Raw genomic sequence first — 45,853 nt, forward strand, 5'->3', positions numbered from 1 at the left:
GATGATCCGGTGCAGTTCGGCCGCGTACGCGGGCGTCTGTAGGAGCCCAGGTACGACCTCGCACTGGTACTGGCGCAGGCTGGACGCCTCTTGCTCCAGGCCGACGTACACGGAGAACCACTGCGGTACGGCGCTGCCATGGGTGTGCCACCACCCCCGCGTCTTGCTGTCCTTGGCGAGTTGCTTGAGGAAGTCGCGCAGCTCATCGGAGGTGTCGTAGAAGCGGCACAGGGCGTCGACATCGGAAGGCTGTACGCGGCCGCTCCCCGTCTCCAGCCGGTTGACCTTCGACCCACTCCAGTCCAGAGCCGTGCCCACCTGCTGGCACGTGAGCTTGTTCTCCTCGCGCAGTTTCTTCAGCTCGATCGCCAGCCTGCGACGCCGTGCCGTTGGTGATCCCGCCATCCCGTCCCCTCCTCGTCTTGAGCGTGAGCCTTCCACCCACGGCAAGCCGAAGGCCAGTTGTGGTCACTCGATGGAGGGAAACCCGGCGTGCACATTGCATGTCCGGATATGCCGACTGCCATGCTCCTCATCGAGCGGCGCTCCGGCTCGGTGCGCACTCCCCAGATCCGAAGAGGGTGATGGATATGAGCGGTGGCCTCTGCACGACCGCGAACAGCTGGCGACTGGACTTCCTGGCCGAGCCTGCCGAGGTGCCGGCCCTGCGACGGCTCATCCGACTACAACTTGCGGCGTGGGGCCTGCCGGAGCGGGCTGACATCGGGGAACTCTGCGTCAGCGAATTGGTCTCCAACGTCATCAAGCACGTGGGGCCAGGGACCCCCACTACCCTCGCGGTCGCCATGACGGGTGGTCGCCTCCGCATCGCCGTACGAGACCCGGCGGACGGGGCCCTTCCCGTGCTCGCGGATGCCAACAACGAGGCCGAGTCGGGCCGGGGGCTGGCTTTGGTGGCCGCGTTGGTCGACCGGTGGGGCGTCGAGCCGGATCCGTCGGGAAAGACGACTTGGTGCGAAGTGAGTACGGGGACTGCCGTTCCCCCGTGCCGTCGCGGCGGTCGACGAACTGACCGAGCGGAAGCCGTACTCCTCCTCTACGGGGCTGGCAGCCTGCCGGGCGCAGAGGGTGCGTCCCCCTTGGCGACCAGGGTGGCGGAGGAGTCCGCGATCAGCCTGATCGCGGATCTCCTCCATTGGCTCCGGGGAAACGGCTGGGATTCCGATGATGTAATCGACCGGGCCCAGACGCGATTCGAGGCAACGCTTGAAAGAGCCTCGGCCGCTTGCTGAAAGCTATGCCGTCAACCGCTGGTCGGTTGGCTCGGGAGGGGTTGGGTAACGATCCCTTCATGGACGGCCATCGGAGATCCCGACCAGCCGTCAAGCGTCTTCCACACCGATGCCACGCCGTGAGTCTCAAGGTATTCGGCGAAGACCCCGACGTCTTCCGTGAAGAGGGCTAGCAAGTGGGGCTTGCTTCCCGCTTCCCCGTAAAGAAAGTGGCGGTACTCGAAGAGTTGTGCCAGCGCTTCTCTGGCGGCCTTGGTTGGGTTTCCCCGCCTCACGACCTTGGCTTCGACTAGCCATTCGCTCGAACCTCGCCGCAGTACGAGATCGCGCGGGTGCATACCTTCCGTGATGGGGGTGAACCCGCGTTCCGCTATGTAGGGTCCGAACTCGCTGATCAGCGTCTCGTGTCTACGTTCTCGGGTCTGGTGCTTTTCCGAAACCTTGGCGATGTAATCGCCATCATTCTTCGGTCGAAAGTTCTCCAGAAGGTCCCCCTGCTGATCTACTATTTCCTTGTGGCCGCCCTGGTACTCGACTTCAAGCTGAGTTCCGTCGGTTGGCGGGTCCCAGTACCAAAGGCTCTTCTCGACCGAAGCCGCGTACTGAAGAATTTCTGCCATGCTCCAGAGGTCGCGCCGGAGTGTGACTTCTGGCGGTAGGCTCTTTATGAGGTAGCGACGCGCGGCCACATTGGCGGATTCGTAGGCGCGTGCCCGCCACCTTCGTTCCTTGAATTGCGGCTCATCGTGCCAGGATTTGATTATTTCTTGCGGGAGCTTCTTCCGCAAACGTTGAGCGTTGCGTTCAAGGCGTGCGCGTAGCTCTTCCCCCTTGTTGAGTTCATCCGTGAGTTGAGTGACGCCCTGTTGGAGAGTTAGGGTAACTGATTCCAAATCCGTAGAGAAAATGTAGGCAAGGTAAAGATCCTCTTTTGGGTTTCTTGTTACATCCGGATCAAAAACTCCGATCCAAGGCGTGGTGTTGGCGTAGCCCTGGCCGCCGTAACCGGCGATCTCCAACCCGGCTGGCACAACCGCTCTGAGTTCCTTATGTACTGATCGCAGGAGATCCTGCGCGAAAACGCCGGTTCGAGTGCCGTCTTTGCGGTCATAGGTGGCCGCGATCTGGACGAAGAGGTCATGGAGGTCCATGGCCAGACGCTACGTGCGCTGATCCCCGATCACCAGGGTGCGCGGAAGGGCTGGTTGGCGATCCGCGTAGTCACGACGGGGGTGGCCGCGAACGATCCTGCGGTCATCGGTGGGGCACGGTCACGGGGATCACCGAGGTCGTAGAAGGTGGAGGGGAAGATGCTCGGTGTCCCTCGCAAGAACGAGCACGCGACGGCGCCGCCCACCCGGCGGCGGGGTTGCCGTCGTCCGGGCCGAGAGAGTCCCTACGCGGACCAGAGATGACAGGCGACCTTGGCCTGTCGCGCGGCGGTCTGTCGCGACCTCGAACCACACCTCTTTCCCTGCCGCCACCGGCCTGCTTCCCCAACACGAGGCCAGGGCTTCGACCAGCAGCATTCCCCGGCCGTGTTCCTCGTCGGCGTCGCTGCGGTTGACCATGGGTGACTCGGGGCTCGTGTCCGTCACTTCGACGCGCAGGCGTTGTCCCGTCCAGCGGAGGACCACGGTGCAGGTGGCGCCGGTGTGGACGATCGCGTTGGTGATCACCTCGCTGGACATCAACTCGATGTCCCGTAGGGCGCGCTCGGACAAGGGCACGCCCCACCTCCGCACCACCGTGAGGATGCGCCGTCGTGCCCGTGACGGCGCGCCGAGGTCGGGGGCGACGCGGAAGCCGTATGGCGTGGGGAGGGGTGCGGGGCGCATCGTGGCAACGTCCTTTCGGCACTTCGATTGACCGCCTGAGGGTGAGAACCCAGGGTGTACCTCCAAAAAGGTGCTCAACCAGGTCAGAATGGGGGCTTCCCCGGCGCATCCGTGTGGCACTGCGGGGCGCCAGCAGGGTCTTTCCGGTTGACGGCGATGCGGAAGGCGGCGTGATGGCGGGCAAGCGGCATGGACTCGTCCAGCAGAGAGCGATGCGCGGTCTCACGCAGGAAGCCCTCGCCGAAATACTGGGCGTTGACCGTTCCACCGTCGTCCGCTGGGAGGCAGGGCGCTGCGATCCGCAACCCTGGATGCGGCCGCGCTTGGGACGTGCGCTCGGGGTGACCGCGTTCGAACTACAGAGGTTGTTGTCCTCGCCGTCTGGCGTTGTCCCTCCCGGCCACGCGCGGGCGATTTCCTCGCCGGCTCCGGGGGACGATGAGCCCGGCTCGTGCACCTCGCTGAGGGAGGATTTCGACAGACTTGTGCGGCGGTATGATCGACTGCCCTCCGCGAGTCTCCTCGTCGAAGCGGGTCAGCGACTCGGAAAGTTTGAACTTCTGGCGGGTGACGCGCGACGAGGTCGGATGCGACGGGAATTCCTCACCCTTCAGGCGGAGGCTGTCGCCTTTGTGGGGCAGTTGGTCTGGGACGCCTCGGAACGGCGGGATCACCAGACCGCCCGCTCGCTCTACACGAGGAGTCTTGACATCGCGCGTCACGTGGGGGACGGCGTGCTGGAAGGGCTGGCTCTGCTCCGGATGGGACATGTCGCCTTGTACGGAGTCCGCGACGCCCACGAAGGTCTGCGCTTGTCGCTTTCGGCGGCCCATGCTCCACGAGGGGCGAGCCACGCCCTATCTGCCGTGGCGCGGCTCCACGCGGGCGAGGCGCACGCGATGCTGGGACAACCGGGTCAGTGTGACGAGGAGTTGGAGAAGGCCGACCGTCACCTTGCGCGGGTGGACGACTGGGACGCGGCCTTGGACCTGATCTCCCCTGGACAGCGGCACCGTCTCGCAGGGTCCTGCCACCTCTCCCTTGGACGGTACGAACTCGCGGTACGGGAGTTGGTCGACGCTGCCGCCGAGTTGCCCTCCCATACGAAGTCTCGTTCCATCGTCCTCGGGAATCTCGCCCTGGCTCGGATCCGCCAGGGCGAGGTGGACGCTGGGACCGCCGCGTTGCGTACAGCGATCGAGGAGTTGGAAGGCACGCGCGGCGGCGGTGGGGTGAGCGTTGTGTTCGGGGCTGTGAGGGAATTGCGCCCCTGGTGTCGTATGCCCGAGGTGCAGGATGTGCACGATCGTCTGTTCGCCTTGATGGCGGGCCGGTAAGAGGGAGGGACGGAGGAGCGTGGGTACGGACCAAGACCGGGCCAAGGGCCAGGTGCGTGGCAGAGTCTGGGACGCGCTGATGGAGGCGCGTGCTGTGCGTGACGCGTCGGTGTACGGCCGGATCCCTGATTTCATAGGCGCCGAGACGGCCGCCGATCTGATCACGCGGCTCCCCTTCTGGCGGGAGGCGCGGTTCGTGAAGGCTGTGCCTGACAGGGCTCAGCGGCCCGTGCGCGGGCTGGCCCTCGCGGCGGGCAAAGTCGTCTACATGGCTGTGCCGAAGCTCGCCACACCGCGGCCGTTCTATCGACTGGACCCCGCCGAACTCCGGATCGCGCCGGACCAGGCAGCGGTGAGCAAGACAGCCGCCGAGGTGGCACCGACGGTTGATGTCGAGCACATGGAACCGGTCGACGTCATCGTCCTCGGCAGCGTCGCGGTGAACAGGGACGGAGTGCGGATCGGAAAGGGCGCGGGCTACTCCGACCTAGAATTCGCGCTGCTGACGGAGGCCGGGCTGGTCAGCCCGGAGACGGTCGTCGTCACCACCGTGCACGCCCTCCAAGTCGTAGACGAGGTCATTCCCGCGGGTGAGCACGATGTGGGCGTGGACTACGTCGTGACGCCAGAGGAGATCATCGCCTGCCCAGCCCCCCACCGTCCCCAAGGGCTCTACTGGGACCGGCTCCCGCCGGAGAAGATCACGGCGATCCCGGCCCTCCGGACGCGGCAGGCCGCACGTAACTCCCGGTGATTCCCGCAGCGGGAGGGGTTTTCAGGCGCGGAGGGGCCCGCGTTGAGGAAGCCGAAGGCCCGCGGCCGGGGCCCGTGGGGGTGGGCGTCCGGTCGCGGGCCGGTCGGGGTCGTGCGTGGAGGTAGCCGGCGGTGCCGGTGTCAGGGTGTGGTGCGTGGGCCCGTGGTGTCGGGAGTCCGCGGGCCCGGGGCGGGGTGGTGGCGCTCCGCCCGGCCGGTCCGGTTCGTGTGGCCCCCCGCTCGACGCGAAGCGGACGGTGAGCCGGGAGGAGCGCCGGTCCCCGGGTGGGTCAGCGGTTGGTCCACAGGACCCACTGGAGGGCGCCGCTGGCGCACTGGAACTGGTCCCAGTGCCCGCGCTGGATGCCCTCGTTGCCCGCGAGCACGCAGTTGCCGTACTGCCAGTACTTGCCGCGCAGGACCCAGCCGGGGACCTGCTCCGCCGTCTCGCCCTGGACGGCGGTGACGCGGGACCCCGTGGCCGGGGCGGCGCTGGCCTGGACGGCGCCGAGGGCGAGGGCCGCGACGGCCGTCGTCGTGGCGACGATGCCGGCGAGGGCGGTGCGGGTGGTGGTGAGGTTCATGGTCCAACTCCTTACGGTTCGCTTGGCCTTGCGTGAGAGATACGCCGGAGCCGGGCGCGCCGTATGACACCCGATCGGGTGAAGCGCGGTGCGGACACCGGAGGCGCGGAGGGCAGGTGGCCCGCCGAGGAGGAGCCCGCGGGAGGGTCGGGTCCGCCCGGCCCGTCCGGCCCGGTGGCCCCGTCGCCGGCCCTGCCGCCGGGCGGGTCGCCGCCAAGCCTCGAAAAGCGCGGGCGCGCCGGGCGGGCGCCGCAGTACCCTCCCGCGATGCGGCAGACCACCCTGGAGACCGAACGCCTCGTCCTGCGGCGCCTCACCCCGGCCGACGAGGAGCAGCTCGTCGCCCTCGACTCCGACCCCGAGGTGATGCGTTTCCTCGGCGACGGCAGACCCGCGCCGCCGGAGACGGTGCGCGGCGAGAGCCTGCCCCGGATGCTCCGCGCCTCCGCCACCCACGACGGCCGGCTCGGCTACTGGGCCGCCGAGGAGGGGGCGGACGGCCGGTTCGTCGGCTGGTTCGAGCTGCGCGCCGCCGACCACGCCGGGCGCGAGGCGGAACTCGGCTACCGGCTGTGCCGGAGCGTCTGGGGCCGGGGCTACGCCACGGAGGGGGCCCGCGCCCTGCTGCGCGCCGCGTTCACCCGGCTCGGCGTCGAGCACGTGTTCGCGGAGACGATGGCCGTCAACCACCGCTCCCGCCGGGTGATGGAGAAGGCCGGGCTGCGCTACGTCCTGACCTTCCACGTCGAGTGGCCCGAGCCCATCGCCGGCGCGGAGCACGGCGAGGTCCGCTACGCGCTGAGCCGCGAGGAGTGGGAGGCGGCGCACGGCCGGGAAGCGGCCCGGCCCGGCGGACGCCCCGCCGGTCCCGCGCCGGGCAGCGCCGGTCCCGCGCCGGGCACCGCCGGACCGGCACCGGGCCCCGTGAGCCGGACGCCCGCCCCCGCCAGCCCGGGCCGGGGTGACGGGGCGGGGGAGGACGGGGTGCCGAGCGCCTGGACGCGGAACGCCGGGGCGGCGCAGACCGAGCTGCGGGGCGCCGGGGCCGACCGGTTCCGTTGACCCGCGCACGTCGTTGACCCGCGTGGCGTTGACCCGCGTGGGACGCGGGTGACGCAGGTGCAACCCGGCCGGGCCTGCCGGGCGCCCGCCGGGACCGGGAACCCGGCCGGTGCCGCACTCCGGCACGCCACCGGCGCGGGCCCCGGCACCGTCTACGGCATCGCGGGAGGCCGCTGCGGCCCCCGGGACGCCCACGCCCCGCCCGGTGACGCGCCCGGAGGGGGCACCACCGGCAGCCCTGAGGACCCGGCCGCCTGGGCCGGTCCCCGTGCCGGCCCCTGTGCCGGCCCCTGTGCCGATCCCGGGGGCGGGACCTGCGGCTGGACCCGGGGCGGGACCGGCGGCGACCCGTGCGGCGGGCCCTGGGGGACGGCCGCCACACCCGGCGCCGGTGGTGCCGGGGCCCCCGGCTCAGTGGCCGCGACCCGCGGCCCCGCCGGTTCCGTGACCCCGGGTGGCGCGTCCCGGAACGGCGGGGCCGCGGGCGGGGTCGGGGGCGGGTCGGGGGAGAGGAAGCGTTCCAGCGTCTTGACCACCAGCGCGTGGTCCTCCGCCTGCTGGAGCCCCGAGACCGTCACCGTCCCGATGACCCCCGCGCCCTCCACCGCGATCGGGAACGAGCCGCCGTGCGCCGCGTACAACGTCCCGTCCAGCGGTGACGCGTTCTCGAAGGTCGTCCCCCGGGCCCGGAAGCGGGTGCCCACCAGGTACGAGCTCTCCCCGAAGCGCTCCACGACGCGGCGCTTGCGGTCGATCCAGTCGTCGTTGTCCGGCGTGCTGCCGGGCAGCGCGCAGTGGAAGAGCTGCTGGCCGTTGCGGCGGATGTCCACCGCCACCGGCGCCCGCCGCGCCCGCGCCGCCTCCACCAGCAGGCAGCCCAGCCGCCAGGCGTCGTCATGGCTGAACCGGCGCAGCACCAGCCGTTCCTCCTGCGCGCGCAACACCTCGATCAGCGCCGCGGGGTCGAACGCCGGGTCGAAGGCCGGGGAGAACGTGGCCGGCGTGGGGTCCGGGCCGGCGGGGGAGGGGGCGGCGAGGTCGTCCGCCGGGTCGTCGGCGGGGTGGTCGGCGGGGAGGTCGTCGAGAAAAGTGTCCGGGTCGTCGTCGAACGGGTGACCGGCCGGGAGGTCGGGCGGGCCGACCGCGGGATCCGTCATGGTGCGTAGCTCCAGGGGGTGTGGGGGGAGGTGAGGAGGGGTGGCCGGACTACGTGTCAGGGCATACGCGGGGCAGTGGGGCGGGGGTTCAGCTCAGGCTCCGACGGTGACCGTCCTGCCCTCCCGCGCCGAGAGCCGGGCGGCCTCCAGCACGTCCAGCGCGGCAGCCGCCTCCAGCGCCGTCACCGGCGGCGGGCCGCCGGCGCGCAGCGCCGCCGCCACGGCCGCGTAGTACGCCGGGTAGTCACCGGGCAGGGTGGGGACGGGACGGCCGCCGCCCGTCAGCGGCGACTCACCGGCGCCCAGCCGGCCCCACAGCGACTCCGGCTCCGTGCCCCATGCGCCCGGTTCCCCGGGGGCGCCGGGTGCTCCGGACGGGCCGGAGCCGGGCCGCAGGCCGTCGCGGAGCGCCTGTTCCTGCGGGTCGAGCCCATACTTCACATACCCGGCGGAGCTTCCCAGAACACGGAAACGCGGGCCGAGTTGGGCCGCCGTGGAACTCATCCACAGATGCGAGTGGACGCCGTTCGCGTGCGTGACGGCGATGAAGGTGTCGTCGTCCACCTCGGCCGCGGCGCGTCGCACCACCGACTCGGCGTAGACCCGCTCGGCCGGGCCGAACAGCACCAGCGCCTGGTCGACGAGGTGGCTGCCCAGGTCGTAGAGGAGCCCGCCGATCTGCGCCGGGTCCCCGGACTCGCGCCAGCCGCCCTTCGGCTTGGGCCGCCACCGCTCGAACCGCGATTCGAACCGCTGCACCTCGCCCAGCTCACCCTCCGCGACGAGCCGCCGCAGCGTGCGGAAGTCGTTGTCCCAGCGGCGGTTCTGGAAGACGGAGAGCAGCAGGCCGCGCTCCTCCGCGAGCGCCGCCAGCGTCCGCGCCTCGGCCGCGGTGGCGGCCAGCGGCTTGTCCACGACGACCGGCAGGCCCGCCCGCAGCGCGTCCGCCGCGATGGCCACGTGCGTGCGGTTGGGGGAGGCGACGACCAGCAGGTCGAGCGCGTCCCCGCCCGACGCGCGCGCCAGCAGCTCCTCGTGGCCACCGGCGATCCGCACCCCGGGATGCTCGGTCAGCGCCTGTTCCCGGCGGTCGGGGCGGGTGGTGACCACGGTGTCGAGGACGAGGCCGTCGGTGGCGGCGATCAGCGGGGCGTGGAAGACGGAACCGGCGAGACCGTAGCCGACCAGGCCGACGCGGAGCGGCGCGGTGCCGGTGGTGGAGCCGGAGCCGGAGCCGGTGGCGCCACCGGCGTTCGCGGAAGAGGGCAGGGAGCTGGACATGTGTTCACTCAACCACGGGTGACGTAGCGGGGTGCGGGGACGGTGACGCGGCGGGGCGGGGACGGGGCCGCGCGGGGCGGGACGCGGACGGGGCCGCGCGGGGCGGACGGCCGGGTACCGCGGACGGCCGGGTGGGGTGGTTCGGCGTCCGGCAAGCGGGGAGCGCCGATCGGCCCGCGTGCGCGCCCGGTTCGGCTGAACCGCCCGCCGACCGTGGCGCTTCCGCCACCGGGCGGGGAAGGGACGGACACACGAGGGGGCGCGAACGGGCCCGCCACCCCGGGCGCCGCCGGGACGGCCGACCGCCGGAACGGCACCGCACGGCACGGCATTGCACGGCACCACACCACACCGTCACACCGCCGAACCGTCGGACCTCGAAGACCAGCCGTAGAGCCGAACAGCCGAACAGCCGAACCGAACTGGCGAAACGCCGAATCACCGAATCACCGAACTGCCGAACTGCCGAACTGCCGAACTGCGGCGACAACGCCGAACCGCCGAACCGCCGGGCCACATCGGCGACGGCGTGCGGTGCGAGCCGGGCGCGGTCCGTGACCGGGCGGCCCCACGGGGCCTGCCCAGGCCCGCACCCGTGCCCGCGCCCGTCGCGGAGATCACCGAAGGTGTGCCATGGCCCAGCGCAGAGCCCTCGCCGTCCGGGCGGCGGCCGTGCTCACGGCCGTCCCGGCCCTGGCGGTGCCGGTCGCGCCGACCGCGCTCGCCTCCTCGACCCCCGTCACCGCCGGTGCGGCGCCGACTCCCGCTGCGGCGGCTTCGGCGGTGACGGGCCTCCGCGTGCGCGGGCTCCCGGGCGCCCCGGCCTCCGCTCCGGGCGCGGCCTCGGCTCCGGGGCCGGGCCCGGCTTCCGCTTTGGCCCCGGCCCCCGCTCCGGGCCAGGCCCGCGCTCCGGGCACGGCTTCCGTACCGGATCCCGTCGCTCCGTCCCCGGCCGCCGACCCGGCCTCGTTCTCCGTCCCGGCGCGGCTCGTCCGGGCGGCGACCGGCCCGGGGGACCGGGCGGGCGGCCCGTACTGCGGGGACCGCGACAGCCCCGACTTCCCCCTCCGTGCCGAGGTCGCCGGCGGCCCGCGCGGCTACACCGCGGGCGGCGGTCGGCGGCACTGGACCGTCACCCTGCGCAACACCACGGACCGCGCCTGCCGGGCCGTCCACCCCGTCGCGGTCCTCGCCGACCGCACCCGGGAACTCGCCGCCGCGGACATCGAGATGGAGTTCCACGACCCGTTCGCGGGGCGCTGGCGCCCGGTCACCCTGGAGACCTCCGACCGGCACGAGCACATCGCCGTCTTCGACCGCTTCCCCGGCCTCACCGTCCCGGCGGGAGGCACGGTGACCACCTCGGTGCGCCTGCGCTTCACCTCGGGCGGTACCGCACGCCCCGCGGACAACGCCGTACGGCTCACCCTCGCCGCCGTCCAGCGGCGGGGCGACGACGGGGACTGGGTGGGCTCCGCGCCCCCGTACGACTTCACGATCCGCGGCGGGCGCACGAGCCCGGACGGGCCCGGGCCCGCCGGGGACGGAACCCGGACCCGTCCTCCCGCCCTGGCCCGCTCCGGCAGCGGCGGCCCGCTGCCCTGGGCGGCCGTCGCCGCCGGGCTCTGCCTCGCCCTCGGCGCGGCACTGCTCGCCGCCTCCCGCGGCACCCGCCGCTGAGAGCGGCCGGCACGGGGCCCGGCCTCGGCCGGCGGCGGTCACCGGACGGGAGGCGGCACCGCCGACGGCGGACGCGGGCCGCGCGGCTCCGGGTGGGGCCGGCCGGCCGCGGGCGGGCGTGAGGGTCCCGCGCCCCGTCCCGCCCGTTGAGGGCGCCCGGCGACGATCGCCGCGCCCACCCCGGGGATTTCGGCGTCCTGCGCGACCGGTCCACCGGTCCACCCGGCCACCGGGCCCCGGACAAGCTCCCGGGCGCCCCGGGCCGATCCGGGCGGAAGGCGCCCACCGGACTCCCGGTGTCGCGGATCTCTCCGTCCCGACCACGACTGATCACCTCGCCGACGGATATCCGTCATCTCAGCGCAGGAACCGGTCCGGACCTGCGCCGCTAGGCTGGGGCGGGCGGACGGTGGCCCGCGGCGGCCGGCGTGACATCCGGTGCGGCGGCGGCCCGCCCCGCCGCGGTGTCCCGGCCGTCCGGCCGGCCGCCGCACAGGGAAGACGATCGAGGACAGGAGCCGTTCCGTGGCAGAGCGCAAGCCGATCGAGTCGTGGCTCACCGACATGGACGGGGTGCTGATCCACGAGGGGGTGCCCATCCCGGGCGCCGACACCTTCCTCAAGCGGCTGCGGGAGCGGGAGAAGCCCTTCCTCGTCCTCACCAACAACTCCATGTTCACCCCGCGTGACCTGCACGCCCGGCTGACCCGGATGGGGCTGCACGTCCCTGTGGAGAACATCTGGACCTCGGCGCTCGCCACCGCCCAGTTCCTCGACGACCAGCGCCCCTGCGGCTCGGCGTACGTCATCGGCGAGGCCGGGCTGACCACCGCGCTGCACGACATCGGCTACATCCTCACCGACGCCGAGCCGGACTACGTCGTCCTCGGAGAGACCCGCACCTACAGCTTCGAGTCGCTGACCAAGGCGATCCGGCTGATCAACGACGGCGCCCGCTTCATCGCCACCAACCCCGACGCCACCGGCCCCTCCACCGAGGGCGCCCTGCCCGCCACCGGCGCCGTCTCCGCGCTGATCACCAAGGCCACCGGCCGGGAGCCGTACTTCGTCGGCAAGCCCAACCCGCTGATGATGCGGGCCGGGCTCAACGCCATCGGCGCGCACTCCGAGACCAGCGCCATGATCGGCGACCGGATGGACACCGACGTGCTCGCCGGCCTGGAAGCCGGGATGGAGACGTTCCTGGTGCTCACCGGCGTCACCCAGCCGGACGAGATCGGGCGCTTCCCCTTCGGGCCGTCCCGGGTGGCGGAGTCGATCGCGGAGCTCGTCGACCTGATCTGACCTGACCTGACCTGACCGGACCTGACCTGACCTGGTCTGACCGGATCCGAGCCGCCGCCCGGTGTGGTGAACGGGGGAACCCGCCGGGCTTGCGGTGCGCGGTCCCGCCGCGCGCGCGAACCTCTGAGGTGGAGGAGGTTCCGATGCGCCGTCGACAGTTCCGGCACCCCGGGCGGCCGGCACGGCAGACACCGCCGACACCGCCGACCCGGCCGGCGCGGCCGACCCGGCCGGTGCGACCGGTGCAGCCCGTCCGGTGGTGCGGGGGCGCGGGTGCGGGGCGGGTGGCTTCCGGTGCGCTCCGGGCCGCCGCTGCGCTCGTGGTGGTCGCCGGTTCGGTCCTGGCCGCGCCGGGCGCGTCCGGCCCGCCGTCACCCCCGCCCCCACCGGCCCCGGCGGCCGTGGTCGTGGCCGTCCCCTCGGCGGTCACGGCCGGCGGGGGCGCCGCGTCACCGGTCCGGGACTCCGTCGTCGCGGCCGGCGCCGGCGTTCCGGCCGTCGCGGCCCGCGCCGAGGCGCCCGTGCCGCGGGGTGGGGGCCGCCCCAACACCCGGCAGATCGTCGTCAGCCTCGTCCTCACCGCCGGGGCGCTCCTCGGGATGGTGGTGCTCGCCGTCCACCGCCACCGTGAGGCGGGCCGCCCCACCCCACCGGACCCGAGGCGCCGTCGCACTCCGCCTCCTGACCGCTCCTGAGGTGCGGCCCCCGACCCCGACCTGCCTCTGATGTCCGGCCCCGCCCCCGACCTGCCTCTGAGGTGTGGACCCCGACCCCGGGACCGCCCCTGAGGTGCGGCCCCCGACCGCCCCCGAGGCACCCCGCCCGCCGCCGTTCCTCCCCCGAGGCACCCCGCCCGCCCCTCGCTCCGCTACGGCAAACGCCGTAACGCGGCTCTCCGGACGGCCGTCGGTACGGGGCACCGCGCGTCCCGCGTGCCAGGATGCGTGCCACCCGAGCCGCCCCGGTCCCACCGGGGCGTGCCGCGGACCGATGCGGACGATTCCCAGGGGGAAGCGGATGTACGGCCACGTGACCCGCTGGGCGGCGAGACTGGCGGCCGGCACGGTACTGCTGACGGCGGGCTGTCTCCGGCTGCCCGGTGAGCCGGCCGCCCCGGGCGACGACCCGGCCCGGCCGCGGTGGCCCGCGCTCCGCTCCTACGCCACCCCGTACTGGGTGGACCCGTACGGCACCGCCGCCCGCCAGGCCGCCGCCCTGCGCGCCCGGGGCCAGGCCGGGCAGGCGGAGCTGATCGAGGAGAAGATCGCGGCCCAGCCCGTCGCGGAGTGGATCGGCACGGCGGACCCGGAGCGGCAGACCCGGCGCGTCACCCGGGCCGCGGCCCGCGAGAACCAGGCCGCGCTGCTCGTGCTCTACAACATCCCGCACCGCGACTGCGGCCAGTACTCGCGCGGCGGCGCGCCCGGCCCGCAGTCGTACCGGCGCTGGGTGGAGCGGGTGGCGGCGGGCATCGGCGACCGGCCCGCCACGGTGATCCTCGAACCGGACGCCGTGCCGCACATCGTGGACGGCTGCACCCCGCCGGAGCGCCACGCGGAGCGCTACGCCCTTCTCTCCGCGGCCGTGGACCGCCTCAAGGACCTGCCCCGGGTCCGCGTCTACCTCGACGCCGGCAACCCGCACTGGATCCGCGACCCGTCGCTCCTCGTCTCCCCGTTGCGGCAGGCGGGCATCGCCCGCGCGGACGGCTTCGCCCTCAACACCGCCAACTACCGCACCACCGCCGAGAACAAGCGCTACGGGCGGGCGCTCTCCCGGCTGCTCGGCCCGGGGAAGTCCTTCGTGATCGACACCAGCCGCAACGGCAACGGGCCGCTGCCGGCCGGCGCGGACCCCGCCGGGTGGTGCAACCCGCCCGGCCGGGCCCTGGGCGAGCCGCCGACCACACGCACCGGTGACGAGCTGATCGACGCCTACCTGTGGATCAAGCGCCCGGGGGAGTCGGACGGCACCTGCAAGGGCGGCCCCCCGGCGGGCCGCTGGTGGCCGGAGTACGCCCTGGAGCTGGCCCGCAACGCGGACTGGTGAGACGGCGCCCGCGGTCGGGCCCGAGGCCGGGGCGCCCGGAGACGCCGATGGCCCCTCCGCCGGAACGGAAGGGCCATCGATCACGTACGCCGTCAGGGACTCGAACCCCGGACCCGCTGATTAAGAGTCAGCTGCTCTAACCAACTGAGCTAACGGCGCCTGGTGACCTGTTCATCGTACCGGACGGGACGCGGTGCTCCACACATCCCGGAGGGGGTATGCACCTCAGGTGCTGTATGTGGTGAATGTTTCCGATGGAGGGAATGGGTGTTTGATTCGGCTTGGCGGGCAGGGGTGCCGGCGTCGGCCGGTTCGGGCCCGCCGGGGGGAGGTTTTCGGCCACTCGGCGCCCGCCGCGGCGGGTTCCGAAGCCTTCCGCTTCGCCGGAAAATTGCCGGAGGGGTCCAGGTCAGGGCGGCCACCTGCGGCGCCAGGGTGCATTCCCGGCGGTGAACTTTTGCGCCCCGTCGGCGACCGTTTCTTGCCGGGATGTTCGCAGAGTGGCTAGGGTGGCGCCTGCGGTTCTGATCGAGCCCGCCCGGCTTTTCGCGCAAGATTGAGCGCAAGCGGGAACGTGGCTGTCGTCCGTCACGGGGGATTTTTCATTGAGTGTGCCATCGGGCAGAAATCATGACAGTGGAAGAGGGCATGTCTGTGGTGTGCCGCACTGGGCGCGCAACGCGGATCTCTCCCTTCTGACCGCGCGTGAGCGTGAAGTACTCGAAGCTCTGGGCGAATGCCTGCCGAACAGTGCCATCGCCTTTCGCTGGCGGGTCGCGGAGCGGACGGTCAAAAAGCATGTCGCAGGCGTCTTCGTCAAGCTGGACATCTCCTCACGGGCCGAAGCGGCCGTCATAGCCGCGTATGCGAAGTGCTCCGGGTGGTGCACTTCAGGACACTAGGCACCCTGGCGTGGGCATGACATCTTCACCGGGTCAACACCAATCCACTGGGGAGAACGCTGTGGCAACTCTGGTACGGGAAAACACGACCGCTGCCGAACCGAAGGCGTCGAAGGCGGCCGACGCCTACAGATCCGCTTCTGTCGGCGCGTACATGGCCGCGACCTCGGCGCCCGAGCGTGCCCTCGCGTCGATCAGAGCGCGGGTCGACAGGGGGCTCGTCCGCTACGACGCCTGGTTCCTGATCTTCACCGCCGTCATCCTCGGTCTGGGTGCCACCATCTTCGCCGGACTGGTCATCTGGTGCGTGGTCTACCAGGACAAGAAGTTCACCGGAAACTGGTCCTTCAAGGACTTCGGCCTGAAGGTCAGCGCCGAATGCGTGTAGCCGTCTGACGGCTTCGGTTGCGAGAAGCCCAGGAAGTCCCGGGGTTCCCGGGCTTCCTGGGTGCCGCCCTGATCGAATGACTCGGTAAGGATCCCTACGGTCGTGCCTCTCCTGAATGTCAGCAGTGTCAGCTATTCCTACGACGGCGTGGTCAACGTCCTGTCGGATGTCTCGTTCACGGTCGAGGACGGCACAATCGTCGGTCTTGTGGGACCGAACGGTTCCGGGAAATCCACACTGATCAAGAATATCTTCGATCTCGTGCGCCTCCAGTCCGGCGCCATCCGGATCGGCGGCCATGAGCACACCCGGCCCGGGGCGAAAGAGCTGGCCATGTACCTGTCCAGCAACGACTACCTTCCCGAGTTCCTCACCGCTCGTGAATACCTCTCCATGATGGGGAAACTGTTCGGCCTGGAAACGGACCACGAGAAGGCCCTCGGCCTGTTCCGCACGTTCGCCATGGAGGGGCGCTACGACGACCTCATCGAGGACTACTCGCACGGTATGCGCAAGAAGACCCAACTGATCTCCGCGTTCGTCATCCGGCCACCACTGACCGTGATCGACGAGACGCTCAACGGAGTCGACATCGAAGCGCTGTATCTCGCCGAGGCGGAGTTCCGGAAGGTCCGCGACGAGGGCCGCTCCATCCTGTTGTGTACGCACGACTTCGCCGTCCTGGAGCGGCTGGCCGACCGGACCCTCTTCCTCGATCTGGGAAGCGTGGTGCGGGACGAGGCGACGAGGGATCTGGTCGACGAACACGGCTCGGTGGCCGCCATGGTGTTCGACCATCTCGGGACGTCCCAGCCGTGACGGCGGTCCGGCTGAGGCATTCCGCCGTCCTGGCCCGGATGCTGCTCGTCTTCTTCGTCCGCCGCGTGCTGCGGGCCGGTTTCCTGAAGTCCGCCCCGGTCAGGGTCTTCGTCGCGGTGGCGGCCGTCCTTCTGCTGGCCGTCATGTGCACCGCCTCGTACTTCTTCCTGCGTCCCCTGGCCGGCGAGGCCGCCGTCTGGCGGTTGCTGTTCGACACCGCGACGGTCTCGATCCTCCTCTGGGTGCAGATCGCCTTCCTCCTGGTGAAGGTGTTGTTCCTCAACGCCGAGGGGATGCTGCGGCTCAGCTACCAGCTACCGGTCACCAACCGGGAACGCTCGGCGGCGTTCCTCCTCTACGAGGCGGTGATGACCGCCGTCGTGGCCACCGCCGGCCTGATCTCCCTCTCGGTCAGCGCGCTGATCCTCCTCGGCCCGTCCGCCGCCGGGTACATCACGGCGTCGGTGATTCTGCCGGTCACCCTGACCTACCTGGGACTCTCCGTCCTCTACCAGGTGCTGACCCGGCTGTGGCGGCTGGTGCGGCTCGGCCGCATGGCGGGTGTCCTCAACGCCCTGGCCCTGTTCGCGATCCTCGCGTCCTACTCCGCGCTGATGACACCGTTGATCCAGCGGATCTCCGGCGGCTACCTGCGGAGAGAGACCGAGTACACGTGGGTGACGTCCGTCTCCTGGGCCTGGAACGAGCACGGGCCCTGGGTGGCCCTGGCCGGCGCGGTGGCGTTGTCGGCCCTGCTGGTGACGCTGGTCTTCGCGCTCGCCCCCAACCAGCACGTCCGCCAGGCCCGCTACGTGAAGCTCCCCGGAAGCGTGCGGCTGCGGGGCGTTCTCGGCCCCTACGACTGGTGCCTGCTGCGCAGTGCCCAGACCGTGGCGGCGGCCGCGATGACCGTGGCCCTGTTCGTCTTCCTGCTGCCGGACCGGTCTCCGGTACATCCCCTGTGGAGCCTCGCCGCCCTGTCCTTCGGCGGGCTCTACCAGTTCACCGCCACCGAGCAGCTGCGGGCGCTGCCCGGTGCACAGGAATCCCCCTGGCGTGTCTACGCGCGGCTCATCAAGGCGCAGATGGTGCTGCTCGCCGTGTTCGCCGTGCCCGCTTTGGTGATCACGACGGCGGTCCACCCCGGCCGGTTCCTCCCCGGTCTGGTGCCGCTGGTGTCGTGCCTGGGCGGAGCGGTCATGACCACCTGCATCAGCGTCGTGTTCCCGGCGGAGAAGGACAATCCCTTCTCCGTGTTCCTGGGGCTGTCCGTGGTCCTCATCGTGACGGGCCTCGCGGTGATCGGGCTGGGCCTTCTCAGCCTTCCCCCCTGGGCCGTGACCGGCTGCCTCGCGGGGGCAGCCGCCGCGTTCGTCGGCTACGCGGTGCAGGGCATCCGTACAAGTGAGTCGAGGAGAAGAAATGCTGAAGGCACGGTCGGTAGTGAAGTCCGCCGCAGGAGCCGCGCTGCTGACGCTGGTCGGCGTGGTGGCCACCCTGCTCATCCTCATGTTCTCGACCGGGCCTGACGAGATCGTCGAGAAGAAGGCGTTCTTCGGGTCGATGGTCTTCGAGACGGTGGAAAAGGACAACGGGGCGCTGGGCATCACCGCCGGTGTCGACAACCCGGTGCCGCTCATCCTTCTCTTCCTCGTGCTCACGGTGGTCCTCACGGTGATCCAGGCGATCTACGGAGGGCTGAAGCAGCGCCGTGAGCAGCTTCTCGACGCGGCCGGCCGCTGATACGAAGGTCCGGGCGGTCGTCTGGGCGGTGGCCGTCCAGGTGTGGCCGCTCCCGGTGTTCGCCGGGGTCCTCCTCGCCTGGGCGCTGATCTGGATGACGCGCTCCGGCGACCCGGTACCGGCCTCGATGGCGTGGCTGCTGCTGGTCAAACCCGCTGTACCGGGCCTGATGCTGTCCTTCGCCCTGCACGAGTCGGCGCATGTCGTGTGCCTCAAGCGGATCCCCACGGTCACCCACATCACGATCGCGCGGACGGCCTGGCGGACGTCGGTGATCCCGGAGGGGACGATGACCGCGCGGCAGACGGCCGTGGTGGCCGTGGCCGGGCCGTTCGCCTGCGCCCTGGTGGGCGCCCTGCTGTGGCTTCCGGGCCTCGACCGCGCCCTGGCCTGGTGGTACCTGGCCCACCTCGGCTTCCTGCTGCCCTGCTTCGGGGACGGCCGCGCCCTCCTCCACGGTCTGCGGGTCCGGTCACGTGACGGGCGCCGAGGTCGCCGAGGATGACGACTCCGCCGGGGGACGGGACGGACGCCGGCCGGCGCCAGGGGAGAACAGCCCACCCGGCACGATGCCGCCCGGCCCATCACCCCCAGCGGCTCCGGACCGGGCGCCTCACCCTGCCGACCGTCTGCCCCGGCCCGCCCGGCGCAGACATCGCCGGCGCCGTTTTCCCCCGCCGTTTCCGGCCTCCCGGCCTCCCCGCACTTCTTCCGTCCCGGCGGCATCGCACTAGCCTGCCCTCATGGACATCGCGGAGCTGGCGGACGAGGCGTGGGAGATCACCGGCGGCGGGCGGCGGCGGGCGGTGCTGGGGCTGGCGGGGCCGCCCGGGGCCGGGAAGTCCACCCTGGCGGGGGCGCTGGTCACGACGGTCGAACGGGCCCACGGCGGCGGGGCCGCGGGCTATCTGCCGCTGGACGGCTTCCACCTCTCCAACCGCCAGCTCGAACGGCTCGGCCTCACCGACCGCAAGGGCTCGGCCCCCAGCTTCGACGTCCGGGGCTACGGGGCCCTGCTCCGCCGCGTCCACGAGGACACCGCGCACGACATCTACGTCCCGGACTACGACCGCACCCTCCACGAGCCCGTCGCCGCCCGCCACCTGCTGGGCCCCGGCACCCGTCTCGTCGTGACCGAGGGCAACTACCTCGCCTGCCCCGAGCCCGGCTGGCGGGAGGCGCGCCGGTCGATGGAGGCGGTCTGGTACGTGGAGGCGCCCGACGAGGTGCGGGACGCCCGGCTCGTCGAGCGGCAGCTCGCCGGGGGACGGGACGCCGCCGGGGCGCGGGCCTGGGTGGACGGCAACGACCACCCCAACGGGGAGTGGGTCAAGCGCTCCCGGGCCCACTGCGACCGCGTCCTGCGCGCCGGCGAGGTGACGGGGATCGCCCTGGACGGCTGACCGGTGCCGGGAACCGGCCCGGGGGAGGCCGCCCGGCGGGGCCCACCGCCCGGCGGCGGCACGCCCCGGGAGCGGGGAGACGGGGAGACGGGACCGGAAAACGCCGGTGACCCCTCCGTCGGAACGGAGGGGTCACCGGTTTCGCGTGCGCCGCCAGGGACTCGAACCCCGGACCCGCTGATTAAGAGTCAGCTGCTCTAACCAACTGAGCTAGCGGCGCCTGGTGCGTGCCGCCATACTACCCGCTCCCGGGGGGTGGGTCCGACCACGGGAGGTGGCGTGGGGTGATTCGGGCGGTTCTGCGGGGATTTTCCGGGGTTCCTGAGGTGGTATCCCGGGGTTCCCCGGTGTGGCCGGCCGGCGGCCCGGCGGTCTCCGGGCGCTCAGAGCGTGAGGGACAGCGCCAGCGGAGCCGCGTGGCGGTTCAGCGTCTCGGCCGCCCGGCGCAGCCGGTGCGCGCTCTCGACGGGCAGGGAGAGCGCCAGGCACCCCACCGTCCTCCCGGCGGTGATCGGCACCGCCGCGCAGACCGTGCCCACGGCGTACTCCTGCAGGTCCAGGACGGGCACGGTGGGCGGCTGGTGGTCCAGTCTGCGGAAGAGGATCTTCTCGTCGGTGATCGTCCGGGAGGTGAAGCGGGCCGTCCGGTGGCGGGCGAGGTGGTCCCGGCGGCCGTCCTGGTCGAGCTGGGTGAGCAGGCACTTGCCCACCGCGCTGGCGTGGGCCGCGGAGCGGAAGTCCACCCACTCGTTGACCCGGGGCGCGTCCGGCCCGTGCGCGCACTGGGTGATCCGGACCTCGCCGTCGACGTAGCGGCTCAGATAGACCGCGGCCCCGAGGGCGTCCCGCAGCTCCTCCAGGTTCCGCTGGAGCCGGGCGGCGAGGGCCTGCTCGCGCCCGGCCGAGCCGAGCTGCCGCAGGGTCCGGCCGGCGGTGTAGAGGTCCACCGCGGGTTCGTCCACGTAGCCCTCGCGGCGGAGCATCCGCAGCATCGGGGCGAGGCGTTCGGGAGGTATCCCCGTCTCCTGGGCGAGCCGTTCCCCGTGGATCCCGCCGCTGCGCCGGGCGATGCTCTCCAGAGCGCGTAAGGCGTACCGGACGGAGTGGAACGGCATGGTCGGCTCGGGCTGCTGCGCCACGGTGCCCCCTCCAGGTGTGACCGTCTGCGTCGCGGACGTGCCGGAGGCCGTGGAAGGCAGCGCGCGCCCCCGGCGGGCTGTCACCACGATAGCCGCCGGATCCGGGCCTGGGGGCCCTCGGGGAAGGAGCCGCCCCGCGCGGGCGCACGCTTCCTGGGCTTTTCCGGAAGCACCGCACATTGGCATATGCCCGGGCCATGTGCGACGCGGTGGGTGGGCGGAGAAACGGTCCGGCGGAGGGGGCGGGGCACGGCGGCGGCCCGCCCCGCCGTCCTCCGGCGGAACGGGCCGCGTGCCCCTCGGGGCGGTGGGGCCGTCCCGGGCAAGCCCGGGCAAGCCCCGGGCAAGCCCCGGGCAAACCCCGTCGTGATCGTGCCCGGCCGTGAGCATGCCCCGGTGGGCTCACCTCCCGGCGGGGCCGTGCCCCCGCGGGTCCGGAGGTCAGAGCACCGCGCTCAGGAACTCCCGGGTCCGCTCGTTCTCCGGCTCGGTGAAGATCTTCGCCGGCGGGCCGGACTCGATGACCCGCCCCTTGTCGAACATCAGCACGTCGTCGGAGATGTCCCGGGCGAAGCTCATCTCGTGCGTGACGATCAGCATGGTGATGTCCGTGGTGGTGGCGATGTTCCGCAGGACGTCCAGCACACCGGCCACCAGCTCCGGGTCGAGCGCCGAGGTCACCTCGTCCAGCAGCAGCACCTGCGGGCGCATGGCCAGCGCGCGGGCGATGGCCACCCGCTGCTGCTGCCCGCCGGAGAGGTGCGTCGGGTAGGCGTCGGCCTTGTCGGCCAGGCCGACCAGGTCCAGCAGGTCCCGGGCGCGCTGCTCCGCCTCGTCCTTGCTCATGCCGAGCACGTGGACGGGCGCCTCCATGACGTTGCGGAGCACCTTCATGTTGGGGAAGAGGTTGAATTGCTGGAAGACCATGCCGATCTTCTTGCGCACCTCGCGGACGTGGCGATCGCCCGCGGGGACGAGCTTGCCGTTCTTCGTCTCGTGGGTCAGGTACTCCCCGTCCACCGAGATCGTGCCCTCGTCCGGCCGCAGCAGCGTCATCAGCAGCCGCAGGATCGTCGTCTTGCCGGAGCCGGACGGGCCGATCAGGGTCACGTGCTTGCCCGGCGCCACGGAGAAGTCGAGGTTGTCCAGGACGGTGTTGGTGCCGAACCGCTTCGTCACGCCGTCGAAGCGCACCAGCTCGGCGGCGCTCGTGGCGGCGGGTGCGGCGGCCGGTCCGGTGGCCGGCTCGGCGGCCGGGCCGGAGGTCGGGTCAGGGGTCGGGGTGGCCTTCGGAAGGCTGCTTTCAGCGGACAAGACGACGCTCCAGAACGCGCATGAGGAGGGAAGCCGGATAGGCGATGAGGATGAAGGCGATGCCGACGATCGTGATGGGCTCGGTCAGGACGAAGGTCTGGGCGCCGAACTGGCGCGCCTCGCCGAGCATCTCCAGCACACCGATCGTGGCGATCATCGGCGAGTCCTTGAGCATCGCGATGACGTAGTTGCCGAGCGCCGGGACGACTCGGCGGATCGCCTGCGGCAGGATCACCGCGGTCCAGGTGCGCACCCGGGGCAGGGAGAGCGCGGTGGCCGCCTCCCACTGGCCCGCCGGCACGCCGTCGATCCCGGCCCGGTAGACCTCCGCGGTGTACGTCGAGTAGTGCAGCCCCAGCCCGATCACGCCGGTGACCAGGGGAGAGAGGGTGAGACCCCACTCGGGCAGCACGTAGAAGAGGAAGAACAGCTGCACCAGCAGCGGCGTGTTCCGGACGAACTCGGTGAACACCTGTACGGGCCAGCGCACGGCCTTGATCTCCGACCGCTGGGCCAGCGCCCAGAACAGGCCGAGGGAGAAGGCCATGAGCGAGCCGAGCACCAGCGCCTGGAGGGTGACGAGCACACCCCGCCAGAAGTCCGGCATGAAGTCGGCGACCGCCGACCAGTCCCACTGCATCAGATACCCCCCGCCCCGGCGGCGCTGTCCGAGATCCCGGTGCGCTCGCGGAGATTCACCTTGCTCAGCAGGCCGCTCCTGGGCTCCGGCCGCTGCCCGATCCGTGTCTTCGCCTGCCGCTCCACGACCCGCATCCCGCGGGTGAGGACGAACGCCAGGACGAAGTACATGATCAGGATGATCGTGTAGACGGGCGCGCTGTCCCCGGTCGCGTTGCGGACCAGGGAGGCGCCGAAGGCCAGGTCGCCGACGCCCATGATCGAGACGAGGGCGGTGCCCTTGAGCAGCTCGATCAGCAGGTTGTTGAACGGCGGGACCATCTCGGGCCAGGCCTGCGGCAGGATGATCCGCCGCATCCGCTGCATCGGCGTGAAGCTGAGCGCGATGCCCGCCTCCCGCTGTGCCGGTGCCACCGCCTGCACGGCACCGCGCACGATCTCCGACCCGTAGGCCCCGTAGGACAAGCCCAGCGCGAGCGTCGCCGCCCACAGGGGCAGCAGCTGCCAGCCGAAGGCCACGGGCAGGACGAAGAACAGCCAGAACATCAGTACCAGCGCGGAGGTTCCCCGGAAGATCTCCAGGTAGAGACCGGAGAGGAACCGGACGGCCCGCAGCCGGTGGGTCCGGGCGATGCCGACCGTGAAGGCCACGACGGCGCCGAGCACGGCGCTGTAGACGGTCAGCTGGACGGTGACCCACACACCGCTGAGGAGGAGTTGCCACAGCCCCCAGGTGAGCTCGCTCATGGCCGGCACTTCTCCTCTGCGGTCAGGTCCGTCATCTGCTCCTCCGTGTAACCGAAGGGACGCATGATCCGCAGGAGTTCGCCACTGTCCTTCATCTTGTGCAGCTCGCGGTTGAACGCGTCGCGGAGATTCGTTTCTGCCTTGCGGAAGGCGAAGGCCCCGGCATCGGTGACGGGCTCGCCGTCGATCTTCGCCTGGACCTCCTCGGTCGCCTCGACCCGCCGGGAGCCGGCCTGCTTGACCGCGTTGCGCATGCTCACGGCCGTGCCCGAGAAGACGTCCGCCCGGCCCTGCTCCACCGCGAGCACCCCGGCGAGCTGGTCGGGCAGGGTCATGATGTTCTTGATCCCGACCTCCTGGGCATACGCGATGTCGGCGTAGCCGGATCCCGTCGCGAACCGTGCGCCGCTCTTGGCCACGTCCTCGAAGCTGTTGAGGTTCATGGGGTTGCCCTTGCGCACGATGAAGGCGCTGACCATCTGGTACTCGGGGTCGGCGAAGATCACCTGCGCGCAGCGCGTCGGGTTGATGTACATGCCGGCGGCGACCACGTCGAACTGCTGCGAGTTCAGGCCGGAGATCAGGGAACCGAACTCCGTCGGGAACGGCCGCACCTCGGGAACCCCGAGCCGCTCGAAGATCCGCTGCGCGACCTTCGGGGCGTAACCGGTCATCTTGCCGTCCTTGCCGATGTAGCTGAGCGGCTGCTCACCGGCGAGGCCCAGTTTCACGAACCCCTGCGCCCGCAGGCGCTCCAGAAGGTCTCCCCCGTTCCTCACGTCGGCGGTGGAGACCCGGCTGCAACCGACCGCCCCCAACGCGCTCAAAGCCGCCGCCCCTGCCAGCAGGGTGCGGCGGCCGATCCGATACGTATCGTTCCCGCGTGGTCGAGCCATGGGCGGCCCGCTACCCGAACGTCGGATTTTCATGCCGACCGTTTCCAGCCCGAAACCTAGCCGAGATCCGAGACGGCTCTGTTGTGATTGATCCACTTACGTCACCATAAGAGCGCGACCGCGCCGCCGCGCCCGGAACCCCTCCGGAACGATCGACAGGAGCATCCGAATGACCGACCCCGCAGCCCACGGCCCCGCCGGCCCCGCCGGCCCGGAACGCGCCGAACAGCCCGAGCGCCCCGTCCGCCACATAGAGGTCTCCCTGGCCAAACGCGGTGTGAGCTGCACCGCACGGCTGCTGGACGACCGGGCGCCGATCACGTGCGAGGCCGTCTGGAACGCCCTCCCGCTCGGCGGTGACGTCTACCACGCGAAGTACGCGCGGAACGAGATCTACACCCTGCTGCCGCCCTTCGCCCCGGCCGAACCCCCGCTGGAGAACCCGACGATCACCCCGATCCCGGGTGACCTCTGTTACTTCACCTTCAGTGACACCCAGCTCGGCACGGCCTCCTACGGCTACGAGGAGGAGGCCGCCCACCGCGGCCGCCACCAGGTCGTCGACCTCGCCCTCTTCTACGAGCGGAACAACCTGCTGATCAACGGGGACGCGGGGTGGGTCCCCGGCATCGTCTGGGGCGCGGTCGTCGACGGCCTCGACCGCATGGCCGACGCCTGCCAGGACCTCTGGCGGGCCGGCGCCCTCGGCGAGAGCCTCACCTTCCGGCGCCTCTGAGATCGGCGGGACGGGCCCGGCACCGGCGCCGGGCCCGTCCCCCGCCGGGCCCGCGGCCTCCCTCACCACCCCGGGGCCGGCCGCCGCCCGCGGCCTCCGTCACGACCCCGGGCCCGGCCGCCGTCCGGCCACCGGCACCGCCCCGGACCGCCACCTCACCCCAGCACCGGTGGTTCGACGCCGTCCGTCACGCCCGCCTCGTACAGCGCGTGCGCCGCCCGCAGCACCACCCCGTCCGCGTGGCGCGCCGCCACGAGCTGCACCCCGATCGGCAGCCCGTCGCCGTCCCGCCCGCAGGGCACCGTCGCGGCCGGCTGCTGGGTGAGGTTGAACGGGTATGTGAAGGGCGTCCAGCCCGTCCAGCGGGTGAGCCCCGAGCCCGCCGGCACCTCGGCGCCCGCCTCGAACGCGGTGACCGGCATCGTCGGCGTCACCAGCAGGTCGTGGTCGCGGTGGAAGCGGCCCATCTCGCGGCCGAGCGCCATCCGCGCGTCCACCGCGGCGAGGTAGTCCAGCGCGCTGTACGCCGCGCCCTGCTCGGCCACCTCCCGCAGCCCCGGCTCCAGCAGCTCCCACCGCTCGGGGGCGAGCGGCTGCACCACGCGGGCCACGCCGCTGAACCACAGGGTGTGGAACGCCTCCACCGGATCGTCCGCGAGCGGCGGATCGACCTCCTCGACCCGCGCGCCGAGCGCCGCGAGCCGCTCCACCGCCCGCCGCACCGCCGCCGCCACCCGGGGCTGGACGTCCACCCGCCCGCCGAAGGAGGGGCTGAACGCCACGCGCAGCCCGGCGACCGCCTCGGTGCCCCGCTCCAGCCCCTCGCGGAAGTCCGCCGGGGAGCGGTCGCCCTGCGACCAGTCGCGCCAGTCCGGGCCCGTGATCACATCCATCATCAGCGCCGCGTCCCGCGCGTCCCGCGTCATCGGGCCGACGTGCGCCAGCGTCCCGAACGGGCTCGCCGGGTACAGCGGCACCCGGCCGTAGGTCGGCTTCAGCGCGAAGATCCCGCAGAACGAACCGGGGATGCGGACCGAGCCCCCGCCGTCGGTGCCGAGGCTCAGCGGGCCCGCGCCCGCGGCCACCGCCGCCGCGCTCCCGCCGCTGGAACCTCCCGCGGTGCGCCCGGGGTCGTAGGGGTTCACCGTGACCCCGTGCCGCGGGCTGTCCGTGACGCCCTTCCAGCCGAACTCGGGGGTGGTCGTCCGGCCCGTGAACACCGCGCCGTGCTCCCGCAGCCGGGCCACCGACGGGGCGTCCTCCCGCCAGGCCGCCGGGTCGTCCGCGCGCTCGTCCACGGTGCGGGAGCCGCGCAGGGTCGGGCCGCCGCGGAGCAGCAGCAGGTCCTTCACGGAGACCGGCACCCCGTCGACCAGCCCGGCCGGTTCGCCGCGGCGCCAGCGCTCCTCCGACGCGGCGGCCTGCGCGAGAGCGCTCTCCGTCTCCAGCCGGACGAAGGCGTTGAGCACCGGGTCCGTCCGTTCGGCGCGGTCGAGGACCGCGCGGGTGGCCTCGACGGGGGAGAAGGCTCGGGAGGCGTAGCCCGCGAGCAGCTGGGTGGCGGTGAGGTCCGCGAGTTCGGTCATGGAGCCTCCAACGGGTCCGGCGCGGGCCTGGAACGGCGCGCCGGGGCGGCGGGACGGGGGTGGGTGAGGGCCGGAGCGAGGGTGAGGGGGAGGTGGCGACGGGGGGTGCCGGGGCCGGTTGCCGTGGCGGGGGCGAGCGGCCGGGGGGACGATGGTCCGGCTGTGCCGGTGCCCTGCCCGGCCGGTGGCGGAACGGGGCGGGACCGGCACCCGGTGCCGGTGGGTACCGGGTGCCGCCGGGGTGGTGGCTCACCGGCGGTGACGCGCTTCCGGTGGTGGCGGGTGGCGGGTGGCGGTGGTGGCGGACGGCCGCCCCCGCGCGCCACCGCCGGTTCAGGACGGCGCCGGTACGTACCCCAGCTCCTTGTCGACCACGTTCTCCAGGGGCTTCCCGGCCACCCAGCGGTCGAAGTTGTCCATGAACTGCTCGGCGAGCGCGTCCCGCCACCCCACCGTGTCGCCGCTCATGTGCGGGGACACCAGCAGCCCGGGGGCGTCCCACAGCGGGCTGCCGGGCGCCAGCGGCTCCTCCTCGAAGACATCGAGTGCCGCTCCCGCGAGATGGCCCTCGGCCAATGATTCGGCGAGCTCCGATTCCACCACCAAGGGACCGCGCCCGACATTCACGAACCGGGCACCGGGACGCATCAGGGCGAAGGTCCCGGTCCCGAACATTCCCCGGGTGTCTTCCGTCAACGGGGCGGCGGAAATGACCCAGTGGGCCGCCGGGAGGAGCTCCGGGAGGGCAAGGTTGTCATACACCCGCCCGAATTCCGGATCGCTTTCCCGGGCGGTGCGCCCGACGAGATCCACCACGACACCCAGTGCCGCGAGCGTGCGGCCGACGGCCCGGCCGATCGGGCCGGACCCGACGACCACCGCGCGGCTGCCCGCGACCCGCATCGTCTCCCGGTGGCGCCACTCCCGCCGGCGCTGGAGCTCCCAGGTGCCGGGGAAGTCCTTCGCCATGGCGAGCACGAGCCCGGCGACGTACTCCGCGATGGGCTGCTCGAAGATCCCCCGGGCATTGGTGATCACGGCGTCGGACGAGGTCAGTGCGGGGAAGAGCAACCGGTCCACACCGGCGCTGGCGGTGTGCACCCAGCGCGGGTGGGGGCCCCCGTCCGCGCCGGGCCAGGCCTCGCGCAGGGCGTCGGAGGTGAAGTCCCAGACGAGCAGGGCGTCGGCGGACGGGAGCAGCCGGGCCAGGGCCCCGGCGTCGGGCGCGTGGAGCACGCGGGCACGGCCGGCGAGCCGGTCCAGGCGGGGGGCGGGCTCGCCGCCGAGGACGAGCAGGGTGCTGTCGGTCATGGGCGGGAAACCATTTCGAAACCTGCCTCCGCTTCGCTGGGAGAACCACCGTGAAAAACGGCGGCAGAAGTGGGATTGACCACGCTAGGGACCGGAAACTACCTTCGTCAACACGGGTAATGCCGACCCGGGCGAACCTGCGTGGTTCCGTCCCCGGCGTCCCGGCGTGTACGGCTTTCGTTCGCCCTGGTTCCCCTGGCTCCGGTCTCTTTTTTGCGACCCTGCCCTGCTGCCCTCCCCTCCGTTTCGTATTGGGGCTTGGAATGGACGTCTCTTTTCTGGGTGGCCCCCGCCCGCAACGCGGCGTGGGTGTCGTGGCACCGTTCGACTTCGCACTGGACCGGGAGCTCTGGCGCTGGGTTCCCGATCAGGTGTCGCTCCACCTGACCCGCACGCCGTACGTACCGGTCGAGGTGAGCCTCGACCTGGCCCGGATGGTCAGTGAGCACGAGACCCTCCGGGCGGCCACGCAGGCGCTGTGCGCGGTCAGCCCCGAGGTGGTCGCCTACGCCTGCACCTCCGGCAGCTTCGTCACCGGCATCGCCGGGGAGCGCGCGATGTGCGCGGCGATGGAGGGGACCGGGGAGATGCCCGCCCTGACCACCTCCGGCGCCCTGCTCGACGCGCTGGAGGAGATCGGCGCCCGGCGGATCGCCCTGGTCACCCCGTACACCGCCTCCGTCACCCAGTCCCTGGAGGACTACCTGGCGGAGGGCGGGGTGACCGTCACCGACCGCGCCTTCCTCGGGCTGACCTGCCACATCTGGAAGGTGTCCTACCGGTCGGTGGTGGAGATGGCCCGGCGGGCGGTGACCGACGGCGCCGAGGCGCTCTTCATCAGCTGCACCAACCTGCCCACGTACGACGTCATCCCGCAGCTGGAGGCGGAGCTGCGGATGCCCGTGCTCTCCGCGAACCAGGTCACGATGTGGGCGGCGCTGCGGCGCATCGGGGAGCAGGCGGTCGGCCCGTACCAGGCCCTGCTCGACCCGGTGGCCCGGCGCGGGCCCGCCTCGATGTCCGCCCACCAGGTCCCGCTGCCCCGCCCGGCGCCGCCCGGCGAGGACGGGCGCGGGGAGCCGGAGGCGGCGTTCGCCGGCCCGCCCGGCGCCGGCTCCGCCGAGACCGACCCGGGGGACGCCCTCGACGCCCCGCCCTACCCGGACGACCCGTCCGGCCCGGCGCCCCTGTGAGGGGCCGGAGCAGGTGCCCTCGACGGAAGACGGAGGAACGGAGCAGGGGGTGCGGCGGGCGGTGGCCGCCCGGAGAGCTGACCGCGCGGAGCGGGGCCCCGCGCGGCGGAACGGTGAACGACACGGAGAAAGGGCCGACATGGCGGAGCGCACGGTGAGCGGGACGGCGACGGCGGACGGGACGGCGACGGCCACCGCGGTGGCGGACGGAGGCGAGCGGGACGGCGCGGTGCCCACCGTCGGCTTCCTCTACCCGGGGTACTCGGCGGAGGACGACTACCCGCGGCTGGAGGCCATGCTCGCGGGTGGCGCGGGGTCCACCGGTACCGGCGGGGAGACCCCCGAGAGCGCGACCGGAGCCGCCGCTGCCGGAACGGCCCCCGCCGGACCGGCGCCGTCCGTCCGGCTGCCGCTCGTCCACACCGACATCGGGGAGGACGCCCACCGGGTCGACGCCCTGCTGGAGATGGGCTCCGCCTCCCGGCTCGCCGCGCGCGTCGCCGACCTGAAGGCGCTGGGCGCGCAGGCCGTCGTCTGGGCGTGCACCAGCGCCAGCTTTGTCTTCGGCCGCGAGGGCGCGCGGCAGCAGGTGCGTGAGCTGGCCGGGGTGGCCGGGCTGCCCGCCTCGTCCACCTCCTTCGCCTTCGCGCACGCCATCGGCGACCTCGGCGTCGAACGCGTGGCCATCGCGGCCACCTACCCGGAGGACGTGGCCGAGCTGTTCCGGGACTTCCTCATGAGCTTCGGCACGGAGGTGGTGGGGACCCGCGGCAGCGGCATCATCACCGCCGCCGAGGTCGGCACCTGGGGCCGGGCCGAGGTGCTGGAGCTCGCCCGCGCCGGCGACCACCCCGAGGCGCAGGCCGTGCTGCTGCCGGACACCGCCCTGCACACCGCGGCATACCTCGCCGACCTGGAGGCCGAGCTGGGCAAGCCGGTGCTCACCGCCAACCAGGTCACCGTCCGCGAGGGCCTGCGGCTGCTGGACCACCCGCTGCCGAACCGCCCCGCGCTGGGCGCCCTGTTCACCGCGGGCTGAGCCCTTCCTGCGGGCGGGCGTTCGACCGGTACGCGGCCGGGCCGCTCGCCGGAGCCGGAGCCGGAGCGGGGGATGGGCCGGGGCCGGAGAACTGATCACCGGCCCCGAGCCGCCGAGCGGGTCGCCACGGTCATGACCCCTCGGCGGGGCCCGGCCTCCTACAGGACGATCGGCGTGGCGTACGACCAGACCTGACCGGCCCCGCGGAGGCGGCCGGCACTTCACCGGCGCCTCGCGCGGACCCCGTCACCCGTCCGGACGGAGAGACGGGTCCCGGTCGGCCGCCGGTCACCCACCAGCCCGTCCCGGCCGGCCGGTCACCCGGCTTCGGGCCCGAGGACGGGCCGTGCCGTGCCGGTCGTGGGGCACACCCAGGAAGCGGTGCCGTCCACCACGTCCACCGCGGCGGGGTGGCCGTGCCCCGGTTCGGGACAGGGCGGGAGCGGCGCCCCGCCGGCCGCCTCCACCACGCCGTCCTGGAGCTGCCCGGCGAGCAGGGCGAGGGCCTGCGCGTCGTCCAGGGCGTCGTCGACGCGGACGCCCACGGCCGACCCGTCGGCGAAGCCCAGGGTGACGAGCACACCGGACGGCCCGCCGCCCGTCGGTGCGCCGGCCTCCCGCTCCGGCGGCGCCGCGCCGGGCCCGCCCGGTTCCGCACCGGCGGGCGTGCCCCCGGCGTCCCCGTCCAGCCACAGATGTGAGCGGTACGCGGGGGAGGGCGACGGCCCGGCGGGCTCGCCCGGCCCGAGCTCCTCGCCGGGCCCGAATCTCCCGCCGGGCCGTCCGGAGCCGGGCGGGTTGGGTTCCTCCGGTGGTGCCGCCGAGACCGCCAGCGTGTGGCCGGCGGGCGGGCCGAGCCCGCGCAGCACCGACTCCGCCCAGCTCCGGACGGTGCCGATGCTCCGCCGTGCCACCATCGCCGTTCCTCTCGCCCGCGGCCCTCGTGCCCGCCCGCGGCCCTCGCGCCTGACTGCGGGCTCGCCGTCCTTCTGCCGCTCCCCGCCGCTACCGCTTCGCCCGGACGTTGGCCGCCCAGGTGATCGAGCCGGTGCCGGGCCGCCCGCCGATCCGCACCCGGAAGGTCATGTAGTCCTGGAACTGCACGACGTCATCATGGTGGACGGGCTTGAGGGTGCCGTGGAAGTGGTAGTCCTTGCCGACCACGTGCCCCGCGTTCGCCGGCATCCGCCTGCCGTTGCGCCACCAGTTGACCCCGCGCTCGTTGACGGAGCTTGTGATGATCGACTTCACCTGGGCGGAGATCTTGTAACCCCAGTTGATCGTGTTGTGGCGGCAGTTGAAGCGGGCGTTCAGGGTGCCGTTGGAGTCGCTCCAGCTCGGGTTGGTGTTGCAGCGCAGGACGCCCGGTGCCTTCGCTTTGCCCGGCCCGGCGGCCGATGCCGTGCCGGGCCGGGCGCCGGCGCTCGCCGGCGGGGCGCTCAGCAGGGTGCGGAGCCGCTTCCGCTCGGTGGCGGTCAGCTCGGGCGAGGAGCCGTCGGCCGTCTCGTCCAGGGTGACCCGCAGGGTGGTCCGCTCGCCGCCCGTGCCGGCCGTCGAGGTGAAGGTCCGCTGCCCGGCCCCGAGGGCGGCCGGGCCACCGGCGGCGTGTCCCGCTCCGGTGGCCGGTACGGCGGCCATGGTCAGGGCCGTGGTGGTGACGGCCGCGGCCTTCCACAGCGACGGGCGCGACGGGGAACGCCGCGCGGGATGTGCCGAAGGACGCGAGGTACGCGGTGATGCGCCCAGAGATGTACGCGGTGACGTCCGCATGAGAACTCCCCCGAGCCGCCGCGGAGTCGCCGGAGGCACTCTGCCCCGGAGGCGGCGGCCGCGGGATCAATCTAGGGGAGAACACGGGGCGATTCCCCGTATTGTTCAGCCTTTGGCTTCATTTCCCGCTTGATGTCTCCTTCGCCCATTTATGCGATAAGCGCTCTGGCGGGCTGTCCGGGGGCGAGATCCGGCGCGCGACGGGCCCGCGCCGGGGCGGGCCAGGGGGCGCGCCGGATCCGGTCCGGTGCGAGCGGGAATAAGCGGACGCTCTCTCCGGTTATCCTTCTCCGCCGCGGTGAAGGCGCGTGGCCGCAGGGCGGCGCGGTCCGGTCCGCACCTTGGCACCGGTACGTCAGGCGGCGGCACCACACCGAGACAGCACACGAGACAACACACGAGACAGCACAGCAGCACCCGGCACCGCAGCGCAGCACCACCCAGCACCGCACCACCGTCAGGGAGGCAGGCCGCATGGCCACCGAGCACGACACCATCCGCGGCACGGCGAGCGGGACCGCCCCGGTCCCGCTCTCCGTACTCGATCTCGCGACCGTCGGCAGCGGCACCACCGCGCGGGAGGCCCTGCGCACGAGCGCCGAGCTGGCCCGCGTCGCCGAACGCCGCGGGTACCACCGGTTCTGGGTCGCCGAGCACCACTCCATGCCCGGTATCGCCAGCTCCTCGCCGGCCGTCATCCTCGCCCACCTCGCCGCGCACACCGAGCGCATCCGCCTCGGCTCCGGTGGGGTGATGCTGCCCAACCACGCCCCGCTGGTGGTCGCCGAGCAGTTCGGCACCCTCGAAGCCCTCGCCCCGGGCCGGGTCGACCTCGGCCTCGGCCGGGCCCCCGGCACCGACGGCGCCACCGCCGCCGCGCTGCGCCGCACCGAACGGCTGCACGAAGGCGCCGACGAGTTCCCCCGCCAGCTCGCGGAACTCATCCGCTTCCTGGACGACACGTTCCCCGACGGCCACCCGTACAGCCGTATCCACGCCGTGCCCGGCCCCGTCCAGGCCACGGCCGGCGGTGGTGCGGAGCACCCCGGGCGGCCGTCGGTGTGGCTCCTCGGCTCCAGCGGCTTCAGCGCCCAGCTCGCCGGTGAACTGGGGCTGCCGTTCTCCTTCGCCCACCACTTCTCCGCCGCCAACACGCTCCCCGCGCTGGAGCTGTACCGGCACAGCTTCCGCCCGTCCGACGTCCTCGACGCGCCGTACGCGGCGATCGGCGTCGCGGCGTTCGCCGCGGAGGACGAGCGGGAGGCCCGCCGCCAGGTGATGACCGGCGCCCTCGGCATGCTCCGGCTCCGTACCGGAGTGCCCGGACTCGTCCCCACGCCGGAGGAGGCCGAGGCGTATCCGTGGAGCGCCCGGGAGCGGGACTTCGTCGAGGGCTGGCTCGGCAACATCGTCCACGGGACGCCGGACGCGGTCCGCGAAGGGCTGGACGGCCTGGCGAAGCGCACCGGCGCCGACGAGCTGATCATCACCGCGAACGTGCACGGCGCCCGGGAGCGCGTCCGCTCCTACGAACTGATCGCGGACGCCTACGGGATGACGGACGGGTCCGGCGGCTGACCACCGCGACCGGCCGCCGCCCGCCCCGGCTCGGGCCGGGGGCGCCGGGCCGGGCCGAGGCCGGGGGCCGGCGGCCGGTGCGCGGCGGACGTGGCGCGGATGCGGCGGTGAGCGGAAGGCCCGGCCGGACCGGCCGGGCCTTTCCGGCTGGTGCCCCGGCGCTTCCGGCCCTCTCCGGCGCGCCTGGCCGCGCCGCGTCCGGGGTGGCCCACCTCGCGCGTGCGCGCACGGCTGGTTTCCCGCGGTGCCGCTCCGCAGGCCAAGAGATCTTGTCCTGACCCGGCCGGGGTATCACTTCCGGTCATGGTGGGGCGAGGGGTGGAGGAGGTGCGGCCGGTACCCGCCATCCATGATCACGGCAGGGGATCGCGCCATTACGGGCAGTTGATCTGTGATGTGCGTCACGGTGTCCGGCCGCCGGGGTGTGCCGGCGAAAAGGGGCGGGCACACGACCTCGGTCCTCCCCATCTCCCGAATCCCGAGGATGGCTCGTTCCGCCGGGTGCCGTTCGCCCTTCCCCTCTCCGGTCACCTACCTTCTGGGTATCCGAATCCGATGACGGTGACGGTAACGGGGAGGTTCAGTTGTCGAAGTCATCGACCGAAATTCAGGGGGTCCCGGTCGGGGATATCGCCGAGAAATACGGCACGCCCTTCTTCGTCTACGACTCGCAGGTGCTGGCGGATACGTTCCACGGGCTCGACGAGGTCCTGCCGTCCGGGGTGGACATCCTCTTCTCCTTGAAGGCGAACCCCAACATCAGCGTCTGCTCCTTCCTGGGCCGGCAGGGCGCCGGTGCCGAGGTCTCCTCGGCCGTCGAACTCATGACGGCGCTGCGCGCCGGAATCGATCCGGACGACATCATCTTTCTCGGCCCGGGAAAGACCGAGGCCGATCTGTCGGCCTGCGTGGCCACGGGGATCCACGCCGTCGTGTGCGAGTCCCTGCCGGAGGTACGGCTGCTCGACGAGGTGGCCGCGGCGGCCGGCGCGGGGCCCGTCCCGGTCCTCCTGCGGGTCAACCCCGGCTTCACCAGCAAGGGGTCCGGGCTGTCGATGGGCGGGAAGCCGCGCCAGTTCGGGATGGACGAGGACGTGGTGCGAGCGGCCGGGGACGAGCTCGGCGCGCTCCGGCACATCGAGGTGAAGGGTTTCCACGCCTACATGGGGACCCGGTTCCTCAACCATCAGGATGTCGTGGACAATACCGCGCGCATCCTCGCCATGGCGGAACACCTCGCCAAGGACCTCGGTGTGCCGCTGCGCACGGTGGATTTCGGGGGCGGCCTGGGAGTGGCCTACTTCGAGAATGAATCGGGTATCGACATCGCCGGGCTCGGGGACGGAATGCGCGACCCCGTCGCGGGATTCCGGGACCGCCATCCGGAATGCCGCGTCATCATGGAACTCGGCCGCTTCCTCACGGCGGACGCGGGCACCTATGTCACCCGCGCCCTGTATGTGAAGGAATCCATGGGGGAAACGTTCGTCATCGCGGACGGCGGTACCAATCACCACATGGCGGCCGTGGGCATCGGGAGCTTCGTCAAGCGGAATTTCCCGATCCGGAATCTGGACCGCCCCGGCGCCCCGCCGGACGGCACCTATACGGTGACCGGCCCGCTCTGCACGCCGAACGACACCGTCGTGAAGAAGGCGAAGCTGCCGGAGGTACGCCCCGGGGACCTGCTGGGTATCGAACGCTCCGGCGCCTACGGGCCCACCGCCTCACCCGGGCTCTTCCTCAGCCACGGGTACCCCGCGGAGATCCTCGTCCACCGGGGCCGCCCGCTCCTCGTGCGGGAACGCGACACCCCCGAGGACCTGCTGGCCCCCCAGCGCCTGGCGCCGCTCGACGAAACACCGTGACGCCCCGGCCCCGTCCGGCCGGCGTGGGCCTGGACGTCCTGGACCGGAGCGAACTGGCGGGGCTCCTCCGCCGCCCGTGGTTCCTCCGCCACTGCTACGCCCCCGAGGAACTCGCCCGCGCCCGTGGGCTGAGCGGCGCGCGGCGCCTCGAATACCTCGCCGGCCGGTTCGCCGCCAAGGAAGCGGTGCTGAAGGCGCTCGGCCGGGGGTTGTTCCAGGGCGTCGCGCCACGCGACATCCTCGTCGACCGCGCTCCCGACGGGTCGCCCCACGTCGAACTGAGAGCCGAAGCCGCGGAGATCGGCCGGGAGGTCTCGGTCCGGGTCTCCATCACCCACAAAGGGGACGTGGTCGCGGCCGTCGCCCTGACGACGGAACAGGACCCGCCCACGAGCAGCCGGCCCGGCCGGCCCTGGCGCCCCGGCCCGTCCGGCCGGTCCGGCCGGCCCACGAGCCACCGGAAGGAGAACAGCCCCATGGCCACGGCCATCCACGACGACCGCGAAGACCGTGACGAACACGGCCCCACCGATCCCACGGACAACACCGCCTCTACGGACAACACTGACCCCGCCTGCACCGCCCGGCTGCGGGTACGGATCGGCCAGGAGGACGCCCACTACGGCGGCGGCCTGGTCGACGGCGCACGCATCCTGCGCCTCTTCGGCGACCTCGTCACGGAGATCACCATCCGTGCCGACGGCGACGAAGGACTCCTCGCCGAGTACTCGGACGTCACCTTCACCGCGCCGGTGCGTCCCGGCGACTACATCGAGGCCACCGCCCGGCTGACCCGCCGCACCAAGCTGCGCCGCTTCGTCGCCCTGGAGGCCCGCAAGGTCATCACGGCGTCCGGCGACTCCCCCAGCGCCGCGCACGTCCTCGACGAACCCGTCACCGTCTGCACGGCCACCGCGGTCACGGTCGCGCCGAAGCCCCGGCGGAGCCCGGGTCCCGCCGCCACCGGCGGCGCGCGGAAGACCGGGGACCGGCGCGCGGGGACCCCGAGCGCCGCCGCACCTGCGGGAGGTGCGCGGTGACGGCGCCCCGGCTGCTCCACAGCCTGCTCGACGAGGCCGCCGAGGCCACCCCCGGCCGCACGGCGCTGGAGACGGCGACGGACTCCGTCACCTACGGCGCGCTCGCGACGGCCTCCCGGAACGCGGCCCACCTGCTGCGCACGGCGGGGGTGCGCCGCGGCGACCGCGTGGTGATCTCCAGTCCGGACGCGATCACCGTGACGGTGGCGGTGCACGCCGCCTCGCGCGCCGGCGCCATGTTCAGCGTCCTCCACGAACAGGTGCGGGAGCGCCCGCTGGAGCACGTGCTGACCGACTGCGAGCCCGCGGTGCTGGTGACGGACGACCCCGGCGTGTCCGCCACGGCAACCGCCCACGGCGTGCGGGTGCTCGGCTCCCGTGAGGTGCGCGAGGCGCCCGGGCCGCGCGAGGGCGCGGGGCCGTCCCTGCCCGCACCGCTCGCGGTGGACGCCGTCTGCCTGATCTACACCTCGGGCACCACATCGCTGCCGAAGGCCGTCGTCTGCACCCACCAGCAGATGCTCTTCGCCGTCCACGCGATCCAGGACCGCCTGGCCTACCGCGCCGACGACGTCGTCTACAGCCCCCTGCCGCTCTCCTTCGACTACGGCCTCTACCAGGTGTTCCTGACCTTCCTGGCCGGCGCCCGGCTCAGGGCCGGCAGCGTCGCCGAGACCGGTCCGCCGCTGCTCCGCTCCCTGGAGACCAGCGGAGCGACGGTGCTGGCCTCGGTGCCCTCGGTCTCCGACCGGCTGGCCTGGCTGGTGCGCCGGGCCCGGAACCGGCCCCGCCTCCGGCTGCTCACCAACACCGGAGCGGCCCTGGCCGACACCACCATCGCGACGCTCCGCGAGGCGATGCCCACCCTCTCCGTCCAGCTCATGTACGGCCTCACCGAGTGCAAGCGGGCCACGATCATGCCGCCCGACGGGGACCTGCGCCGCCCCGGTTCCTCCGGCACGGCGCTGCCCGGCACCGAGGTCTTCACCATCGGGGACGACGGCGCGCGGCTGGGCCCGGGCGAGATCGGCCAGTTCGTCGTCCGCGGCCCCCACGTCATGGCGGGCTACTGGCGCCGCCCGGAGCTCACCGCCGAACGCTTCCACCTGCGCGAGGGCCTCTTCCCGGAACTGCGGACCGGCGACTACGGCCGGCTGGACGAGGACGGGTACCTCTACTTCTCCGGCCGCCGGGACGACCTCTACAAGGAGCGCGGCTTCCGCGTCAGCGCCACCGAGGTCGAGGCGGCGGCGCGCCGCGTGGAGGGCGTCGCCTCGGCCGCCGTCCTGCCGCCCGGACCGGAGAACGGCGGTACCGCCGTCCTGGCCGTGGTGGGCGACCTGGCCCCGTCCGAGGTGCTGGACCGGATGCGGGGCCTGATCGAGGAGTACAAGATCCCCCGCCGCTGCGTCCCCGTTCCCGAACTGCCCGTCAACACCAACGGGAAGACCGACCGGCGGGCCTTGACCGCACTGATCCACGACGCCGCGCACAGCTGAACGAACCGACGGAGGGACGAACCACCATGAGTATGAGCCGCGCCGACGTGACCGCCGCCCTGGAGAGCGCCCTCAGCGAGGTGCTGGACCGGAAGGTCACCGGACTCACCGGGGAGACCCGGCTCTTCGACGACCTGCACCTGGACTCCACCACGATGCTGGAGACGCTGATGCACCTGGAGGACTCCCTGGGCCTGGAGGTGGACCCGGAGGAACTCGAGGCCGACGACTTCGAGACCGTCGACACCTTCACCGACTTCGCCCTCGCCCAGCTCGCCGGGGAGCGGGCGGCCTGAGCGCCTGAGCCCGCCGTTCGCCGGCAGCCGTACGCCGGCGCCGCCGCACCGAGCCCCGGGGAGAACCCGCCGGAACGGCACCGGAAACCCGCCGAATCACACCGGAATTACACCGGGAATCACCGGATCCCGACGCCATCCCAGCGAGAGGAGCACGCTCCGTGATCGTCCGTTCCTTCGAGGACATCGAGAACACCGACCGCCACATCAGGTCCCGTTCCGGCACCTGGGAGAGCAAACGCATCATCCTGGCCAAGGAGGGCGTCGGTTTCTCCCTGCACGAGACCACCGTCTACGCGGGCACCGAGACCTCCATGTGGTACGCCAACCACATCGAGGCCGTCCTGTGCGTGGAGGGCGAGACCGAGCTGACCAACGACGAGACGGGCGAGAAGCACCTGATCACGCCCGGGACGATGTACCTCCTCGACGGTCACGAGAAGCACACGCTCCGGGCCCGGACCGACTCGCGCTTCGTCTGCGTCTTCAACCCGCCGGTCACCGGCCGCGAGGACCACGACGAGAACGGCGTCTACCCGCTCGTGACGGAGGGGAGCACCGCATGACCACCGCCAGCCCGCCGGCCGAACGCGCCCGGGTGCGGCCCCGGTACCGCACCCCGCGGATCGAGGACGCCCCCGCCCTCTGGCGGATGGCCGAACAGACCGACGAACTGGACACCAACAGCCCGTACCACTACGCCTTGTGGTGCCGGGACTTCGCCGAGACCTCGCTGGTCGCCACCGTGGACGACGAGGTCGTCGCCTTCCTCACCGGCTACTTCCGCCCGGACGCGCCGGACACCTACCTGGTGTGGCAGGAGGCCGCCAAGCCGCGGCACGGCATCCCGATGCTCGGTGTGCAGCTCTTCGAGCGCGCCGCCGACCGGGCCGTGGAGAAGGGGGCCCGCTACATCGAGGCCACCGTCTCCGCGACGAACAAGTCCATCATCATGGTGCTGAAGAAGTGCGCGAAACGGTACAAGGCCGAGGTGGCCACCAGCGTCCTCTTCCCCGCCGACCTCTTCCCCGACGGCGGGGACCATGGGGACCCGGCCGGGCCCGGCGGCCACCACGAGGAGGTCCTCTACCGGATCGGCCCCCTCACGCCCCGCACCCCGGACGGCCCCGCCGGCTGACCGGGTGGAACGGCCGCCGCACGTTCGCCGCCGGCCCGGTTCCCCGGCAGCTCCGGGGGCCGGGCGGCGGGCGAGCGGTGATTCGTCCGCCCGTCCCGCCCGGCCGTCCCGCGGACCCATGGGCGCGCCGTGGCCCCGTGCGGAACCCTCGCCGGGCGGCGGCCCGTTCCGCGGGTCGTCCGCGCGTTCGGGCGGCCACACGTCCCCGCGTCGGGGCGGCCGGGGGGCGCGCCGGCGGTGCGGCAGGCCGGGACCGCCCCGCCGCACGGGTGGAGCGCGTCCGTCCTCCGCCGCGCATTTCCTCCCCGTGTTCCGAATCCAGTGGTATGGACACCTCACCGCGCGAAAGATGACACGTATGGACTCCACGACCACCACGACCGGACACCCTCGTACCGCCCCGGGGCGCCGCGCCTGGTGGGTGGCGGCCGTCAGCGGGCTGGCGATCGTCGCCGCGGGCGCCTTCTCCACGATGCCCGGCATCCTCCAGGCACCGCTGCACCACGAATTCCACTGGTCCCGGGGGGAGATCGGCTTCGCCGCCTCGGTGAACATGGTCCTCTACGGGCTCACCGCCCCCTTCGCGGCCTCCCTGATGGACCGTTTCGGCATCCGCCGCGTCGTCGCCGCCGCGCTGGCGGCCGTCGCCGGTGGCGCCCTGCTCACCACGGTGATGACCGCCGCCTGGCAGTTCACCCTCTTCTGGGGCTTCCTGGTCGGCCTCGGCACCGGCTCCCTCTCCATGACCTTCGGCGCGCTCGTCACCAACCGCTGGTTCGTCCAGCGCCGTGGCCTGGTCACCGGAATCCTCTCCTCCGGCAGTGTGCTCGGGCAGATGGTCTTCCTGCCGGGGCTCTCCTGGATCATCGACCGCCACGACTGGCGCCCCGCGCTGTTCACCCTCGCGCTGGCCGCGCTGGCCGTGGCGCCGCTGATCCTGCTGGTGCTGCGGGACCACCCCGCCGACGTGGGGCAGCGCCCCTACGGCGGTGACACCTTCGTCCCCAAGCCGCCCCCGGTGCCCGGCGCGGCCCGCCGTACCGTCGCCGTGCTCCTCCAGGCCGCGCGGACCTTCCCGTTCTGGCTGCTCGCCGGCCTCTTCGCGATCTGCGGTGCCACCACCAACGGCATCATGTGGACCCACTTCGCGCCGGCCGCCCACGACCACGGCATGCCCGTGACCACCGCGTCCACCCTGCTCGCCCTCATCGGGGTGTTCAACGTCGCCGGGACCGTGGCCTCGGGCTGGCTCACCGACCGCGTGGACCCGCGCCGGCTGCTCGCCGTCTACTTCGTCCTCCGGGGCGCCCTGCTGGCGAGCCTGCCGCTGCTGATGGCCTCGTCCGTCAACCCGTCCATGATGGTCTTCGTGGCGCTCTTCGGCCTGCTCGACCTGGCCACCGTCCCGCCCGTCATCGCCCTGTGCCGCGAGTTCTACGGCGAGGACAGCGCGATCGTCTTCGGCTGGACGAGCGTCGCCCACCAGGTCGGGGCGGCGCTGGCCGCCTCCCTCGGCGGGGTCGCCCGCGACACCTTCGGCTCCTACGACCCGGTCTGGGTCACGCTCGGCGCCGCCTGCGTGGCCGCCGCAGGGCTCTCCCTCGCCGTCCGCCGCGCCCGCCCGCCGCGGGACCCGGCGGTCGTCACCGTGGAATCCGCCGACACCGCCGGGCGGAGGTAGGGGCGCCGGGCCGGGCCGCCGGGGCCCACCTCCGGTGCTGCCCATGCCGCGGGTGCCGACGGTGGCACCCGCGGCCCGGTGGTACGGGCCGCGCTCGGGAGGCCACCGGTGGTGCGCCCGCCCGTGCGTCCGTCTTGCCTCTGTACCGCGCTCCGCCCCGTGCCTCCGCCTTGTCCCTGCACCGTGTCCGCCCTGCGTCCGGGGGCCTCGCCACGGGCTCCGGCTCCCGGTTGTCCACAGCCGGGAAGGCCGGGTCCCCCGCTGTCGGCCCGACCCGTTAACGTACCGACGGTGAGCGGGAGCTGACGGAGAAGCACCGCCGATCACGGGAGCCCGCGCACCGGCGGGGGCTCGCGGGGGACTCACCGGCGATCACGGGGGAGGGGCTGTGCCGGACGTGCCGGACCTGCCGGACACACCGAACACACCGGACGCACCGGAGCCGCGCGGGCTGTCCGGCCCGCCGCGTCCGGGAGACCTGCCGGGGGTCGTGCCGGATCAGCCGGGGCTGCCGGCCCTGCCGGGCTTACCGGAACCACCGGACCTGGCCGGGCGCATCGCCGCGGTCCGCGCGGGAAGCGGTCAACCGGCCGCCATGGTGGGGGAGTTCCGGCGGACGGTGGTGCTGCTGCCGCTGAGCGGCGGCCGCTGCATGACGGGCCGTCTCGGCGGCATCCGCTGGATCTACGCCTTCACCGGTGAGCCGCAGCTGGCCCGGTTCGCGCTGGCGCGCGGCCCGATGCCGGGCGAACGGCGGCAGCCCGGGGGGCCCGGAGGCCCCTGGGAGTACGCGTCCGTCCTCGGAGCGCGCGTGCTGGATGTCCTGGTCCCGGGGTCCGACGGCCCCACCGGGGTCGCGATCGACGTGGCGGAGGAGGACGGCGCGATGCTGCTGCCCCCGGTCCGCGGCATCGTCCCCGAGGCCGTCGCCGTGGACGCCCGGCCGGGTGACGCCCCGACGGGTGGCGCCGCCACGGCGGGCGTGCCGTCCGCCGGAGCCCCGCCGGCCGTGGAGTGGGCCGGCGGCGTGCCCGGCCCGCGCAGGAAGGGGTGGGGCGGATGAGCGGCGAGGGTGACCTGAACATCAGCCGCCAGGCGGTCGAGCTGATCACCAAGGGCCTGACCGCCGCGATCGGCGAACTGAAGGAGGTCGGTGACGGCACCGGCGCCCTCCAGGGCAGCGGTTTCGCCGAGCTGGCGCTGGCCCCGATGGAGGCGGGCGGCGCCGAACTGGCCGACCCCTTCGAACAGTTCTGCGACCGGTGGGAGTGGGGCGTGCGCGCCCTCGTCCAGGACGCCAACGAACTGGCCGCCCGGCTCGGCCTCGCCGCCGGCCTGCTCCACGAGGAGGACGCCTACTGGGGCACCACCTTCAAGGTGACCGCCAACGCCGTCCTGGCCACCGGCAACCCGCACGCCACCGAGGAGGAACTCGGCCAACAGGGCTGGCTGGACATTGTCACCCCGGACGCCCCCGACTACAGTGCCGATTCCTTCCGCCAGGCCGGCGAGGACATGCGGCAGACCTGGCTCGACACCGGCCGCTCCGTGGCCACCGAAGGCGCCGGCGGCGAGGGCACCTCCGCGATCAGAGACCTCATCGGCCTGGACGACACCACCTACCGGCAGGGCGTCGACGAGGTCTTCGGCCCGTCTCCCGAGGAGCGCGCCGGCAGGGCCGAACGCGCCGGGGACGGCGAGCACCCCGGGCAGCGGGGCGCCGGCGGCCCGGACCACCCCGGCGGGGGTGACGGCTGATGGCCGGTATCGGGGACTTCATCCCGGACGAGGTCGAACAGTGGGTCGAGGACCGCGCCGAGGACGTCGGCGAGGCCATCGACGACGCCGGCGACTGGACGGCGGACCGGCTGGACGACCTCGGCTGGCGGGGCGGCGCCCGCTGGGTCCGCGACACCTCCGACTCGGCCGCCAACGCCCTCGGCGCCGGCGTGGACGAGCTGCGGCTCGGCCAGAGCGAGGAGCCGAAGAAGCTCATCCACGGCAGCCCCGCCAAGCTGCGCTCCACCGCCGCCCACCTCACCGATTTCCGCACGGCGTTCGAGAGCGTCGGCAAGGGCCTGAAGGCCGTCGACCCGAGCACGCTGAAGGGCGAGGCGGCCGAGGCGTTCGCCGGGAAGCTCGCGGGCGAGCCGAAGCGCTGGTTCACCGCCGCCGACGCCTGCGAGAAGGCCGCCGAGGCGCTGGAGGACTTCGCGGTCACGGTGGAGTGGGCCCAGGGCCAGGCCGAACTGGCGATTGAGAAGTACCGGCGCGGGCAGCGGCTCACGGCGGAGGCCCGCACCGCGCACGCCGGCCGGATCGACGCGTACAACGCGGCCGTCGAGGCGTACAACGCGGGCCCGGCGGAGCGCCGGGACCCGGCGTCACTCCCGGAGAAACCCGGCGCGTTCACCGATCCCGGCGCGACGGAGCGCGAGGCCGCCGAGGAACTGCTGGCGGAGGCGCGGCGCCAGCGGGACACCGCGCGGCGCGCCGCCGCCACCTCCGTCGGTGCCGCGCGGGACGAGGCCCCGGCCGCCCCGTCCTACGCCGAGCAGGTGCAGGACGGCGTCGTCGGCATGCGGCTCAATTCCTCGCATTTCCTCGGCGGTGTCCTCAAGGGCACCGCCGGGCTGCTCGACTTCGCCCACGCCGTCAACCCCGTCCACCCGTACAACGCCACCCACCCCGCCGAGTACGTCACCAACCTCAACTCGACCACGGCCGGCCTGCTCCGCACGGTCAACGACCCGGGCGCGGCGGTGACGTCGATGTGGAACGACTTCTCCCGGGACCCGGCCGAGGGCACCGGCCGTCTCCTCCCCGAACTCCTCGGCACCCGCGGTCTCGGCTCGGCGAAGAAGGGGCTGAGCGCGGCCCGGGAGGGCGCGAAACCTGGCCGCTCCCTCCTCGACCGGGACGGGCACCGCGAGCACTCCACCCCCGACTGCGACAAGACCTGCAAGGGCACCGACCCGGTGGACCTCGCCACCGGCAGGATGTTCCTGCCGCAGACGGACGTGGCGCTGCCCGGCGCGCTGCCGCTGGTCTTCACCCGGCGCGCCGAGTCCGGCTACACCGCCGGACGCTGGTTCGGCCCGTCCTGGTCCTCCACCGCCGACCAGCGGCTGGAGATCGACGCGGAGGGCGTCGTCCTCGTCGCGGAGGACGGCCTGCTGCCGGCCTACCCGCACCCGGCGCCCGGCGAGCCGGTCCTCCCCGCGGCCGGCCCGCGCCGCCCCCTGGCCCGTACCCCCGAGGGCGACTACACCGTCACCGACCCGGCCACCGGCCTCGTCCGTCACTTCACCGGACCGGAGGGCGTGCCCCCGGGCGGCGACGGCGAGGCCCGCCTCGCGGAGATCACCGACCGCAACGGTCACAGCCTCACCTTCGAGTACACCGAGGACGGCGCTCCGGCCGCCATCGCCCACGGCGCCGGCCCCCGCCTGAGGTTCACCACCGCCGAGGGCCGGATCACCGCCCTTCACCTGGCGGGCGCCGCCGAGGACGGCACGGACCTGGAGCTGGTCCGCTACGGCTACACCGACGGCGACCTCACCGAGGTCACCGGCTCCTCCGGCCTCCCCCTCCGCTTCGCGTACGACGCCGACCACCGCGTCACCGCGTGGACGGACACCAACGACCGCCGCTACGACTACGTCTACGACGACCGCCACCGCTGTGTCGCCGAGGGTGGCACCGAAGGCCACCTCGCCCTCCGCATCGCCTACACCGACCCCGACCCGGCGACGGGCCACCGCACCACCACCGTCACCACCGCCCAGGGCCACACCACCCGCTACCTCATCGACGCGCGCCGCAACATCCTCGCCGAGACCGACCCCACCGGCGCCGTCACCCGCACCACGTACGACGAGCGCGACCGCGTCGCCTCCCGCACCGATCCCCTCGGCCACACCACGGCCTTCCACCACGACGAGGCGGGTCACCTCACCGCCGTCCATCACCCCGACGGCACCACGTCCACGGCCACCTACAACGACCTGGGCCTGCCCACCACCGTCACCCACCCAGGCGGCGCCACCTGGCAGCAGACCTATGACGCGTCGGGCAACCGCCTCACCCTCACCGACCCCTCCGGCGCCACCACCCACTACAGCTATGACGGCCGCGGCCACCCCACGGCGGTCACCGACGCCCTCGGCCACACCACCACCCTCCACTGCGACGAGGCCGGGCGCCTCCGCACCGTCACCGACCCCCTCGGTGGTGCGACGCGCTACGAGCGGGACGCTTTCGGCCGGGTGGTGTCCGTGATGGATCCGGTGGGTGGGGTGACGCGTCTGGTGTGGTCGGTCGAGGGCAAGCTGCTCCGCCGCACGGGACCGGACGGCGCGGAGGAGTCCTGGGCGTATGACGGGGAGGGCAACTGCACCGCGTACACGGACGCGATGGGCGCCGTCACCGAGTACGAGTACACGCACTTCGACCTGCTGTCCGCGCAGAGGGGCCCGGACGGCGCCCGCTACACCTTCGATCACGGCCCGGACCTGCTCCTGCGCACCGTCACCAACCCCCAGGGCCTGACCTGGACCTACGACTACGACGCGGCCGGCCGCCTCCGGTCGGAGACCGACTTCGACGGCCGCACCCTCACCTACACCTACGACCCGGCCGGCCGCCTGGCCTCCCGCACCAACGCCCTCGGCCAGACGATCCGCTTCACCCACGACGCCCTGGGCCGCATCACCTCCAAGGACGCCGCCGGAGCCGTCACCCACTACACCTACGACCGCGCCGGCCGCCTCATCGAGACCTCGAACCCCGACGCGACGGTGCTCCTGCGCCGCGACCGCCTCGGCCGC

General features: G+C 72.9%; 42 protein-coding genes, 2 tRNA genes and 2 pseudogenes (1 of these 46 running past the window's edge). 29 read left to right on the forward strand and 17 right to left on the reverse strand.

Features of this window, described 5'->3' with window-relative positions; genetic code table 11:
• On the reverse strand, positions 1–405 hold the 5' end (the start) of the coding sequence (locus HCK00_RS15345; RefSeq protein WP_168102499.1) for a helix-turn-helix domain-containing protein. The gene continues 444 nt to the left of window position 1, outside the view; the window shows 405 of its 849 coding nt (coding positions 1–405); it begins with the start codon at positions 403–405; the stop codon falls past the left edge of the window.
• Positions 406–590: 185 nt separating this feature from the next.
• Between HCK00_RS15345 and HCK00_RS15350 the strand changes: the two genes are divergently transcribed.
• Positions 591–1,253 carry an ATP-binding protein gene (locus HCK00_RS15350; protein WP_168102544.1) on the forward strand — a complete coding sequence of 221 codons (663 nt, stop codon included), beginning with the start codon at positions 591–593 and terminating at the stop codon, positions 1,251–1,253.
• 11 nt (positions 1,254–1,264) lie between these two features.
• On the opposite strand, the gene HCK00_RS15355 is transcribed toward HCK00_RS15350, so the two are convergent.
• Both HCK00_RS15355 and HCK00_RS15360 read right to left on the reverse strand, forming a co-directional pair.
• Positions 1,265–2,404 carry an MrcB family domain-containing protein gene (locus HCK00_RS15355; protein WP_168102500.1) on the reverse strand — a complete coding sequence of 380 codons (1,140 nt, stop codon included), beginning with the start codon at positions 2,402–2,404 and terminating at the stop codon, positions 1,265–1,267.
• Between the two features lie 129 nt (positions 2,405–2,533).
• Entirely contained in the window at positions 2,534–3,091 is a 558-nt protein-coding gene (locus HCK00_RS15360; RefSeq protein WP_168102501.1) for an ATP-binding protein, read from the reverse strand.
• Between the two features lie 212 nt (positions 3,092–3,303).
• Here HCK00_RS15360 and HCK00_RS27685 point away from each other — a divergent pair, with 212 nt between their 5' ends.
• Positions 3,304–4,428, forward strand: a complete 1,125-nt coding sequence (locus tag HCK00_RS27685; RefSeq protein ID WP_512700810.1) for an NsdA family TPR-like regulatory protein — start codon at positions 3,304–3,306, stop codon at positions 4,426–4,428.
• 19 nt (positions 4,429–4,447) lie between these two features.
• A complete protein-coding gene (locus HCK00_RS15370) occupies positions 4,448–5,182 on the forward strand; it encodes a 5-formyltetrahydrofolate cyclo-ligase (RefSeq protein WP_311765339.1) in 735 nt (244 codons plus the stop codon).
• 289 nt (positions 5,183–5,471) lie between these two features.
• Here the strand turns inward: HCK00_RS15370 and HCK00_RS15375 are convergent, their stop codons facing one another.
• Complete coding sequence (locus tag HCK00_RS15375; RefSeq protein ID WP_168102502.1) at positions 5,472–5,765, reverse strand: hypothetical protein; 294 nt, start codon at positions 5,763–5,765, stop codon at positions 5,472–5,474.
• Between the two features lie 267 nt (positions 5,766–6,032).
• On the opposite strand from HCK00_RS15375, the pseudogene HCK00_RS15380 reads away from it, so the two are divergent.
• Positions 6,033–6,605 (forward strand): annotated as a pseudogene (locus tag HCK00_RS15380) (GNAT family N-acetyltransferase); the annotation flags it as partial.
• Positions 6,606–7,336: 731 nt separating this feature from the next.
• Here HCK00_RS15380 and HCK00_RS26965 read toward each other — a convergent pair.
• Together HCK00_RS26965 and HCK00_RS15390 are read right to left on the reverse strand one after the other, a co-directional pair.
• A pseudogene (locus HCK00_RS26965) lies at positions 7,337–7,780 on the reverse strand (heme-degrading domain-containing protein); the annotation flags it as partial.
• Between the two features lie 297 nt (positions 7,781–8,077).
• Positions 8,078–9,265 (reverse strand): Gfo/Idh/MocA family protein, encoded by a 1,188-nt coding sequence (locus HCK00_RS15390; protein ID WP_168102505.1) that lies wholly within the window; start codon positions 9,263–9,265, stop codon positions 8,078–8,080.
• Positions 9,266–9,898: 633 nt separating this feature from the next.
• Between HCK00_RS15390 and HCK00_RS15395 the strand changes: the two genes are divergently transcribed.
• From HCK00_RS15395 to HCK00_RS15410, 4 genes are all read left to right on the forward strand, one after another.
• Positions 9,899–10,945 (forward strand): hypothetical protein, encoded by a 1,047-nt coding sequence (locus tag HCK00_RS15395; RefSeq protein ID WP_168102506.1) that lies wholly within the window; start codon positions 9,899–9,901, stop codon positions 10,943–10,945.
• A 525-nt stretch (positions 10,946–11,470) separates the two neighbouring features.
• Positions 11,471–12,250 (forward strand): HAD-IIA family hydrolase, encoded by a 780-nt coding sequence (locus tag HCK00_RS15400; RefSeq protein ID WP_168102507.1) that lies wholly within the window; start codon positions 11,471–11,473, stop codon positions 12,248–12,250.
• Positions 12,251–12,534: 284 nt separating this feature from the next.
• Positions 12,535–12,945 carry a hypothetical protein gene (locus tag HCK00_RS15405; protein WP_168102508.1) on the forward strand — a complete coding sequence of 137 codons (411 nt, stop codon included), beginning with the start codon at positions 12,535–12,537 and terminating at the stop codon, positions 12,943–12,945.
• A 322-nt stretch (positions 12,946–13,267) separates the two neighbouring features.
• Entirely contained in the window at positions 13,268–14,299 is a 1,032-nt protein-coding gene (locus tag HCK00_RS15410) for a glycoside hydrolase family 6 protein (RefSeq protein ID WP_168102509.1), read from the forward strand.
• Positions 14,300–14,384: 85 nt separating this feature from the next.
• Here HCK00_RS15410 and HCK00_RS15415 read toward each other — a convergent pair.
• A tRNA-Lys gene (locus HCK00_RS15415) sits at positions 14,385–14,458 on the reverse strand.
• Positions 14,459–14,958: 500 nt separating this feature from the next.
• Here HCK00_RS15415 and HCK00_RS28735 point away from each other — a divergent pair.
• The 7 genes from HCK00_RS28735 (at position 14,959) to HCK00_RS15450 (ending at position 19,554) form a co-directional block, all read left to right on the forward strand.
• Complete coding sequence (locus tag HCK00_RS28735) at positions 14,959–15,201, forward strand: response regulator transcription factor (RefSeq protein ID WP_168102510.1); 243 nt, start codon at positions 14,959–14,961, stop codon at positions 15,199–15,201.
• 61 nt (positions 15,202–15,262) lie between these two features.
• Positions 15,263–15,589, forward strand: a complete 327-nt coding sequence (locus tag HCK00_RS15425; protein WP_206320394.1) for a hypothetical protein — start codon at positions 15,263–15,265, stop codon at positions 15,587–15,589.
• A gap of 102 nt (positions 15,590–15,691) precedes the next feature.
• Positions 15,692–16,408 (forward strand): ABC transporter ATP-binding protein, encoded by a 717-nt coding sequence (locus HCK00_RS15430; RefSeq protein WP_168102511.1) that lies wholly within the window; start codon positions 15,692–15,694, stop codon positions 16,406–16,408.
• Positions 16,405–17,937 carry a hypothetical protein gene (locus tag HCK00_RS15435; protein ID WP_168102512.1) on the forward strand — a complete coding sequence of 511 codons (1,533 nt, stop codon included), beginning with the start codon at positions 16,405–16,407 and terminating at the stop codon, positions 17,935–17,937. The genes HCK00_RS15430 and HCK00_RS15435 overlap by 4 nt, the downstream gene beginning before the upstream one ends.
• The gene (locus HCK00_RS15440; protein ID WP_168102513.1) at positions 17,894–18,151 is read left to right on the forward strand and encodes a hypothetical protein; all 258 of its coding nucleotides are present in this window, start codon (positions 17,894–17,896) and stop codon (positions 18,149–18,151) included. The genes HCK00_RS15435 and HCK00_RS15440 overlap by 44 nt, the downstream gene beginning before the upstream one ends.
• Entirely contained in the window at positions 18,120–18,656 is a 537-nt protein-coding gene (locus tag HCK00_RS15445; RefSeq protein ID WP_168102514.1) for a hypothetical protein, read from the forward strand. Before HCK00_RS15440 ends, HCK00_RS15445 begins: the two co-directional genes overlap by 32 nt.
• A gap of 238 nt (positions 18,657–18,894) precedes the next feature.
• Positions 18,895–19,554 carry a nucleoside/nucleotide kinase family protein gene (locus HCK00_RS15450; protein WP_168102515.1) on the forward strand — a complete coding sequence of 220 codons (660 nt, stop codon included), beginning with the start codon at positions 18,895–18,897 and terminating at the stop codon, positions 19,552–19,554.
• 146 nt (positions 19,555–19,700) lie between these two features.
• On the opposite strand, the gene HCK00_RS15455 is transcribed toward HCK00_RS15450, so the two are convergent.
• The 6 genes from HCK00_RS15455 to ehuB all read right to left on the reverse strand — a co-directional run bounded on the left by HCK00_RS15455 (position 19,701) and on the right by ehuB (position 24,289).
• Positions 19,701–19,774, reverse strand: a tRNA-Lys gene (locus HCK00_RS15455).
• A 163-nt stretch (positions 19,775–19,937) separates the two neighbouring features.
• The gene (locus tag HCK00_RS15460; protein ID WP_168102516.1) at positions 19,938–20,693 is read right to left on the reverse strand and encodes an IclR family transcriptional regulator; all 756 of its coding nucleotides are present in this window, start codon (positions 20,691–20,693) and stop codon (positions 19,938–19,940) included.
• A 441-nt stretch (positions 20,694–21,134) separates the two neighbouring features.
• A complete protein-coding gene (ehuA, locus tag HCK00_RS15465; protein WP_240965609.1) occupies positions 21,135–21,890 on the reverse strand; it encodes an ectoine/hydroxyectoine ABC transporter ATP-binding protein EhuA in 756 nt (251 codons plus the stop codon).
• A gap of 106 nt (positions 21,891–21,996) precedes the next feature.
• Complete coding sequence (gene ehuD / locus HCK00_RS15470; protein WP_168102518.1) at positions 21,997–22,647, reverse strand: ectoine/hydroxyectoine ABC transporter permease subunit EhuD; 651 nt, start codon at positions 22,645–22,647, stop codon at positions 21,997–21,999.
• Positions 22,647–23,393 carry an ectoine/hydroxyectoine ABC transporter permease subunit EhuC gene (gene ehuC / locus HCK00_RS15475; RefSeq protein ID WP_168102519.1) on the reverse strand — a complete coding sequence of 249 codons (747 nt, stop codon included), beginning with the start codon at positions 23,391–23,393 and terminating at the stop codon, positions 22,647–22,649. The genes ehuD and ehuC overlap by 1 nt, the downstream gene beginning before the upstream one ends.
• A complete protein-coding gene (gene ehuB / locus HCK00_RS15480; RefSeq protein ID WP_168102520.1) occupies positions 23,390–24,289 on the reverse strand; it encodes an ectoine/hydroxyectoine ABC transporter substrate-binding protein EhuB in 900 nt (299 codons plus the stop codon). The genes ehuC and ehuB overlap by 4 nt, the downstream gene beginning before the upstream one ends.
• 169 nt (positions 24,290–24,458) lie before the next feature.
• Here ehuB and HCK00_RS15485 point away from each other — a divergent pair, with 169 nt between their 5' ends.
• Entirely contained in the window at positions 24,459–25,025 is a 567-nt protein-coding gene (locus HCK00_RS15485) for a DUF3830 family protein (RefSeq protein ID WP_240965600.1), read from the forward strand.
• A 155-nt stretch (positions 25,026–25,180) separates the two neighbouring features.
• Here the strand turns inward: HCK00_RS15485 and HCK00_RS15490 are convergent, their stop codons facing one another.
• A complete protein-coding gene (locus HCK00_RS15490) occupies positions 25,181–26,611 on the reverse strand; it encodes an amidase (protein WP_168102521.1) in 1,431 nt (476 codons plus the stop codon).
• A gap of 333 nt (positions 26,612–26,944) precedes the next feature.
• Entirely contained in the window at positions 26,945–27,922 is a 978-nt protein-coding gene (locus HCK00_RS15495; protein ID WP_168102522.1) for a D-2-hydroxyacid dehydrogenase, read from the reverse strand.
• 263 nt (positions 27,923–28,185) lie between these two features.
• Here HCK00_RS15495 and HCK00_RS15500 point away from each other — a divergent pair, with 263 nt between their 5' ends.
• Both HCK00_RS15500 and HCK00_RS15505 read left to right on the forward strand, forming a co-directional pair.
• Positions 28,186–29,115 carry a maleate cis-trans isomerase family protein gene (locus HCK00_RS15500; protein ID WP_168102523.1) on the forward strand — a complete coding sequence of 310 codons (930 nt, stop codon included), beginning with the start codon at positions 28,186–28,188 and terminating at the stop codon, positions 29,113–29,115.
• Positions 29,116–29,344: 229 nt separating this feature from the next.
• Complete coding sequence (locus tag HCK00_RS15505; RefSeq protein WP_375781970.1) at positions 29,345–30,154, forward strand: maleate cis-trans isomerase family protein; 810 nt, start codon at positions 29,345–29,347, stop codon at positions 30,152–30,154.
• Positions 30,155–30,471: 317 nt separating this feature from the next.
• Here HCK00_RS15505 and HCK00_RS15510 read toward each other — a convergent pair whose 3' ends face one another.
• Positions 30,472–31,071, reverse strand: coding sequence for a hypothetical protein (locus HCK00_RS15510; protein WP_168102525.1), 600 nt, complete (start codon positions 31,069–31,071; stop codon positions 30,472–30,474).
• A gap of 88 nt (positions 31,072–31,159) precedes the next feature.
• Positions 31,160–31,792, reverse strand: coding sequence for a hypothetical protein (locus HCK00_RS15515; RefSeq protein WP_168102526.1), 633 nt, complete (start codon positions 31,790–31,792; stop codon positions 31,160–31,162).
• 606 nt (positions 31,793–32,398) lie between these two features.
• On the opposite strand from HCK00_RS15515, the gene HCK00_RS15520 reads away from it, so the two are divergent.
• The 11 genes from HCK00_RS15520 to HCK00_RS15570 all read left to right on the forward strand — a co-directional run.
• Positions 32,399–33,502, forward strand: a complete 1,104-nt coding sequence (locus HCK00_RS15520; RefSeq protein WP_168102527.1) for an LLM class flavin-dependent oxidoreductase — start codon at positions 32,399–32,401, stop codon at positions 33,500–33,502.
• Positions 33,503–34,086: 584 nt separating this feature from the next.
• Positions 34,087–35,370, forward strand: coding sequence for a type III PLP-dependent enzyme (locus HCK00_RS15525; protein ID WP_206320395.1), 1,284 nt, complete (start codon positions 34,087–34,089; stop codon positions 35,368–35,370).
• Positions 35,367–36,410: a holo-ACP synthase gene (locus tag HCK00_RS15530; protein ID WP_311765340.1), complete on the forward strand. Its 1,044-nt coding sequence runs from the start codon at positions 35,367–35,369 to the stop codon at positions 36,408–36,410. Before HCK00_RS15525 ends, HCK00_RS15530 begins: the two co-directional genes overlap by 4 nt.
• On the forward strand, positions 36,407–37,909 hold the full coding sequence (locus tag HCK00_RS15535) for a class I adenylate-forming enzyme family protein (RefSeq protein ID WP_168102528.1): 1,503 nt from the start codon (positions 36,407–36,409) through the stop codon (positions 37,907–37,909). The genes HCK00_RS15530 and HCK00_RS15535 overlap by 4 nt, the downstream gene beginning before the upstream one ends.
• 32 nt (positions 37,910–37,941) lie before the next feature.
• A complete protein-coding gene (locus HCK00_RS15540) occupies positions 37,942–38,205 on the forward strand; it encodes an acyl carrier protein (protein WP_168102551.1) in 264 nt (87 codons plus the stop codon).
• A gap of 161 nt (positions 38,206–38,366) precedes the next feature.
• The gene (locus HCK00_RS15545; RefSeq protein WP_168102529.1) at positions 38,367–38,771 is read left to right on the forward strand and encodes an ectoine synthase; all 405 of its coding nucleotides are present in this window, start codon (positions 38,367–38,369) and stop codon (positions 38,769–38,771) included.
• On the forward strand, positions 38,768–39,343 hold the full coding sequence (ectA, locus tag HCK00_RS15550; RefSeq protein WP_168102530.1) for a diaminobutyrate acetyltransferase: 576 nt from the start codon (positions 38,768–38,770) through the stop codon (positions 39,341–39,343). Before HCK00_RS15545 ends, ectA begins: the two co-directional genes overlap by 4 nt.
• A 358-nt stretch (positions 39,344–39,701) precedes the next feature.
• On the forward strand, positions 39,702–41,024 hold the full coding sequence (locus HCK00_RS15555) for an MFS transporter (protein ID WP_240965601.1): 1,323 nt from the start codon (positions 39,702–39,704) through the stop codon (positions 41,022–41,024).
• 595 nt (positions 41,025–41,619) lie between these two features.
• Positions 41,620–42,087 carry a hypothetical protein gene (locus HCK00_RS15560; protein ID WP_311765341.1) on the forward strand — a complete coding sequence of 156 codons (468 nt, stop codon included), beginning with the start codon at positions 41,620–41,622 and terminating at the stop codon, positions 42,085–42,087.
• On the forward strand, positions 42,084–42,782 hold the full coding sequence (locus HCK00_RS15565) for a hypothetical protein (protein ID WP_168102532.1): 699 nt from the start codon (positions 42,084–42,086) through the stop codon (positions 42,780–42,782). Before HCK00_RS15560 ends, HCK00_RS15565 begins: the two co-directional genes overlap by 4 nt.
• The coding region (locus tag HCK00_RS15570) for a putative T7SS-secreted protein (RefSeq protein ID WP_168102533.1) at positions 42,782–45,853 on the forward strand (3,072 nt) is incomplete at its 3' end. The genes HCK00_RS15565 and HCK00_RS15570, both read left to right, overlap by 1 nt.

This window comes from Streptomyces zingiberis (genome assembly GCF_012034935.1).
GTDB lineage: Bacteria > Actinomycetota > Actinomycetes > Streptomycetales > Streptomycetaceae > Streptomyces > Streptomyces zingiberis.

Excerpts from the sequence above, each read along its gene's own strand:
- ehuD (WP_168102518.1), bottom strand. The coding sequence starts at position 22,647 with ATGCAGTGGGACTGGTCGGCGGTCGCCGACTTCATGCCGGACTTCTGG.
- HCK00_RS15390 (WP_168102505.1), bottom strand. The coding sequence starts at position 9,265 with ATGTCCAGCTCCCTGCCCTCTTCCGCGAACGCCGGTGGCGCCACCGGC.
- HCK00_RS15450 (WP_168102515.1), top strand. The coding sequence starts at position 18,895 with ATGGACATCGCGGAGCTGGCGGACGAGGCGTGGGAGATCACCGGCGGC.
- HCK00_RS27685 (WP_512700810.1), top strand. The coding sequence starts at position 3,304 with ATGCGCGGTCTCACGCAGGAAGCCCTCGCCGAAATACTGGGCGTTGAC.
- HCK00_RS15360 (WP_168102501.1), bottom strand. The coding sequence starts at position 3,091 with ATGCGCCCCGCACCCCTCCCCACGCCATACGGCTTCCGCGTCGCCCCC.
- HCK00_RS15555 (WP_240965601.1), top strand. The coding sequence starts at position 39,702 with ATGGACTCCACGACCACCACGACCGGACACCCTCGTACCGCCCCGGGG.
- HCK00_RS15500 (WP_168102523.1), top strand. The coding sequence starts at position 28,186 with ATGGACGTCTCTTTTCTGGGTGGCCCCCGCCCGCAACGCGGCGTGGGT.
- HCK00_RS15485 (WP_240965600.1), top strand. The coding sequence starts at position 24,459 with ATGACCGACCCCGCAGCCCACGGCCCCGCCGGCCCCGCCGGCCCGGAA.
- ehuB (WP_168102520.1), bottom strand. The coding sequence starts at position 24,289 with ATGGCTCGACCACGCGGGAACGATACGTATCGGATCGGCCGCCGCACC.
- HCK00_RS15375 (WP_168102502.1), bottom strand. The coding sequence starts at position 5,765 with ATGAACCTCACCACCACCCGCACCGCCCTCGCCGGCATCGTCGCCACG.
- HCK00_RS15515 (WP_168102526.1), bottom strand. The coding sequence starts at position 31,792 with ATGGCCGCCGTACCGGCCACCGGAGCGGGACACGCCGCCGGTGGCCCG.
- HCK00_RS15395 (WP_168102506.1), top strand. The coding sequence starts at position 9,899 with ATGGCCCAGCGCAGAGCCCTCGCCGTCCGGGCGGCGGCCGTGCTCACG.
- HCK00_RS15520 (WP_168102527.1), top strand. The coding sequence starts at position 32,399 with ATGGCCACCGAGCACGACACCATCCGCGGCACGGCGAGCGGGACCGCC.
- ehuC (WP_168102519.1), bottom strand. The coding sequence starts at position 23,393 with ATGAGCGAGCTCACCTGGGGGCTGTGGCAACTCCTCCTCAGCGGTGTG.
- HCK00_RS15540 (WP_168102551.1), top strand. The coding sequence starts at position 37,942 with ATGAGCCGCGCCGACGTGACCGCCGCCCTGGAGAGCGCCCTCAGCGAG.
- HCK00_RS15410 (WP_168102509.1), top strand. The coding sequence starts at position 13,268 with ATGTACGGCCACGTGACCCGCTGGGCGGCGAGACTGGCGGCCGGCACG.
- HCK00_RS15495 (WP_168102522.1), bottom strand. The coding sequence starts at position 27,922 with ATGACCGACAGCACCCTGCTCGTCCTCGGCGGCGAGCCCGCCCCCCGC.
- HCK00_RS15510 (WP_168102525.1), bottom strand. The coding sequence starts at position 31,071 with ATGGTGGCACGGCGGAGCATCGGCACCGTCCGGAGCTGGGCGGAGTCG.
- HCK00_RS15490 (WP_168102521.1), bottom strand. The coding sequence starts at position 26,611 with ATGACCGAACTCGCGGACCTCACCGCCACCCAGCTGCTCGCGGGCTAC.
- ectA (WP_168102530.1), top strand. The coding sequence starts at position 38,768 with ATGACCACCGCCAGCCCGCCGGCCGAACGCGCCCGGGTGCGGCCCCGG.
- HCK00_RS15355 (WP_168102500.1), bottom strand. The coding sequence starts at position 2,404 with ATGGACCTCCATGACCTCTTCGTCCAGATCGCGGCCACCTATGACCGC.
- HCK00_RS15560 (WP_311765341.1), top strand. The coding sequence starts at position 41,620 with ATGGTGGGGGAGTTCCGGCGGACGGTGGTGCTGCTGCCGCTGAGCGGC.
- HCK00_RS15350 (WP_168102544.1), top strand. The coding sequence starts at position 591 with ATGAGCGGTGGCCTCTGCACGACCGCGAACAGCTGGCGACTGGACTTC.
- HCK00_RS15565 (WP_168102532.1), top strand. The coding sequence starts at position 42,084 with ATGAGCGGCGAGGGTGACCTGAACATCAGCCGCCAGGCGGTCGAGCTG.